The sequence below is a fragment of the Microcoleus sp. FACHB-SPT15 genome (assembly GCF_014849525.1).
GTDB classification, from domain to species: Bacteria; Cyanobacteriota; Cyanobacteriia; order Cyanobacteriales; family Coleofasciculaceae; genus Symplocastrum; species Symplocastrum torsivum.
In genome coordinates this window covers 1-46770 of sequence record NZ_JACJNU010000010.1, presented here as the reverse complement: position 1 = coordinate 46770, position 46770 = coordinate 1, and the positions used below count along the sequence as shown (strand labels likewise).

Here is a 46770-nt window from a genome sequence, read left to right as displayed (position 1 = left end):
TGCTTCTTGAGGATGTGATTCGATTCTTTCCAAAGGACTTGTCATTACTAGATGCACGGAATTCTTAATTATTCTTTCATCATCCCACAGCTTTTCTATTAAGGATAGGTCTAATAGGTAATAGGCAATTTGTAAGGGCGATCTGATGTGCGATCGCTCTTTTGTTTTATGAATGGCAAACGTTAGTAAGATTAATCTAAGATTTTCCGCATGAAACAGGTTAATTTACTGAAACCCTGACTATATGAATACAACACTCTCTCAAAATGAAAGTCGTGAGATGCTGAAGTAGCTGACCCGCAACCGCCGGATGTTGTTAGACTTATATCGAAATCTATATTGGATGCGATCGCTCTATTTCTTGCTGCAATACTACTTGCTTAGCTCACAGCTATACCAAACTTCAATAATAGTGCAGGCAGATGATCATCTAGGTTATTGATGTGTTTATCCGATAACTCAATTAAGTTAAAATTGTACTTCCGATACAATTCCTGCTTAACCCTCTTCCGTGCAGCATAATCTGGAGAATCTTCATATCCCCAGTATTCAATATATACATTACCCACAGGAAGATAAAAGTCACAATACATTTTTTCTTGGATTGGTAGTTTACGTTCATAAGAATGAACGATGCCCATGTAATATAGCTGATTATCAATCAACATTTCTGCTTTAGAGCGTACAAGATGTCCATCAGTTGTGCGATAGTCAGCGGGAAACCGTTTACGAAAATCTGCTTCATCGCTCTTTTCTGATAAATTCTGTTGAGTACTGTCGCTACCTTTAAACCTGGCGATTGTTTCGATAAGAATGTTGTTTGTAAGTATGGATTCTGACCAAGAAACATATTTTTTGTTGTCTTGGGAAAACGTTTGCTGAACTGCACCAAGGGCAACACCTTGTGAAGTAGGAATCCATCCATTTTGATCTTTAGTCAGCCAGCCTAATTCAGCTAGGATAGGATTGACCTTGTTGATGTGTATTCCAAGTTTCTTGCTTATTTCAGTAGCTTTCACCAGTTTAGGAGAAGCTGAGGATTCAGGTAGAGATGATGCTACCTTTGCTTTAGAAGGCAATGATTGAGAGGTTTGCTGTGGGAGAGGCGGTGGTTGATTTGTGGATGTGGCAGGTTTTGGCTTATTTGCTTTCCAGTGTTCTAAGCACAATTGGTGTTCTGGTTTTGAAACTAGTTGATCACATCCTGGCTGAGTACAGGTTTTCATTAATCGATATTCCTTTGCTGCTAAGAGGAATGCTAATACAACGGTCTAAATCTAGAAGATCTAGGTAACCGTCAGATATCCTAGCATTTGACAAGAACGCTCTGGTTCCGGGTAAATACTTAATCTCACTCTGTTTAGTTAGATGGGTGGGATCAACTAGATTAACTGTGCAAGGCGTTTCAATACACTTAAAACCCGATACAACTCATTCTCGCGTCTACGAAGCACAAATTCATCAGATAAGGCGTACTGTGGTGTCTCCCCCTTAACTAATTTGGCAAACAGGAAATGACTACCATTGGTTAGCATCCCAAAGATAGGTTTTTTAGGGTTAGGAGTTCCTAGCATATAAGCCAGAAGTTGAGCTATCCCTTCTTCTAGGGAAATTCCAGCCCGTTTAGACTCAATCACCACTAGCCAGAACTGCTCCTTCAAAACTAGAACATCAATCCTTCCCTCGATAATCAAACTATCTTCATCTTCTAGAGCAATAGTCACAGATTTCTCAGCTTTGACATGAAAGGGAGATAAATAAAAGCCAGAAATAAATAGCAGTGGATGTAGCACTGCCATTCTGACAGCGTTTTCCAGTAAGGGAGGTTTTTTAAGTAAATTCAGATAACCAGATTTCAGGCGATCTAATGATTCTTTTTCCCAATCACCAATTTCTGGCAAACCATCTTGCCACTCCCGAAAAAACTGGTCGTCTAAAACTTCTTGTAAACCAAATCTTGATTCTAGTTCATCTATTTGGATAACTGAAGCTTGAATGGTTTGAGTCATGGGCTTGTAGTTTAGTCATGGAAGTGAGCGCTGACTCATAAATTTCTAGAAGATTACCAGCCACGCCCATCAGTGATTAATGATGTTACAACCTCTCTCAGTCATGGTGAGCGCTCATTTATTTAGCCTACAGAGGACGCACCGAATAAAAGCGATCGCTCTCTTAATTTATCTACAATTCCCTTAAGGCTCATAAATAGGGAGAAGATGCGCTATGTCAATCGCTACAGCCAGTTATAAAATCACTTGGGAGAAGCTACCTGATGATTTTCTCTTACCCGATGACCCAGTGGACAATATAGATCAGCCTGCATTAGCAGCCGCATTGAATGACAGTCTGGAACAAGCAGGGCGGTTGCAAGAAGATGTGTTAGTCAGCACTAACTATGGTGTCTGTGCCACATTAGACGGCAAAATCGTTGTTAAAGCGCCTGATTGGATGTACGTGCCTCAAATTGGGGTTGTACGAGACGAAGTTCGTCGTAGTTATACGCCACAGCTACAAGGAGAAATTCCGGGAATCGTGATGGAGTTTCTCTCGGAGACAGAGGGAAGCGAATATTCTATTAAACCGACTTATCCACCCGGTAAGTGGTTTTTTTACGAGCAAGTGTTGCAAGTACCGCAATACGCGATTTTTGAGCCAAAACAAGGAGTGCTAGAAGTTTATCAGCTCAATAATTCTGGGCGTTATGACCTGCAACAGCCTAATGCGGAAAATCACTATAAAATTGAGGCACTAAATCTATTTCTTGGTGTATGGCAGGGAACTAAGACCAACCGAACGGGTTACTGGTTGCGTTGGTGGGATGAAAATGGGCAAATGTTGCCGTGGGGAATAGAATCAGTTGAACAGGAACGGCAACGTGCTGAACAGGAACGACAACGTGCTGAAGCGTTGATAGCACAGTTACGAGCCGCAGGAATTGAGCCGCAGTTGTGAGGAACATTTGCCTCTATAGAAGCTAATCCTCCCTTGACCCCAAAAGGAGAGACATTCACCGAATTTAGCAGTTTCGATTAGAATTGATGAAACTTATGCTTGATAGCTGCTCTGTGTCATGCTCTCTAGGCTTAGCGCATAGGTTGTACCTAAATTCAAACAAGTTGGAGCAGTCAACAATGATCAAACGGAAATTGGCTTTAGCCGCTCTCTTATCTACCACTACGATCGCTAGTGGTGTTTTGTTGAGTTCAGCGAGTTCTGCTCAACCTTGTTCACGAAGAAACTCTGATTCCTATCAGGAACTCTACGAACAAGCAAACTGGTTACGCTCTTCGTTAGCTGCCTTTATTACCTTACCGGGAATTGCGATCGCTACTGCTCTATCTGTAGGTTATCGCTACTACAAAAGCTAGAACTGCTCATCAACTTTGTCAAAGAAACTTACAGCAACACAACCCAAAAAGAAAGCCCCACAAGCTTTAACACTTACAGGGCTTCTTTTTATTTGGTGGCGGGAGGCGGATTTGAACCACCGACCTTCGGGTTATGAGCCCGACGAGCTACCAGGCTGCTCTATCCCGCGTCGCTTTTTCTAGTATAACTCTTAATTTGAAAATGTGACAACTAAAAATTAGAGATTGGCAGGAGAAAGGGCGAAAAGATTAGCCTGTCTGGTTTGCGCCGTGCTTGATAACGTCCTTAATACAGCATGGAGAGTTCGCCCACCACCTCTAACCGCTTGAAACTGCTCAGTTTCATAAACGTTTCTGACAACGTTTCTGATACTGTAGGGCTAATCCAGCCCAACTGCTTGAGTAGATGAATAGCAACAGCGTATTTTGCTCGATGTGCACCATCCATCACCTTAATGGCTAGACCTAAGCCTTCCCCAACACGACCAATGCACTGAACTCCTTCTGCTCCAGCTTTACTCACAAGTTCACCTTCAGACAACCGCATGAGCGTAGTATCAAATGCACCTTCTCCGGCTATCATGTCTGGGTGATGGGTCATAGCGCGAACAATCCGCTCCATTGCCAAATTGTCACCAGAAGCTAGTTGGGCGTACAAGGATGCCATTTGACGGAGTTGCATGAGATAAGTTGGTGCGCCGCAGTCATCACGAGCACGAATAAACTCTTCTCCCGGCATCTTCATCAACTCAGCCACTTGGGTCAAAACTAGCTTTTGGACAGGATGGTTGTACTGCAAATAATTATTCAGTGGCCACTGCCGTTGCTGGCAGACAGCTAGCATCCCGGCGTGTTTACCAGAGCAGTTGTGTTGTAAGGGACTTTGCTTCCCTTCTGGCGTTGGACATTGTAGTGCTGATGAATCGACATCACAGCGCCAAAGGATATTAAAAACCTGTCGTGCTTGTTCAATTGTCCCGTGATGAGAACTACAGATAATTGCCAAATCACGGTCGTTCAGGCTGTACCGTTCCAGGGTGCCAGTCGTTGTAATTGCTAGCGCCTGAAACGGTTTAAGAGACGAGCGAACAAATGTCGCTGTTTCTGAATTACCTGCAACAGAAAGAACCCGTCCTCGAACGTCACTGACGACAGCTTGGACGCGATGTGTCGATTCAACAAGCCCTTCCCGCAGGAGGCGAACTTCTATAACTGGTGCTTGAAAACGATTTCCCCTTGTCATGCGTAAGACTCTAACACGAGAAGGGGACACAATAATTGCCATGTCAGCAGCATAAACTTTGCCTTAACTGACTCGATTGAGTTTATAAGAAATTCCAAATTAGGCTACCACCGAAGACAAATAGAACAAGGATTGAGAACGTCCGTTTGAGACGTTGTAAGATCGGCTGAACTTGATAAGAGACAATTAGGCGATCGCGTGTCAGAACTTCTGGTGGCTTTGTCCAGGTTTGACCGTCATACCAGCCTGACTCTTCATAAAATATTGTCTCGCGTAAAAGGCGATCGCGTACATACGACCACCCTAAATAGAGCCGCAGTATGATCAACGCGACAAACACTCCGGCTCCAGCTGCACCACTAAGCATAAACTGCAATATGTACTTCTTTGGTGCAAAACTCGCTGCTGCCAACGGTCCGGCGATAAGCCAACTCCAGCCCCATACCCAAGCGAGCTTTGTCATATAAACTCGTAAGTCTAGAGTTACCCAGCTAAAGAACCAAGAGTCCCTTAGTGCCTGATACTCATTAATCGGTTGTTGCTCAGTTGGAACCGGACAGACAGCAGCAGGAGATTCCATCATATTTTTAGTCACTTAGCGGTTGGGAAACCTGGAATTCGATTTGTTCGGCGTGTCCCCAGAACGCTTCCAGATTATAAAACTCCCGCTCTTGAGGCAGCAAGATGTGGACAATCACTTCACCATAGTCCTGAAGTAACCAGCTTCCTTCAGCTTGTCCTTCTGCCCTCAGAGGTAGCCGCTGCCAGACATCTTCTACTTTCTGTTCAATTGACTGTGAGATTGCTCTTACCTGCGCTTTAGAAAAACCTGTGACAATCACAAAGTAATCTGCCAGATAAGACACTTCTGACACCTTGAGGATAACAATATCCTCTGCCTTGCGATCATCTGCTGCCTGAGCAATAGTTATGGCTAGCTCTCGACTCAAATCTTGTTTTTGGGCACCCGTTGCGACTAAAGTAGAAGGCATTTTTAATTGTTCTCTCATTAAATCTGAATTTCCTTGTTCACGCACAAGACAAACATTTATCAACAACGAACTCAAAGGCTACAGCGATCGCACTACCTCGAATCTCATAGTTTCAGTGCAACAGTTGTGCTGCTGCTGTACAAGCAATCCAAGCTGATCCCAAAGCGATCGCGTTACTATTCGGTTTATGACTTCAAGCTTCACCACACGATTTAAGCTGTTACGGTGTCTGCTGGATGGTCTTTTGATTGCGTTTTTTGGCTTGACGACATTGCCAATGCCCAATTTCGAGTCAAGATCGTGCGGGGATGAATCAAACAGCGGCTATTAAGAAGGAATTTTAAAGAATAGTCGCAGGTTAGCCAGAGTGCTTTGTAAAGGTCTTGGCGACTAATTCTTCGTAATTCTTCCAACTCCGGTGTATTACCACGACCAAGCTCCAGAGTATCAGCAATAAATACAACGCACGATAAGTTACTCATACCGGGACACCCCAATGTGTGAAGTGCGATCGCTTGCAGTACCTCTTCATCCTGCACACCAAATCTGTCTTTAGCGACAATCGCGCTGACATCGGCGTGCAACAAATGAGGATTGGCTTCACATACTGGGTCTATTTCCAGGCAATTGTTCCTTGCCATCTCTAGTAACACACTCTTGCTAAAATACTTAGCCAAGTCGTGCATCAATCCAGCTTGAGCTGCCTTCTCAACATTAAGACAGTGATGATGAGCGAGTTCAATAGACATTTGCTCAACACCCAAAATATGTTGAAGCCGAGAAGCAGGAACGTTATCTGCTAACCAGGTTAAGACCTGATCACGCATCACATTAAAAGACTCCTAATGGCAACGTCACAACTCTGTCATCTGCTTGCAGCATCACAGATTCTTTTGGAATCCTTAGATTAACGTGCTGCCTGACGGCAAACAACGTCACTCATTCCTCACCTACTCTCAAGCAAGGGTGCTACTTGCAGTACACATGGTGCTTTCTCCTTGTTATCTGGTGGTAACACGTTTTGCACCGACAAAATGAAACCATGCTCACTGTCTTTATTTTAGCTTATGGCTTTTGAATGGCGGCAAAGAGTTCTTCATACTGGTTGAGAGCTTGCTCAAAGGTATAGTTCTCAAGGGCATACTGTCTACCCTTCTCACCCAGCACTTTCACCTTGTCAGGATTGTGATACAGCTCCAGAATTTTTGCAGCTAGGGCATCTGGGTCTTCAGGCGGAACAACAATTCCACCGCTACTTTGTTGAATGGCTCTGGCCGCTGTGCCAGTCGCAGGAACTGAAGCAACAAGCGCTCGGCCACTGGCTAGCAAGACTTGAATCTTAGAAGGCATATTAAAGCAAAGCACATTTTGCTTTTGAACCACCAATCCCACATCCGCTGCTGCCAGCATTTCCGGAAGTGTTTCGCGAGGTTGTAGCGGCAGTAAGGTAACGTTGGTCGCGCCACAGGTTTCACAGTAATTTCGCAATCGCTGTAAAGCGTGTTCTTCACCAACAATCACAATGGCAATATCAGGAACATCAAGCAAGCGAGTCGCTGCTTCAATAACAGTTTCTAGTCCTTGGGTTAGCGCAATGTTGCCGGAGTAAAGCGCAACGAATTTATCAGTAAGCTGATGAGCAGCACGGAAACCGTTATTTTCTTTCGGTAACGGTCGAATGAAATTGACATCAACCCAGTTGGGAATTTGCACAATTTTTTGAGCGGGTACATCCTTCTTGAGCAAGTGGTCAACAAAGTCGTCTGCAATGACAGTTGTCTTGGTCGCTGTCCGATATGCAAACTTTTCCAACGCTTCAAAGATGCGAATCAGCTTTGGGTTTTTTAGTAAGCCAACGTGAACAGCGGCATCTGGCAAGATGTCTTGGAGATTGAGAACAATAGGAGTGCGGTGTATCCATCCCAACAGGGCAGCAGGAACGGCAACTGGCAAGGGTGGTGCAGTGGTAAAAATGACATCTGGACGCTTACCCCTGAGCGCATGGACAAAGCTTGTAACAACGAAGCTAGTTTCTAGTAATAATCGATCCAGTAAACTTGGCTTAGGGCGAACCCAAACATAACTCCGTTGAATAGCAACCCCGTTAGTGAGTTCGGTAAGGTACAACTTCCCTCGATATCCTTCATAAATCCGACGTTGCGGGTAGTTAGGCATACCAGTAACAACGCGAACTGTGTGTCCTTTTTTGACCAAACCTTCTGCCAGTTCTGTAACTAGGGGAGCAATCCCAATGGGTTCAGGATGGTAATTATAGGAATAAATCAGAATGTGCATAACTTGAGGTTGCCATCTGGGTAGATACTTGCTGAGTTACTGGGATTGTTTATCCAGGCTAGCCTCATGTCTGCCAATCGTGTTTGAATTTTCCTTGCAGACTTTAAAGGCGATCGCCTTCCTAAAATTCCTGGAAGAGAGAAAAATAGAGTGATGGGTTTAAACATCAAGTTGTGAGAAATCATTCATAAGTTGCTCTCCTCCCGGTATTCTTCAGTAGAAAAACATCAACGCAACGGAGCGACTTTGAATCTCTGTGATCTCATCCAAGAGTGTGTTCCTCATCAATTTATTCAAGACTATTGCCGTCATGCACGTTTATGATACTTGCTCATGCTAAGCAGTAGACTTCCCCTCTCCTTTAGATTACCCAGCAAGACCTCTTTCACTAGCTAGAGACGAGGGGGAAAATGAGGTAGGGGGTAAAGCCAGCTTGTAAGCTCAATCCAATCGCTTCGCCATCGCCTCGTTCGGGAGTAAGAACAAAAAGCTAGATGGTAACTCAAAATTTTGGTCAGTGTAATCGCTCTTACCCCCTAAATTGGTTCAATAATCAAATGCTTCGACTCAAATGCCTTCCAAAATACCATGGCAGTCCCAACAAAATTGACAATTGGACTTATCCTTGATGAGACAGTCGATGAACAGAGGACGCTTGAGCGCCTTGAAACTTTACACGAAGCTGGACAGATTGACATTGCTCGACTGTTAGTCATTTCTGATCAGCAAGAAGTGCCTAAATATGATTTCACAATATCTGGAAAACTTTACTCGAATGCTTCTCTACAAAGAGTAGCGACGAGAGTCAATCTTTCAGAATTCATCAAAACTTTACAAACTGACTTCATTGGTTACATCCCTCGTGGAGTCACCCCAAGCTTACGGCTACCGGATATTGCCTCAGTTGAGTTCAATTTCCTAACCCCTTGGCTACCAGACGCTGATTTACCTAAGCAAACGGCAAAAGAAATGCCTGTTGATGCTGTTGCTTGGATTGCATCGCGTAGTCTTGTCCAGTCTGTCTTGCCACAACTTAACGAACTAGACAAGTGGACAGTGTTAGAGGTAGCTCCAGCCCTAGAAAGAAGTAACATCCCGTTCCGGTGGGGTGCAATATCTGGGAGTGAGTCAGAGTTGCCCAAGCGAAAAAGTGGTTTACCTGTACCGTTAACAGCCAATGCCAAAGTTCTCGCTCTTGTGCCTCATTATCAGTGTGAAATGTGGCTGCATCGGTGCCTTTGCTCGTTAGTGACTCAGACACGACCCCCGGAAGGAATTGTCGTAATTGATGATGGTTCTGGTAAGCCACCTGTGACTATTGTTGAGGAATTCCCCCGTGTCACGCTTTTAACAGCACCTCATCAAGTTGGACCGTATAGACTAATCCAGCAAGTCATTGATGATACCAACTACGAGGCCTATCTATTTCAAGATGCTGACGACTGGTCAACAAGCGATCGCCTTTACAAGCTATTGCACGCGGCTGAGGTGAGTGGCGCTGAGTTGGTTGGCACACAGGAATTACGAGTTTTTGAAGAAGAATCTAAGCTCAATCCCGTATGCTATCCCCTTGATGTCAATGCTGCGTTAGCCGAAAAACCGGGACATCCTCTACTTCACCCAAGTAGTTTAGTTGCACGGGACTTGGTACAGCGCCTCGGCGGATTTGCGACAGGTTTACGCTTTGGCGGGGATACCGAGTTTTTGTTGCGTGCTGCATTAGTAGCAAGAATTGTTAATATTCCCGACTACTGCTATTTCCGTAGGAAGCGGGCAGGTTCGCTAACAACTGCCCCTGACACTGGATTAGATTCAGCCGTCCGCATTGAGCTTCTCAAGACGTTGAAAAACCGAGCCTTGACGAACTACACTGTCTGCCGTGAAGGACAGCAACCCTGCCTTGAGCCTTTGGTAAAAGCAGAACCTATCGTACTTTCGCATATCACAGGGCCTCAGTTATCTTGGGCCACAGATAGCTTCCTGTAAGAGTACAGCTAGAATCGAGAAGCTTTACTGAGATTTTAGTAATTAGCGCTTAAAGTACTGGTCTATAAATATGGGTGAAGCTAACGCATCAAAGTTGGAGGTAATTATTCCTGTCAAAGATAGGGCCCAGGTGATGCCATGTGTTCAGTCACTGACCCAATCCATCGATAAGGTAGCCAGGGTTATTGTATGCGACGGCGGTTCAACTGAAGCCCAATGTGTTGAATCTCTCCACGAACTAGAACGGCAGGATAATGTCCAGGTTATACGCTTGCCTGCTCCAGGATTTAATAAATCGAGGCTGATTAATCAGGGGATCGCTCAGGCAACGAGTGACTGTCTGCTGATTTCAGACGCTGATATCCTCTGGAATGAAGCTAGCTTGGATGCTCTATTGAACCATGTCTTGTCCGATACCCAGACAATTTGCTATGTAAGGGACGTAGAGGAATCTGTTGCCCACTCAGTTGCCCTGAAGCGCGATCGCTATACCTACAACTTGCACCTCGATCATGATGTTGCCTGGGTTTCCGTTGTACCGGGGTCTGATCAAGCAGGAAATTATCGACCGGGTTGTGGACTGATCTGTGCCCGAAGGCTGACACTACTTGCCCTAGGTGGATACAAGGAAATTTTTACAGGATGGGGATGGGAAGACCAAGATTTGCTGATTCGGGCAAGCCTTTTCGGTATCCAAATCAGTGCCACTGGTAAGGTGCTGCACCTCACACACGAAGACACAGCCCGTAATAGACATCATGGCAATGTCGAACCGATTCAAACTCGGAACAGTAACATCATTACCTCAATGCGGTCTTTGGCTGAGGGAGTCCTTATGGGAGATTTGCAGATGGAAGCCGTGATTGAACCGAAGCCTTATGTAATCCGCGTTCAGCTTCCAGAGTCTCTAGGCTATGAGATGGCGTAAAAGCTAGCGTACCTGTGCTTATACAAAGAGATGAAGTTATCCTTAATTGTTGCCTATCGTGGACGTGAGAGCCATTTGAGAACACAGCTTGCCTGGTGGAAAAAGCAATCTGTGCATGGGTTATTGGATACGTGCGAACTTGTGATTGTTGAAGCTGACAAAGAGCGATCGCATTGGATTGAGAAAAAGATTGAGGATACCACAAATATCCAATATGCTCATTTGCTTAACAGTGGAACCTTTCACAAAACAAAAGCTCTAAATCTAGGCTTAGCACTATCAAGAGGTCAATTTGTCGCACCATTTGATGTTGATCTAATTCCTATAGAAAACACCTTACTGCGACATCTCAAAATGGCAGAATTCTCACCGCATTTTCTAGTAACTGGATATCGTGTCATGTCAAGTTCTGTAAGTGTTGATGTTGATGACTTAGCCACTGAAATTGAACAGGCATCAATTGCTCCAGAAGATATGCCAACAGCACTTTGGAAACAGCTTGTTCGACAAGAACGCTTTGGCGTTGTGCCGTTCTTTAATCAGTCTCGTCTTGTCGAAATCGGTGGTTGGGACGAAGCCTTTGTTGGTTGGGGTGGGGAAGATCAAGACATCATTGAGCGGTATCTTGACGGTGGGCGATTCTTGTGCAGGTGTCCAGAACTTGTGTATTTACATTTGCCTCACGAACCTAACCAACAATGGACAGAAGCCCCGCTTGTAGAGCAAAACAGGAAGCATTATTACGAAAAAATGCAAGCTCGACGAAAACTTATGTGAGATAGAGAGAGCAGAGGAAAAGGCTCTATTGAGAAACGGTAAGTATAAATACAGATACGGATTTCGGGTTTAGCGCCATAGATTGGGCATTATTACCCTGCAATTAGAGATTTAGAGATAACGTATGAAACACAGAGGTACACAAGAGTGAAAAAGGTAAGTAACTGGAAAAGTGCGATCGCCTTTATTACATTGACGTTCTTATCTTTGCTTGGAGTTAAGACTGCCTCGGCGGCTACAGTAACGGCAGATACAACACAACCCGAAACCCAAAGCTCAACACCATTTCTCAATCCTAGTGAAACCTTACTGGCTCAGAGTTGCCCCCCTGGAGTCCGTAAATCACCTTATGCTAGGGTGACAACTCAACAGGGTGCTTCCCTCAATATCCGCTCTAGCCCTAATGGCAGAATCATCGGCGCGGTACCGAATGGTTGGGCTGTTGTCCCAGGTAGGAAAGACCCAACTGGCAGATGGACTTATCTTGACTATGGCACCTACTATCGTTACCCCTCTTTCATTTCCGCTCCAACGCTCCGAAGCGGTTGGGTTTCAACAGCTTTCTTAAGACAGCTTGGGTCGTTTTGTGAAAAGCCAGTGTCGATGATGCGTAGCAATCTCAAGGCGTTATCTGGAACCAAGCAGGTTCTGGTGAATGAGGATTGGGTGCAAATGGGCGAGAGGATAGCTAGCAGGATTCCTAAGAAATAAGCGATCGCATTTTTCATTTCAGGATGAAGCTTTTTGTCCCCTAAATACCCCAATTCTGGGGGACTTTGAGTTACAAATCAGAGCAAGCGCAATGGATGAAACGCTCAACCGTCTGAAGCGGGTGTTAGAAGCAGCAGCGACAACACTAGGCAACCGCGATCGCTTTCTTGAAGCAGGTTTGATTCATAGTGAGGATTGCCTTCAACTTTCACCCGACTGGCAGCAGGCATTTTTGAACCTCCGCCCAATTGATAAAGAAACGGTTCGTGAGAGTCCGGGTTTGTTTCTCGCAGACGTTGACGATATTGTTTATCGCGGTGCTACGAGTGGCAGTCGGGGGCAATCTTTTATTTATTTTGCGGGTACAAAGTGGAACGAGCTGAGGATTAGCTCACGTCATCGAGCGCTTGAATGGTGGGGCATTGATGATAATACTCCAATTATTAATGTTGCCAGTCGGATGCAGCCTGTACGAGCAATTGATGTTGCGATCGCAGGTGAACCAAACGAAGATTTTATTCATACACTGAACAGCCTAATAACAGAGCGTCCGGTTGTAATTCGTGGTTATCCTAGTCGATTGTGTGAAGTTGCGACACGGTTTAACAGTAAGAGTACACCATCCGTCATTGCTGTCATTTGTACCGGAGAATGCCTCTTTGAATATCAGCAAGCCTTGCTGGAAAAAGTTTTTCAGGCTCCAGTTATTAACGAGTACGGGTGTCAGGAGACAGGGATTTTCGGGCTGACTTGTCCAGAAGCCGGACACCTACATCTCGATGGGGAGCGCTGTCTGTATGAAGTCATCGATGGGCAACTAGTTACAACCGACCTTTTCAACCTCGTGATGCCAGTTGTACGCTACAAATGCGGCGACCTTGTAGAGTTAAACACAGAACCCTGTTCCTGTGGTCGTCCTGGTTTTACAGCCAAGGTTTTGGGACGCATTGAGGATAATGTTCGCACAATTGAGGGTTTAAAGCGTCCAGGTGAAATTTCCATGCCAGCCCTTGAGGGCATTCTGAATTACCAGATAGTGCGTCGGGAAGGGACACAGATTGATGTTTGGATACAGCCAGAAGACTCTGTGGATTTCACACCTCAATCCTTAGAACCTCTGGTTAATTGGATGGACGCTACGTTTGGAGAAGTCCGGGCTGAAATCTTTTTGGATGATGCTCAGGAGATGAATACTGCGCCTGAGCCTCTTTGTAAGGATGCCTTCTGGATTCGCTGCATTACCAAGGAATCATGGGCGAAATGGTTGAATGAGCCACGATTACCAAAAGGTGCTGCTTTTAAGGCGGCTCAATTACTGAAGAAACTGGTCGAGCCAGGAGTGATTGTTGGTTCTGGGTTACCGCCTACAACCCAGGCAATGGTAACTGACATTCTCGATAGTCCACCTTGTAAAGAGCCACAGGTAGAACGGATGACAGCGCGGGTATTGCTGTTTGCTTGTAACTTCCTGGCTGATGAGCCAGAGGTGGTATCAATTTATCATCGTGCTGCCGAGAGATTGAAGCGTGCTGTGGCACAAATTGGTCAGTATGATGGTACTGCAATTGTTGACTTACTCGTTCCCACACTTTTTCTAGAGACGCACGTTGCAACAGCAATCTGGGCTGAGTGCCCTTTATCAAGACATTTACAATGTCTTGATACCTTTAACGTCCATAATCTGCTGTATGCGTTTGAGCCAGCGCTACGACGGGCAAATGCATCTGGCTCAAAAACTATCGTGCGATCGCTAAAACCGATCCTATCTATATTGATTGGCGATTTAAACTTCTTTGCACCACGCTTTGGGACTTGGCTTCTTGCTCATTGGGGTGAGTTGATTCATGGACAAGCGATCGCATCATCCCCCATACCAGAAGCACCCAAGGATGATGATTTTTTGGCAGCTTGGCTAACATGGCGGCAAGACATGATTAGCGGTGGACAGCATCACGATTTAAGATTATCCGCATTGGCTGACGCGGCGCGATCGCATGAAGAACAGGCACGAGTTTACCTGGAGAAAGGCTACGACAAGTTAGTTAGGGGGGAAGAACTTCACCCGCATCAGTGGCTCGATATTCTGGGAGCGAATGCAGGGATATTAAGTCAGGGACTACCGAGTGATGAGGTCGATCCAATTCCGTGGGCACCAATTATGCGATCGCTAGTTAAGCCGTTACAGATGCGCCAAGAGTACGAATTAGCTTATCAATGCTTGGTTGCCTCAGCAATACCATCGTCTCGTACCTCTGCATTTGAACGTTTAGCATTGAAGGTTAACGACAAGCAATCAGTGATTTACGACCTTGTTGCTTCAGGAATTATCTGAATCTACGTTACTAGTGCAGTTGCAAAAAATAGTCGAGTTGAATGTGCGATCGCTTATCAGGTAGAACTGTCACTGTGCATCGGCAGCGGTAAACTGATAGAACTCAGTTTTTCTCCAGATGAACGCTCAGATTCCACTCCTTAATTTATTTGAATACGAAACAACAGCCACTGAACACCTCACTCAGATGGCGCTTGACTACTATGCTGGTGGTGCTTGGGATGAAGTCACCCTACGGGATAATCGGGAAGCTTACGATCGCATCAAGCTTCGTCCCAGGATGTTGATGGATGTCCTCAATCGCTCAACTCGCACAACGGTTCTGGGGCAAACCTTATCGATGCCTATTCTCATTGCCCCAATGGCGTTTCAGTGTTTAGCTCATCCAAATGGAGAAGTTGCGACAGCCAGAGCTGCTAGTGGTTTGGGAACCAGTATGGTAGTGAGTACACTGGCAACAAAAAGTTTAGAAGACGTTGCTGATGGTGCGAACCAGTGGCGGCGAGAAAATCAGGAAGTAATTGAGCAACAAGAGGAGTTAGCATCCAATAACTTCTGGTTTCAACTCTATGTACATCGCGATCGCGGATTAACTCAAGCTTTGGTAGAACGTGCCCAAGCTGCTGGTTATCAAGCAATTTGTCTAACCGTCGATTCTCCAGTTATAGGACATCGAGAGAAAGATAAGCGTAATCAGTTTACGCTACCAACAGGAATGTCCTTAGCAAATCTAACAACCCTCAAAGACTTAAAAATTCCTGAACGTTTTGGGGAATCTGGCTTATTTGCCTACTTTACTGAACAAATTAATCCTGCGCTGACTTGGGCTGATTTAGATTGGTTGTGTTCTCTATCGCCCTTGCCTGTAGTTGTCAAAGGGATTTTGCGAGGAGATGATGCTCTAAAAGCTGTGGAACATGGAGCGAATGCTGTGATTGTATCTAATCATGGGGGGAGACAACTTGATGGTGCGATCGCATCAATTGAGGCTTTAAGTGAAGTTGTTGCTGCTGTCTCTGAGCAAGCTGAAGTCCTAGTCGATGGTGGCATTCGTCGGGGTACGGATGTTCTTAAGGCTTTAGCCTTGGGCGCAAAAGCCGTTTTATTAGGTCGTCCTGTGTTGTGGGGACTTGCTGTTGGGGGAGAAGCCGGAGTACGCCATGTTCTTCAACTGCTACGCGATGAACTAGACATTGCTATGGCATTGAGTGGCTGTGCGTGTGTTGATGATATTGATTCGAGTTTGGTATTGCCTCCAAAGTTTGGTTGGTAGCTGAAATTGGGCAGAGGAGGCAAAGGACTCTTTGTCATAGTCACCCAAGGGTTTAGCAGCAGCCCCAGCGACCGTGCTAACGAAGTCAATCTGTCTCAAGGCTGATTGAATTTAATAGCTCTAAATCGGGTTTAGAACTGCGGGATTAACAGAAGGGCAGTAGCGCTAGAGATTTTCTTCTAATATATTAAGAAATATTAATAATCCCAAAAACCTATCCATAGGAACATGTCTGACAAAGTTTTAGGTAAACCGCGCCCTCTATGGCAAGTCATTCTCTTCTCAGGTGCCAGCTTGATGCTTTATTACGGTTGGTACAAGTGGATAATCCAAGAGGAATTACGTCGTTACAATGGCTATGGTTGGTCAGGTACGCTATGCTTACTTCCTTTTATCTTAGGTGTAGTGGTTCCCCAAGCTTTATGGATATTTGACCCGGATGTTCCCGGATGGTTTGGTTGGTTTTCTTTGCTAGGTGTTGCTTGGATTTATATTGTTCAATTCAGGTTGTATAAAACGGTGAATGAACTTTATCGCCAAGAAGGTTTGAAAGCACCGCTTGTTGTTTGGTGGATTTTTGTACCAGGACTAAATTTAATTGTTGGATTTAGACAAATTCATTTTTTGAGTGAATATTGGGCAATGAAACAAAAGATTACGGTTAAAGACCCACTCGCCCAGAGTATTCCTTTCCTCTCAGCAAATGCTTGATATAGCAATCAGCAGTCAGCTTTCAGCGGTCAGCTTTCAGTCAATTAGGCTCTAGCGAAGGAACGCAAGCTCCCGTTAAGGTCCTAACCTAAGTGGCTACTGCTATATAGCTCCAAAGCCCTCAGCTATCAGTGGTTCAGATTCCCGTCTTCTTTGAGAAGACGGGAATCTCGCCTTCAGTTTGCCGTTTACTTATCACCATGTTTTTGAGATTTCAGCGATCGCAAAATTGCAGTTGTACGATTGGCAATTTCTGGACGTGTCAAAATCCCTTGTGAAGGGCTGAATAAAAGCGCAAGTAAAAATAAACTGAAGGTTACTAATACGATCGCTGGGCCAGAGGGGATATTCAAGTAGTAGCTGCTGTAAACCCCGCTGATACTAGCAATAATTCCTAAAATTGCTCCCACTATCATGACTTGGTGTAGTTCTTTCACCAAGAGATATGCTGTAATCCCAGGCCCAACGAGTAGGGAAATAACTAGCACAACACCTACAGTTTGCATACTCACAACAATCGTGAGCGTGATGCCCGCCATTAAACCGTAGTGAAGGGCATTAATCGGATACCCAAGCGCTCTAGCACCCAGTTTATCAAAGGTAAAAAATAGTAATTCTTTATAGAAGAGTTTAACCAAAAGTAAAATAATTACAGTAATGATAGCTGTGCGTTGAACATCATTGATTGTCACGCCCAAGATATCACCAAATAGAAAACTATCTAGGTCTAGTTTACTTTTTAATAAGGTAATCAGAACAATACCTAAAGAAAAGAAGCTAGAGAAGGTTAGCGCCATTGCTGCATCAACTTTGACGCGGGATTGAGAGCGAATCCAGGCAATGACAAATGTACTCAAGACACCGGAGATAAAAGCTCCGAGTAAGATATTAACGCCCCAGAAAAACGCGATCGCAAGTCCCGGTAAAACCGCATGGGCTATCACATCTCCCAGTAAAGCCATGCGCTGAACAATCAGATAGGTACCCACCACCGGGCAAAGAATTCCCGTGAGAATACCAACTGCGATCGCATTTCGGATGAACTCGTAGCCCAGCGGTTCTATTAACCAATTCAACATATCAATTGTAGATTTTGGTTTTTATGCCTGTTTTAGCTTCAAATAATCACCAAGCCTTAACAAACATACATTGTCTCTGCTGACTCATTCAAAAGTTGTGACTGTAAACCAGCACCATAAGCCTGTTGAATATTGTCTAATGTCATCACCTCTTGAGGAGAACCATTAGCAACTAAATATTGGTTTAACAACAGCAAGCGATCATAGTGAGACAATTCCTTCCCCCACTCATGAGAACTAACTAATAAAGTTTTCCCCTCTGCCTTTAGTTCAGCAAATATCTGAAAAATAATCGCTTCAGTCTTTTTATCAATACCTGCAAGGGGTTCATCAAATAAGAATAAAGAGGCTTGCTGTGCTAGCGCTCGTGCCAAAAAAACCCGTTGCTGCTGTCCACCTGAAAGTTCGCCAATCTGACGATGCCGCAGTTCCCACATTCCTACCCGTTGAAGTGCGGTGGCAACAATTTCTTTAGATTGATGAGTGGGGGAACGAAACCATCCGGTGTGTTTGCTACGCGCCATCATCACCACACTCCAAACGGTTGTCGGATAATCCCAGTCAATTTGCGATCGCTGTGGCACATAAGCACAGCAACGAAGCTGTTGTTTGAGTACCTGTCCGCAAAACTTCACGACACCACTTGCTGTAGGCACTAATCCCAACATCGCTTTAATCATTGTGCTTTTACCAGCACCATTGGGACCAATCACACCAACTAACTGTCCTGGTTGTAAGTAGAAGCTGACATTCCCTAAAGCGCGAACCCCCCGGTAGTTGACAGCTAAGTCTTGAACTTCTAACATTAACGAGCAATATGAGAATAATTATCGTTCTATTATATTGGCTCAAAGACTGGTCATGTTAAAAAGCATCGTCATGAAAACTCGCAGCTTAGGAAGCACAGCTTTCTTGCTACTGGCACTAGGGATAACAAGCTGTAGTGTCCGTCAGCAGACAACTAATTCAGCGTCTGACACAACAGCGACATCACCGTCCTCAGCAAATAGCGAAAAGCCAAAAGTTGTCGCAACTAGTAGTGTCCTTTGCGACATTACCCAAGAAATTGCCCAAGACACGATTGATCTTACCTGTTTGATTCCGGCAGGGACAGACCCCCATGTGTATGAACCAAAGCCAAGCGATCGCAAAGCGATCGAACAAGCACAACTCATTCTCTACAATGGCTATGGTTTTGAACCGGGGTTGATCAAGATTATCGAGTCAAGCAAAAATTCTGCCTCCAAAGTCGCCGTCAGTGAAATTGCTGTTCCTGAACCCCTTGCTGGTGAAGAGCATGATCATGAGGTTGAGGAAAAAGCAGAAGCAGGTCAAGCTCATGAACATGAAGGTGAGGAAAAAGCAGAAGCAGGTCACGCTCATGGTGAAACTGACCCCCATGTTTGGAATAATGCCAAAAATGGTATCCGCATCGCTGAGACAATTAGCGACAACCTGGAAAAGTTATCCCCTAATAATGCCGCCCGATACACCAGCAACACCGAAAAAATGACCCGTGAACTAGCACAGCTAGATAGCTGGATTAAATCGCAAATCAGTACAATTCCAGTAAATCAACGCACGTTAGTCACAACCCATGATGCAATGGGCTATTATTCTGCCGCTTATGGTATTCCCGTTGAAGGTGCTTTACAGGGTATTAGCACAGATGAAAGAGCAACAGCAGGACGGTTGAAAGAACTGGTGGGAGAGATTAAAAGTACGAACGTACCCACAATTTTTGCTGAAACTACAGTTAATCCGAAGCTGATTGAGTCGGTAGCTAAAGAAGCAAATGTTAAGGTTTCAGAGCGAAAATTGTATGCCGATGGAATTGGAGAAAAGGGTTCAGAGGGTGATACTTACGAGAAGATGCTGATTGCCAATACCCAAACCATTGTGGAAGGATTGGGAGGAAAGTTCACACCATTTCAGGCAAAATAGATGGGACAGAATAATTAAGCAGAAGCGATCGCATCTTTTAGTTCCTGCCAGCGCTGGTTCCACAGTTGTTGCATTGCTTGCATCACCTCTGGTAAGTCAGCAAATTCCTGGCTTTGCTGTCGAATTTCCGGGGCTAAGCGCTCTAGTCCAGTAAAATCTCGGCAACAGTACAACACTTGTTGCCAAGCCGAGTACCACTCGCTTCCGGCTTGTTGATGGGCGCGAATGGGAAGAGTGCGTTCTTCTTCTTCCCGCAAGTGTTGAGCTTGTTGCGCCCAAGCGTCCCTCCAAGGTTGCACGGCTTGAGGCTTGTCATGCTCATCGTACCAATCTCGTTCACTGCGTAAGATTTCGCCTAATTGGTCGAGGCTGGGGCGGGATGTGCAGCGTTTGATAACAGCAATTCCCTGTTCAATCCAGAGAGGCAAGCTGCGATAACTGATGAATTTGGCACGGGATTCAACGAGTTTCACCCAGATTTGGTGCTGCCAGCACTCTATGCGATCGATTTGGTTGAGGGAAACTTTGAGGAAGGTTGCAACTTGCTGCCGCACTTGGTCGATGGGTAATTGTCCGGGGTCGATGAACCCGGCGGTGATTAAGTTCTGGGACATGAAGGTAGATTGCTCCTGTTTTGGGTTGAGGTGTAGAAACCCAAAATATTAGCCACCCCGCTTTATTCGCATAGAAAGTCGGGGTGGCTAGAGGAGTGTTACCATTTCTTCTAGCCTCCAGACTGCTTACTCAGTTGGGGGGTTAGCCGCTCTTAGCTGGTGTCAACAGCTTTTGAGTGGCGCTAAGATTTTTAGGTTTTTATTTTGATTATGATTACCTTAGCAGATTGAGTGATTTCTGCAATAGGGTCAAGTTTTATTGACAAATCTTTAGGAGGGAATTGCTATCATGCGATCGCTTTTTTGGATAGGTTGGCAGAAAGGGAGCGTATCTCCCCCTCACCCTATTCACAATCCCAAGCAATAGCGAGTTACCGTCTCAATCTGTGACATAGCTTGTTCAGAAAGCCTACCTGCGGATTGTTCTGGAAAACGTCTTGGATCGAGAGAGCGAATTTGAAAACATAAGAAAACTGTTTCAATTGGCAAACCACTTTCTGCCGGAGAAACCCGCACGTTGGTTGGATAATCGCGTTGAATATTTTCCCCTTTAGTTCCCACAACAACTATTACTACTAAAGGCAGGCGGTTAATTTCATCAATTGAAAGAACAAGGACAGGACGTTGACCTGCTTGTTCTCTACCCTGGACTGGATTGAGGTTGACAAAGTAAATTTCACCCCGCTGAATGTTCACAATTAAGTCAAGCCATCCATTTCAGTAATTGCAAATTCCTGCTCAATTGCCTTGAGTTCCTCCTGAATAGCTGGATCGTTTGCCATTAGAGACAGTTCCTGTTCAAAAGTCTGGGGTTGAGTGCTGAGATTGTCATTGGAGCGAGTAAGTCGCAAGTTATGAATAATTCGCTCAACTAACCACAATTGCTCTTCATAAGATAAGAGGCTGATGAATTGTTCAATCTGACTCAAGCTTGGAGAGGTCATGGCGCAAGATTCTACTGTTCAGTAGGGTCTAAGGTCTAGCCTATCACTGTTCAAAGGAGAGGCGATCGCACTTTGCACACGGCTAGAAATGCGATCGCACAATCTTAAAATATTCCCAATGCTATCCATATCTCTCTGGCTCTAAGTTGCAATGGGGAGTTCATCTCCAGCCGTTCCACAGTAGCCCGACCAATAGGTGTTCTGCCTTCTAGTAGGAAAGGTTCTTCTGTTGGGGCGGCAAAATGCTCCTTCCAGATATCTATGCGAGGATTAAACAAGCGTACTTGCTGCTGACTAACTGGGTCAAAACCATCTACACGATCCAATTTGCGAAGATTGCAAACACGGCAGGCAAGCGCCCAGTTTTGTTCCACATCTAAGCCGTTTTTAGAAAGAGGAATAATGTGATCCACCTCGAAAGCAATGTTAGATATAACTTCTGGTGCGTGGCAGTATTCACACTGATATCTTGCCCGTTTTGCAACGAAGGGATGATTAGGGTTCACGATATTGAAACAAAATCAGTGGGGCTACTTTTCCTCCCGTTGAGTTTGCTTGAGAATTCTAGCAGAACGCTCGATCGTAGCCTTCAACTCAGCCTCTACCAACTCTTCCAATTCTTGCTGAACTTGAGGAGCAAGTGCCTCTCCAATAGCAACAGCCTCATGCAACCGCTCCATCAGTTCCCGTAACCGTGCTTGTTGCTGTGCTGGAAACAAGTCATCGGGAAGAAATCGCTGCACAATCACCACTGTACAGCCGCTCTGTTCACCTCCCCGTGCTGTCAATTCCTGCTCAATCCTATCGAGTGCTTGACCTGGTGTTGCACCTGTAGCTTCTTGCTCACCACAAATAGCTCGATATATTGTTTGCTCTGTTCTGTCTTCTGAAACAATTTCAATGGTTGTCATACTGGCTCAGGATAGGAGAGGTCATGACAAAAAATTCTACTAGTTCAGTAGGATATAAGGTCTAGCCTATCACTGCTCAAGGACAGGCGATCGCACTTTGCACACTGGTAGAAATGCGATCGCATTTTTGGATAGCTTGGCAGAATGCGATCGCACAAAGCTTGAGCGTTGCACCAGGTGCTAGTCTTCCATTTTGAGTTCAGGTTTGAGCTAAGTCAGCTATCAGAGTTAGCCTTGCTAGGTTATGTGAGTTAGATATGCAATAGCTGAGACAGTATTTGTTTTATCCTTGGAGTAACCTGAGCCGGATTCTTAATCAGGTCAATCGCTTGCAACAGTTCCGACGAGGCTAGCTGTGTTGCTCTCGCATCTGTTGATTCCCCACGTAGTGCTGCTGCCAATTTATCAGCAGTTCGCCCACTCCCATCAAGGGTAATCACGGGACGGTCTGCTTGGACGCTATTCGAGACATCTCGAAAGGTTATTTCTCCACCGTTAATGACTACGGTGACGGAGGGAAATCCTTGAGACACTAAACCCGCGATGCGGGCTATCCATGGTGATTCATCACCCCAATTTGAACCAGGAACAAGAACAAAGTGCGTGTGATTTGGCTCTAGATCTGCGGCATCTGAGCATAGAGGCGGATTACCAGGAAGATTGACTGTACCAATCGCTGCGACACCAATTAAGGGAAACGTTGCCTCAACTGCGCTACGGGCTTGACCCATAAAGCGCATGACTCCTGAATCCGTACCACCATCCACAACCGTCACGTTAAGTTCTTGTGCAATGGGAGCGATCGCATCTATAAACATCTGTTGTAAGTAGGTCTTGTCTGCCTCACTAATCCCACTTGCTCCACCGACTAATACTAAAGTTGGGTGTGGCTCATGGAAACCAATTTGAGGCAGTGCTGTTGATAAATCCTCAAACGTATTAACTTGAATTAGCTCGACTGTGCGGTCGTTTTTAAATGTATGTTTCCAGGTTTTTTCCATGTAATGAAACCAATGATATTAGATTATTCTTTGGCAAAGTGAATTTTTTGTGAATTTTTTACTTCTGAGGAAAAAGTAAAAGGGTAAAGGGGTTGTCTTCCCCTTTCACCTTTGTCCTAACTTGGAGCAAGAAGTCTATTGACCACAAGTTTAACCGAGAACCTTTTGCAATATAGTAGGCTCCATCACCGGGTTTTTAGTCTTCCAAAAATCAAATTTTGTCGTATCCAGATGCTCGACGATTCCGCCTAGTTGACGTACCTGCTGCACCATATCACCTGTACCACCAGGAGCATCACCGCCTTTGCCGTCCCATAATACAATTAATCGCACTCGATCTATTCCGTACATTAATGTTGAGTAAAGAGTCCAGCGGTTGTTGCGCTCATAGGGATTGTCTTGTGGTGGCACCTCGCCAACTCGGTCACGCTGGAAGTGGACTGTTACATTAGGATGATTTTGAATCTTATAGAAACGCTCTACCCAATGCTCATTAGCAAAGCTGACTGACTCTTTAATAAACTCCGCCTGATAAAAGGGAAGATAAACTTCTACTTTCATTTGGCGCTTCAAGCAAGCTTCAATGTAGAGAATATCTCCTCCACAAGCTGCCCCACCTGCGATCGCTAAAGAATCTGAACACGCATTCAACTTATCTAGTACCTGCTCAATTTTCTCACGCGCCTCGTCTTCCATCGCGGCTGGAAAACGTGGCTTGAGACGCTTGGGATGGTCGATCATGTGACCAGAGAAGAGAAACACTTGTTGTGGGCGGCTATCAGTCTGCCACGCGACTGCCGTGTGTTCCAATCGGCGAAGCTCTGCCTCAAGGACGATTATGCCAGCTTTCACATACTCGGAGCGGAACCCCAGCAAATCCAAGAGTTGCAGTTGAGAGAGTGTAGACTTTAAGGCAAATTTGTTTTTCCCGGCTAGGATAAGTGCTTTTTTGTAAGCTCTCGTCACAAATTTTGGTTCTTCGGCAATGATCACCGCCAAATCGCCCAAGGAGAGAAGTACCCAAAAATCATTGGTATCGTGGTGGGCTTCGGTTTCCAGCTTAAACTGCACAGCGCCTGTCAGAGAAGGTAACTGTTGCCTGATTGCTTCCACATCCGGGTCAGTGTCCGTGTCAACCTGCTGCGCTAGATAATCCAGAACTGCCGATAACATCAGGGCATTAATCCCCGAATAGTAGTGATTCTGATCTAATCGATAGCCTTTGAGGTAAATTTGAATTGATTTTTTTAGCAAGTGGACAGCCTCGTAAGCGACTTTTAAGCGCTCTTGTTCTAGAGGAAGGCTTGCCCATTCATCCCGCCACATTTCCTTGTAAATGCGAGCTAGATAAGATATTGTCTCGATATTGTCGGGTTCATCCTGAAGTAACCACTCCAATTTCACGATCGCTTCATCCGTTTGCTTCAGTCGGCTCAGGTGAAAGGCTTCCTCACGCCGGAACTCCAAGTTTTCGGGATTGAGCTTGAGACCTTGGCGATACTCTTTTAAAGCAAGGGCATGATTTCCCAGGTTTTTCAAGGCTCGACCCGCATCGGCAATTGCTTCTTCTTTAATTAAAGGATTGCTAACCTCTTCAGTTAACAGCAACACATCACCAATCCGCTTTTGTCGCTGGGCAATAGCCAGCCGTTCCTGCAACTCTTTGTGTTCCTGCCAGTAACCAGTCGCTAGGGGAGTTCGCAGTGATTTGCGATCGGGTTCACCTAGACCATCTAGTAAATTGAAAATGGGGCTGTGAACTCGGTTATAGTCTGATTCCCAAGTTGCCTGAGCCATCTTAACAAGCACCTCCTTATCCTTCTCCAGATAGTTAAGGTCTGGACGACCATTCTCGTCGCAGTGATAAGGAAGGGCACGAACGTTGAAGATATCAAAAGGCATATAAGCCCGACCCGACTGAATATGAATCAACCCTCTCTTGCGGAGAGCGTGACGAACACCTAACTCGTAAAACACGTTGGCATTATCAATACTTAAGTCTGCAATAACCAAATCCGCAAGCAAAAGCTCTTGGAACATATCCGTTAAAATATCACCACTCACCGCTTCCTCATCAGCCCGAAATGGCTCAAAGCCAGCTTCTATCAGCGCCGGCTTAATTAAATCTTGGTAAATACTATTGAAATCAATCCAACGACCATCAGCCCCTTGTTTTCGACCAAAAGGCATGACCACAAAGGCATGAGGTAATCCTTTTTTGATGGGGATGGGTTGCTCCTGTTTGGGTTTTAGAGCAATATCGGTGACAACGACTTCCTGGGGTGAGACTTCGGCTTCTATCAAGAGAGTTGCCACTTCGCTGTGCTTTTCAGGTAACAGCGCTTGCTCAATGGCAGTGGGAGGGGGAGCATTGACAACCTGGGTAAGCAAATCATTCGTTTCAGTCTGCAAGTGAGCAACCGCCCGACGCAGTTGGGTAATGTGCTGGTTATGCTGGCTCCAAAGTACTTGTTCAGTAGCGATTACTAATTTGAAAAACTCGTTGCCAGTTCGTTCTTCTTGACTCAAGCTTTGCCAGTGGTCTCGAATCAGGTTGAGTTCAAGAATCAGTTGGTGGAGAGTGTTAATCCTAGAGTCAAGACGACACACTTCTAACCAAACCGTTAAAGCAGTTCCGAGTGAGGTTGTAAAGGCAACCCAGATACTGAAGTTGCTCCCAATTGCTGGGAGAAAAGCACTTACCCCTGCTAACGTGAAGATGCCAGTTTGTAAGCGAGTTTTGCTGGTGTGGAGTCTCGCTAGTTCCTGGGAGTAGACTTGAATCTGCGCGTCTAACCGATAGTGTAGGTAGTCGTCAGCCAGCAAATCACTAAAGCCTGGGTCACTGTGGGGAGTCTCACTGGAATAATCTGAAGGAAGGTTTCCGGTGTAAGACGGTTTGAGTACCCAATTACCGCCAAGGGTTTCAAGTACTTCTCGCTGAATCATTGTGACACGTTCTGAGAGCCACTGATGACGAGTTGATTGTGTTTGCAGGAGTGTCCGGTACAGGTAAATCTCTTTTTTAATTTCTTCTGCACCTGTTCTTAGAACAAGCCAGTATTGTCCCTGTTGCAGTTTGTTAGCAAAGACCAAAATTACAGAGCTAACAATCGGAACTAAAATCAGGCTGAGCCTTAGGGCTTCATCTACAGGTGGTGCCAAAAAGTGATTGTCACTACAAGATGTGATGACGGCAACTAATGTGGCAAGTACAGTGAGAACAATTACCGAACCTCGCAAGTTTAGGTATTGTTTAAGCGCTGCCGAGGCATTTGTTTCAAACTGCGCGTAACGCTGCCAAGCGGTTTCTAAGGCTAAAGAATGAGTGCTATCAACGTCGTTTTGGTTCATGTTATATTCCCTGGGTAATTTCTGTTCCGATTGCGATTTGTTTAAACTCCAGTTCCCGCCATACTGAAATCTTCATTGAGACGTTGATTTATAAGCAATCTATTCTCCCACTCCGCCCAGATGTCCCACTGTTGTTGGCAGAGGGCTTCATAAAGCTTCGTGACAAACTCCTTGTCCTTTTGGGAGTAAGAGATAAAGATGTCGATCATGCACCTATCTTAGGAAGGAGTTTTTCTTTATGTCTAGGTTAATCTCTCTAAATTGTTAGCGCAAACTTTGCGATCGCGATTCTTCAACTTTCGGTTTCTATTTAAGGTCGTTGCTTGTCCAAATTTATTTAGGTGTCGTGGTGGATGTTTGCATCCGCCACACCATAACAGATATAGCGGATGCAACCAGCCTATAAGTCTAACGGACAAGATTTGCGATCGCTCTTGCCAACTTCTCTAGTTCCACGGGGTTAGGAACGTGCATCTGAAACCCGACTGTAACTGCCTGCTGTTGATTAACGTCTCCTGCATAGGCAGTGAGCGCGATCGCTGAAATTTGTCCTTCTGACGCTGGCAACCTTACTTAGCGCATCAACATTTAACCATACTAAGACTGACGCACTAAGTACGAAAAATCAAACCTTGAGATTGCGATCGCAAGTGCCCTGGCTGGTTCTAGAATCGATTGCGTATCCTCAATCACGTACTTTAATCGCGGCACCTGTTAACTGGTTACTTATTTCTGCCGCGCTGCACTAGTCACCCGATCCACCCATTCCGCCCATTCCACCCATAGAAGATACGCCCAAAGCCAAAATTCCCAAAACCACTAGCGAAGCGATGAGTAAAATTGCTGCTGCAATGAAGAATCCTGCGATCGCCCACATTCTTTGATGGCGTTTAAAATCCTTTACACTCTGCCAGCGACGACTTTTCCAAGCCCACTCATTACCCTTGACACCCAGAATTACTGCCATAATTGGCCAAGTCATGCCAAAGGTAAACAGGACAGTAATCAGGCTAAAGTCCGTCCAAGCAAGTAGTCCAATCCAAACCCGATTGGGAATGCACCAAAAACCAGGTAGGAAGAATGCGCCCCAGTTCCAGCCTTGAATTTCTTTGGGCACAATGACGGAAGCATCAAATATATTCCCACTTCCGGAATTATTGGTTGGTGTTGCTGGCGTATAGTTTGCTGGGGGATCATTTTGAGTAAAACGAGGATACAACTGCGTTGGGGCGACGCTACTACGAGTTGCTAGTTGGTGTAATAGTTCATCAGCCGATTGGAAGCGTTCTACAGGCTGCGTTGCAAGCATTCGTTTGAAGATACCAGTTAGGAACGGGCTTAACCTCACATACGTTTCCCAGTCCCATTGCATCGTTTCTAAGTCAATCAATTGCTGAGGTGGCTTGCCCGTCATCAAGACAAGTGCTGTAACACCCAAAGCATACAAATCACTGTGAGGAGCGGCTATTCCTAAACGTAGTTGTTCATCAGGAGCATAGCCAATTTTACCCAAGCGAGTACCACCAATAGATGGCGTGGAATTTTGGGAACTCGCAACGGCTGTGGCAACTTTTTGGCTAATTTGTGTGACACCGCCCAAGTCAATCAAAACTGGAAGTTTGTCTTGATTACGGCAGATGATGTTGTCTGGGGAAATATCGCGGTGGATGACACCTAGAGAGTGGAGATAGCTTAAGACAGGAAGTAATTGCTGCAATAGCTTGATGATTTCGGCTTCACTGAAGGTTTGTCCTTGGGCAATTCGCTCTTCTAATAAAGAGTGATAGGTTTTACCATCGATGTAGTCTTGGACTAAAAATAGCCGTTTTTCTTGGCGAAAAAACTCCCAGAATCGAGGAATTTGAGGATGTTGAAGTTTGTGCAGCATCACTGCTTCTCGTTGAAACAGTTCTTCGGCTTTTTGGAGTGCGTAAGTTCCTTGATTAGTTGGCGTTAGTTCTTTGAGAGTAACCAGTTCATTGAAACGTCCTGTATCTTCTGCCGAATAGGTTCTGCTAAATCCACCTTGCCCCAGTGGACGGCGAATGATGTAGCGATCGCGTAACCAAGTGCCAGGGGTTAAGCCATTGTGATTGGCATTCTGTGTCAGCAGAGAGACACCACAGCGAGAACAAAAACGTGCCCCACCAGGATTTTCTTGTCCACAACTCGTACAAGAAACCAAATTCATGAAAATACTCTCTTGACTAGCGCTTGACTACCAGCTTATCCAGTCTCAGTACTCCTCGACTACTAAAGACTGTCCTAATTTTTAGATTGCACAATGAGGTTTTTGAACAAAGCGTGGTATGTCAAGACTCTCAGCCATAAGTCTGAGATATAGCGTTTCTCTATTTGCTGAGGTACAAAGTCGTTGGCTTTAAGGCAGAAGGCAGAGAGAGGGCAAAGGGCAGAAGTTGAGTGTACCCCACTTATTTGAGAACCGCTATAACTGTGGCGTTAAACCTCTGGTATCTTAGCTGGGTGTGCATTTCAATTTCATTTTTTGTTCACTAAAGAGAAATACTAGGACTTGATGCAACTGATTACAGGAACAACTAAACTACTGGGTGTGATTGGTAACCCGATTGAGCATTCTTTATCCCCCGTGATGCACAATGCAGCGATCTGCGCTTTGCAGCAACGCTCTGTTAACGCATCTTTGGGTGTCGATTATGTCTACCTCCCTTTACCTATAAACGCGGCTGATTTGAATGTAGCGATCACAGGTTTTGAGGCTATTGGTCTAGTCGGTTTCAACGTTACTATTCCCCATAAACAAGCAATTATTTCTTTGTTGTCAGAAGTGTCATCTGTTGCAAAAGTTGTCGGCGCGGTGAATACAGTTTGGCGCACAGAATCGGGTTGGAGTGGTACGAATACCGATGTGGAAGGCTTTATTGCACCCTTGCAAGCTCACAATCGCGACTGGAGTCAAACCACAGCCGTAATTTTAGGACATGGCGGGGCGGCGAGAGCAGTGGTTGTTGGCTGTACTCAATTAGGTTGCACTAAAATCCACATTGTTGGTCGCAACAAGGAGAAGTTAAGTGCTTTTGAGCAAAGTTGGCTGGATAGTTCCCTACCAGTAAGCTTAGATATTCATCTTTGGGAGCAACTGCCGGAACTACTATCCCAAGCCGATTTGATAGTAAATACAACTCCCGTAGGGATGTATCCTCACGTTGAAGAGTCTCCTGTTAATGCCGTGGCGATGCAAGCGATTAAAGAAAATGCGATCGCTTATGACCTGATTTACACCCCCAACCCAACCCTGTTTCTCCAACAAGCGAAACAACAGAGTGCTATTGCAATAGATGGATTAGAAATGTTGGTACAACAGGGAGCCGCTGCTTTCAAAATCTGGATAGGACAAACACCGCCAGTGGACACCATGCGGCAATCCTTACGACAATATTTAGGATTATCAACTTAAACTTTCCTTATCTTTTCTTCTAACTGGATTGACAAAGACCTTTAGGCTTAATTCAGTTTTTTTACTAATTATTTCTTCATCCAATACACCCAAAATTTGTTGAGCAGCTTCGAGCTAAGCTTCTCTAATACCAATTTCAGCTACTTGTTAAATAGCAAACTAAACTAATTCGTGAACAGGCACCTAATAAAAATATAATTAAATCAGTTTTAAGTCCAGTTTTAAGCTCAGTAGTATTTTTAAACCTAAATTTATAATAATTAGGGTTTGCTGATGTGTACAGAATATTGCATGATCTTAAGGTGAGGAAACCAACCATCTCGCCCCTTTCCCCATCTCCCTATCACTCCATCTGCCCTAAAGTTTCAAGAGGCAAGTTAAATGTGTGACCGCTTATCATTAGGAGACTGAAAACTATAAACTATCACTGCAAACGATAGACATGGCAGCGTCTCTCTCGGCTTCAGAATACGGGCTAGAAACCGTTGATGTATATAGAAAACTTAAGGGTTGGAACAAATTAGATGAAGATTGGGCTGAATGTGCTGGAGTTTCAACAACCACTTTGAGGAGATTTTGGGAAAGCCGTCGCATCCAACAAACCTACTTCCAAGCAATTTGTCAGGCAGTTGGGCTAGAGGAGTGGGAAGCTATTGTTGATAGGGAAGCACTGATTGGCTCTCGTTCAGCTCAACTTGATCATAGGGAGAGAGGAAAAACGCAACAGAGATCGAGTTTTAATAGTGAAGTATTTCTGCAAGCCTCTGCTAGTACTGGAGTTGAAACAAGCCAATGTAGCCAAGAACAAGAGTTTAGTGTTGCTCAACAGGTTCGTAAAGCGTTTACATCGCGTCCAGTCTCTTTTGATTCTCCATTCTATGTCGAGCGTCCTCCTATTGAATCTGACTGTTACAACGAGATTGAAGAACCAGGCGCTCTCATTAGAATTAAAGCGCTTCGCCAGATGGGAAAAACCTCGCTAACTAACAGGATTTTGGCTCATGCGCGATCGCAAAACTATCGAACTGTGCGTTTGAATTTACGACAGGCAGAGCGAACCGTTCTGTCTAATCTGGATAAATTTTTGCGCTGGTTCTGTGCCAATGTCAGCTACCAATTACAGTTAGAGCCAATGCTCGACCGTTATTGGGATGAAACATTGATGGGTAGTATGATTAGCTGCACGACTTATTTCCAGGCTTATTTGTTGGAGCAAATTGATAGTCCGTTGGTCTTGAGTTTGGATGAAGTTGAGTGGATTTTTGAGTATCCTGACATCGCTCAAGATTTTTTCCCCCTGCTGCGAAACTGGTATGAGGAAGCAAACAATCTGGAAATCTGGCAACGACTCAGGCTTGTAGTGCTACACTCCACGGAAGTTTATATCCCGCTAAAAATTAATCAATCCCCGTTTAATGTAGGACTATCTGTGGAATTACCAGAGTTTAGCCTAAAGCAGTTGATTGATTTAGCTCGGCGTCACGGACTCGATTGGACAGAGCGTCAAGTTCAGCCGTTAATGGCAATGCTGGGAGGGCATCCTTTTCTCGTGCGGCTGGCTCTCTATCGGATTAGTTGTCAGGATATTACGTTAGAGCAACTGTTGAAAACCGCTCCTACAGAATCTGGAATTTTTATTGACCATTTGCGAAGGCATCTTCTCAGCTTGCAAGAGAATCCAGAATTAGCAACAGTATTTAAAAGAGTTGTTACGACAGATGCAAGCGTACAGCTAGAACCGATGCAGATATATCAGCTACAGAGAATGGGGTTAGTACAGCTCAATGGCAATGAGGTAATGCCCCGTTGCAATTTGTATCGTCAGTATTTTCGCGCGCTGCCGTAGGCGGCAGCGCTGGACTACGTCTCGCTCTGCTGCTTCGCACCATGCTTCCCCTTCGGGGTAGCTACGCTTCACGCAAACGCTATCGCTATCGCCTAAATAACGGAGGATTTTGGATTAATGAACATGGTGTTATCCGAATTAAATGCTTAACAGCTTACAGACTTTTGAGGGAGTCAGGAGTTGGAAATAGACTGTACCTCAACAAGAGTGAGAATCGCTATAGTAAGCGCAGGTATGTCTTTATCGGAGGTAGGGCAGCCATGACTATCACATCCCAGAAAATGACGCTTGAGGAGTATCTTAACTATGACGATGGGACAGATACTCTTTATGAATTGGTGAATGGGGAGTTGGTCGTTATGCCGCCAGAGAGCGATTTGAATCAGCGCATTGCCATGTTTTTATTGGCTTGCTTTTTACAGCAGGGGATTCCTTCTTATCGCTTAAGAGTTGGGACTGAAATTGTGGTGAGTGGTTCACGGGCGACGACGCGCTTACCGGATTTGATGGTGCTGTCTGAGGAACTGGCAACGGCGCTAAAAGGGGCAAGTCGGTCTACTGTCATGATTGATATGCCGCCGCCTGAGTTGGTGGTTGAGGTGGTGTCTCCAGAGAAGAAAGGCATTGACCGAGATTATCGTTATAAGCGGTCTGAGTATGCAGCGCGGGGGATTGCAGAGTATTGGATTGTTGACCCGATAAACAAGCGGGTTACGCTGTTGGAGTGGGTTGAAGGATTGTATGAAGAGCGGGTTTTTCAAAAGAATGAGCGGATTGTTTCGCCGATGTTACCGGATTTGGATTTAACCTGTGAGAGGGTGATAAGTGCGGGTGGATGAACACCTTACCAAATCAGGTCTACAAATATAAAGTTGGGGGAAGTCTACCCGTTAATGCCCCAAGCTATGTAGTGCGACAGGCAGACCAAGACCTTTATGAAGGCTTGAAAGCTGGGGAATTTTGTTACGTTCTGAACTCGCGGCAGATGGGAAAATCGAGTTTGCGGGTTCAAACGATGCAGAGGCTAAAACAGGAAGGATTCGCCTGTGCATCTATCGACCTTACGAGAATCGGCAGCAAAGTTACCTCTGAGCAGTGGTATGGCGGAGTAGTCTGCGATTTATGGCGAAGTTTTAATCTCATCGGAACGGTTGATTTCCGGACTTGGTGGCGCGATCGCGAATGGCTTTCACCTGTACAGCGATTGAGCGAGTTTATTGAGTCGGTGTTGCTGCCATCGATTGACTCTAAGATTGTGATTTTTGTCGATGAAATTGATAGCGTTCTCAGTCTGCCGTTCTCGCTGGATGATTTTTTTGCGCTTATTCGCGCTTGCTACAACCAGCGTGTTGACCAACCCGATTATAATCGCCTCCGGTTTGCACTATTGGGGGTGGCGCTGCCTTCTGATTTGATTGCCGACAGAAACCGGACACCGTTTAATATTGGTCGAGCGATCGCGTTAAGTGGGTTTCGCATTGAGGAGGCTCAACCTTTAGCCCAAGGATTAGCTGGAAAAGTCAGCAATCCTGAGAAAGTGCTAGCAGAAGTATTAGCGTGGACAGGGGGTCAGCCGTTCCTCACCCAGAAGCTTTGTCAACTCATCCTCACACTTGAGGAGGACGTTTCCCAAGGGCGCGAATCGGAGTGGATCGAGCAGTTAGTAGACTCGCGCCTAATTGCAAATTGGGAAGCACAGGATGTACCGGAGCATCTTAAAACGATACGCGATCGCCTTTTGGGTAGCGAACAGCGCACGGGTAGGTTATTGGGGCTATACCAGCAAATTTTGCAACGGGGAGAAATTGTCGCGGATAACAGTCTTGAACAGTTGAAATTGCAGCTATCCGGGTTAGTTGTGAAGCGCAATGGCTTGTTGAAGGTTTATAACCGCATTTATGAGGCAGTTTTTAATCAGAATTGGGTCAAACAAGAATTAGCATTATTGCGTCCGTATGGAGAAGCGATCGCTGCTTGGTTAGAGTCTGATTGTCAAGACGAATCCCGCTTGTGTCAAGGGCAGGCATTAAATGATGCACTGGCTTGGGCAGCAGATAAAAGTCTGAGCGATCAAGACTATCAGTTTTTAGCCGCCAGCCAAGAATTAGAGAAAAGACACGTCAAACTCGCCTTAGCCGCAGAAAAAAAAGCAAGCCAACTCCTAACGGAAGCAAATCAGACTTTGATTGCCGCTCAAAAGAAAGCCAAGCAAACCATTCGCCGAGGCATCATCGGATTCGTACTACTTTTAGTTGTTGCCGTGTCAATCGTGGCATGGGCGGATATTGAGCGCCAAAGACGCACCGAAAAACTATTAAAAGACCTACAAGGCTTAGAACAAAGTTTGCAACGGCAGATTGAAGCCAAGAAAAACGTTAGGGAACAGCTTGAAGAAATTCGAGGCAAGGTGGCTTACGCACAGGCAGAACTCGAAAAAGAACGGCTGAATGTTTTACTCAATCGATCGGGAAGTGCGAGTACGCAATTAGAAAATGCCATTAAAAATCTCAGAGAAATCAGTGCCTCGTTAAGCCTGCCGTTACAACTTGGCGATAGGGGGCCAGAAGTGGCAGAACTGCAACGAAAATTAGATGATGCTGGTTTTCATATAGGTGGAGTTGATGGGATATTCGGGTTGCAAACAGTAAGTGCTGTCAAACAGTTTCAAAATGCTAGAGGGCTGGTGGCTGATGGCATTGCAGGCCCCGACACTCAAAAACTTTTGCAGAAGTATCGCAACTACGTGGTGGTTGTCCCTGTTCAAAGCCCCTATACTCTGCTAGAAGTGCGCCAGTATGTGAAGACGGCTTATTTGGCTGACTCGGAGTCAGGTGCCTACATTGACGCGGGTTCGTTTTCTGACCAATCCAGTGCTGAAAAGAGGGCTGAGGAATTGCGATCACATGGCATAAAAGTACACGTCGTTGATTTCCAATAAGGTTTAATCTAGAGCATTTTTTGAACAAGTTAATAGATAAACAGCAGCACTAGCCCTAAAACTGAGCTTAAAACTGACGTTGACTCCTGAATTAATTCATCAAAAATAGAATCTATGTTGAACAAAAACAGTATCAATGAACAAACAAATTCTATTAACACTTCTTCTGGCGAGTTGTAGTGTACTGCAAGGGTGCGTACAGTCGCCCGATCCGTCTCGTGAATCTGTAGCGATCGCAGCGTCTACCGATACAATGGATTCCGAAAAATCGATGGCAGACAAAAGACTGGGAAAGGCAGAGGTTGTCGCCACACAACCCAACACCACACGGCTACAAGAGCGACTCAACAATCTCGATCTCTCCAGCGCTCAAGGTAATGTTGGCATTGGAGTTTTAGACCTTGATACAGGTGAACGTTGGTTTCGCAATGGCAATCAACGGTTTCCGATGCAAAGCGTATTCAAGCTTCCCGTTGGCATCGTTGTATTAAAGCTTGTAGACGAAGGTAAACTTTCGCTCAACCAAACTGTCACCATTACTCGCGAACAGTTAGCGCCAGGATGGAATCCGATTCTCAAAGACATCACAGGCGATCGCGCCCAGTTTACAGTCCAGTATCTTTTGGAGCTAGCTGTTGGGGACAGTGATAACACGGCAGCAGATGCATTAGTTCGGTTGGTGGGTGGACCTGAGCAAGTCACAGCTAACTTGGAAAGACTCAACCTTCGTGATGTTCGTGTCGATCGCTTGGTACAACAACTACTGCCTGATGCTGTCGGACTCACTAACTTTCGTCCGGAATTAGTGGACAGGCAGAAATATGAAGAAGCGCTTGGGCAGATTCCCGATGCCGTTAAGAAGGCTGCCATGGAAAGATTTTTGACCGATCCGCGAGATACCGCAACACCGGAAGGGATGATTGATTTGCTCGTCAAACTGCAATCGCGTCAACTATTATCCGAGGATTCAACAGCTCTATTGCTCCAGATTATGACCGACTCTCCAACCGGACAGCAACGGCTCAAAGCTGGTTTACCGCCGGGTTGGTCGATCGCTCATAAGACTGGCACTGGAGCGGATGTGCTAGGAATCGGCATCGCTGCCAATAATGTTGGTCTGATTAGTTCCCCAACCGGAAAGCGTATTGCGATCGCAGTATTCATTGCCGGTTCAAAAGCGCCTTTAGAGATGCGGGAAAAAGTAATGGCTGAAATTGCCTCGACGGTGGTCAAGGAATCTAATGATGAGTAATATCGACAAACCCTGAATAGGCAGGTTCCACCATTAATTAAACCTTTCTCGTTTTGAGTTTGAGCGACGCTAACTAACAACTTTCAATCGCTTACATAGCGCCAGTTGTAACGATTCCACTCACAAATCCCTTGGATTTCGTACTCGGTACCGTTGTCGAAACGGATGATACCGTTGTGGTAGGAGTCGCTACTATCTGATCCCTGAGAAAGCCTAACCACAGTGCAAGGAAACCACTCGCGGCTACAAGGCCCATTTTCTTGTACCCATTCCCAAAGGGCATTCGAGACTTCAATGCGATCGCCTACTTTCAACTTTAAGCCATCCGATGAGGTTGCGGCTTCAAAGTACTGTGCTAAATGTACTGGCTTAACGCGGTTGAGCCATTGAGGGCCATATTCATCACGGATGAATTGTACGGTTCCAGAATTGCGATCGTGCAGCCAGTCATTTAGTAATTTAATTTTCCAAGGACGGTCGAGTTTTTCCTGTTCCTTCACAAACTGCAACAATGCCTGACGCTGTTCGGGCATCAGTTCGTCTAAAGGATTTGCTCCCTCACCTTCCTGGTTACCATTCGCCAATGATTTCAGTGATTCACGAGTCACTGATTCAGTAAAAACTTGCAGTAAGATTTGCTTCTGCTGGTCAGTGAGAGGGCATAGTAACGCTTCACACTGAATAAAGGCTATTTGTAAGACGGCTTCTATCTCGTCTGGGTTCATGACACATCAAGTCAGAAGACTGGATTACCACTTTTGGCAGTAAGCAGGATCATTAACGAATTATATTCCCCATTCGTTGTCAATATTCAACTGTATGGTGGAGAACGGGGTGATGAGGGGATGGGGTGATGGCGTGAAAAACTCCAAAGTTCATATGTATTGCCTCCCTATCTCGCTACATCCCTATTTCTGTGCGTACCCAACATCCCATTCCCTAGCAAGGATGTTTACCTATGAATTCGCGGTAAGCTGAGGGTTGGAGTTATTGGTAATGTTAATTACTGGTGGGGTTTATGCGATTTCGAGGCGGCTTGGTTACGATCGCGGTTTCCTGTCTTTTTTGGCTGGTGAGTTGGGTCTTTGCCCCAGCCGCCTTAGCGTTAATTCAGATTCAACTATCAGACCTTTCTTACCATGAATGCCCACCAGAGTTGGCAGAAGGAACAGTATCATCGGGAGGTTCCAGTAGCGCCGCTAATTGCTTCCTCGTAACTGGGAAAGCCGAGAATACTTCTGGGAAAATGGTCGTCAATGCTGACATTTTTGGTCGCATCTACGATGCCAACAACAATTCAATTATGGAGAACCGCACTCGCCTGGGTTCGATTGATGTGGTGCCACCAGGCGTTAGCGATTTTGAGCTAAGGATTACTGTCCCAGCTAATCAATCAACGCCTCTGAAACTTGAGCAATTTAAAGCGTCAGGTTTTACAGGCAAGGTACGCCGATAAAGCGGGGTAAGTCGCTTAAATCGGCTTTTGGCTTCTTAGGGGTTTAGAGTAACTCAAGTGTCTACTAGCTTCAGGACTGTGGTGAAGCTCTAGATGTTGCTGAACAGTCCAGCGACGACTTGCAGAACTAAAATTGCCAAGATTGGAGACAAATCTAGACCTCCTATCGGCGGAATGAAAGAACGAAAAACATTGAGGTAGGGGTCAGTGATTGGACTTAGGAAAGAAGCGATCTGATTCATCCAGCTGACCGTGGGAAACCAAGTCAACAGAATCCGGACGAAAATTAGAAGCAGATAGATTTGGAGAAAGTTGGCGAGACTGTTGGTCAGCAGTTCTGTGGCACTCATGGATTGAAACGCTTCCTTGCTAGTTTTTGTGACTGGTTAAGCCCTAGATGCCAGTTTAACGGATATCATCACGTTCCGGCTTACCCACTACGCCACATTTATAAGATTGGATAAGGGCAAGGGGGTGATAGTAAATTTCGCTATTTACGGATCGAGCGATCGCTCTAAGTCTATCTCTTGAGCGTTGCCATTTACCGTGCCGAGTTGTTGACGAACATCGTCAATTGCCATATTCAGTTGGGCGATTTTATCTTCCAAACTGCGACGAGCAACTTCAATGCTGTCTTCTGCTTTTAGCTGGCGTTTTCTCTTTTTGAGAGGCTTGGCTTCTGAGCGAGTGGAGTTCAGTAAAGATGGCTCTGTCTCATCACTGTCATTATCTCGTTGACCAGCAACCAACGCGCCAATTAAGCCGCCTACCATGCCGCCTACTATCGCTCCAGCCAGAAATCCGCTTGTAAAACCCTCGCGCTGACTCATCGTTTTCTCGTACCCTTGATTGTTTAAAAAGCAACTTTTCTCAAGATTAACGGTTGGTTGACCCTACTGCCACCTAGAAGGGAAGGAGGGAGATAGGGGAGATCAGGAAGATAGAGGCGTTGATGGAGTAATTTCTGCCCTGCCTTCCTCACCTTGGTGAACCAATCGCGATTCGTGTCACGTTCCAAAACTGCGATCGCCTGCATCACCCAACCCAGGTACAATATATCCCTTGCTGTTCAGCCCCTCATCAATCATCGCTGTGTAGACGGTCAAATTTGGATAATTTGCGCCCAGCTTTTGCAAAGCGGGAGGGGCTGCAACTACACTAATAATTCGCGTTAATGCCGGATCGATACCACGCTGAGTCAGTTCTGCTATTGCCATCATGATTGACCCTCCTGTTGCCAGCATCGGGTCAGTAATGAGGACTCGCGTCTGGGGATTCAACCGCTCTGGTAATTTATTCAAATAACAACTTACTTCCAACGTTTCCTCATTCCGTACTAAGCCAAGATGATAAATGGATGCCAAAGGCAGCAAGGACTGTGCGCCGTCTAATAAGGCTAGTCCCGCTCGTAGAATTGGCACAACCACTAGCGGTACATCTGGATTCACCATCGTCGCGGAGCAAGGAGCGAGGGGAGTCTGCACCATGATTTCCTCGGTGGGTAACCAGTCACGAATCGCTTCGTAGGTCAACCAGCGTCCCAATTCTTTCATTGCACTCTTGAAGATTGGTGGTGGCGTTGAGGCATCACGGGCGACACCTAGCCAGTGCTGAATTAGTGGATGTGGTGGGACATGGACACGCAGTTGGAGGGACATAAGAGGCTCATACCTTGAGGATGACGGCTGGGAAGTCCTGAACCATAATAGCTGACTTCGATACAAGCCTCCAATGTTGTGCTGGGATCAGAGACTTATTGCAAATCTTTTTTATTAGTATTGACATCAATTTTCAACAAGGGTATATTAATTTTCAGTGTTCTCCTCTCATTAAGGATCGGCAGGTGGGACTAGTAAGCTAAGGCATTCTGGTTCCCACTTTCTTTTTTTAAGGAGCATCAATAGCGCTTGGTTGAGCAAGAAACGCTACACTCAAATTCATTAAGTACTTCTTTTAAAACGACTGATTCATGCTTGCTGCATCCCAACCTCAATCATTTAGCGATCGCTTAAATCCCCTTGATGAGACATTAGTATTTGATGTTATTGTTATTGGTTCTGGCATTGGAGGGCTGGTAACAGCAACTCAACTGGCAGCAAAGGGCGCAAACGTCTTAGTCCTAGAGCGTTACCTAATTCCTGGTGGTAGTGCAGGATACTTTGAACGTGAAGGCTACCGATTTGATGTTGGCGCATCAATGATTTTTGGATTTGGCACTCAAGGAACGACGAATCTGCTCACAAAGGCACTTGAAGCTGTGAATGTCAGCGTGGAAACAGTGCGAGATCCAGTGCAGATTCACTATCATCTCCCATCCGGTTTAGAGCTGAAAGTTCACCAAGATTATGAGAAATTCTTGCAAGAACTGACAGCCTACTTTCCTCACGAACGGGAGGGAATTCGCAAATTTTACGACGAATGCTGGAAGGTGTTTAACTGCCTGAATGCAATGGAGTTGCTGTCTTTGGAAGAACCCCGCTACCTGACGCGGGTATTTTTCCAGCATCCCTTCGCTTGTCTAGGTTTAGTAAAGTACCTACCTCAGAATGCAGGTGACATTGCTCGCAAGTATATCAGTGACCCCCAACTCCTACAGTTTATTGATATGGAATGCTACTGCTGGTCAGTAGTCCCTGCTGATAAGACACCGATGATTAATGCTGGGATGGTGTTTTCTGACCGACATTACGGCGGAATTAACTATCCCAAAGGTGGAGTCGGGCAAATTGCCCAAAAGTTGGTGGAGGGACTGGAGAAAGTTGGAGGGCAGATTCGCTACAAAGCCAGAGTAACCAAGATTTTGACAGAAAAGGGAAAAGCGGTAGGTGTGCAACTGGCGGATGGCAAAGTCTATCGGGCAAAGCGGATTGTTTCTAATGCTACTCGCTGGGATACGTTCGAGAAGTTGCTGCCACCTGAGGAGATGCCAACCTCTGAGAAGAAGTGGCGTAAGCGTTACCAGAAGTCACCGAGTTTCTTGAGTTTGCACTTAGGAGTTAAGGCAGAAGTCTTGCCACCAGGTACAGAGTGTCATCATATTTTGCTGGAAAATTGGCAGAAGATGGAGGAAGCGGAGGGAACAATTTTTGTCTCAATCCCAACGCTGCTTGACCCAGACTTAGCGCCGGAGGGTTATCACATTGTTCACACCTTTACCCCAAGTTGGATAGACGATTGGCAGCATTTGTCTGGTAGTGAGTATGAACAGAAGAAGGAAGAATCTGCATGGCGGATTATTGACCGACTAGAGAAGATTTTTCCCGGCTTAGATGCCGGGTTAGACTTCATGGAAGTGGGGACTGCCCGTAGTCATCGGCGGTTTTTAGGACGTGAGGATGGTACCTATGGCCCAATTCCGCAGCGTAAGTTGATGGGGTTGTTGGGGATGCCATTTAATAGAACTGCTGTACCCGGATTGTACTGTGTTGGTGATAGTACGTTTCCAGGGCAGGGGTTAAATGCAGTAGCCTTTTCCGGGTTTGCTTGTGCCCATCGGGTAGGAGTAGATTTGGGGTTGTAGGTATAGCAAGCAGCAGTCAGCTTTCAGCGGTCAGCTTTCAGCTCTTGGAGGCTCCAGCTACGGCTCATAGCCTCCTGTCGATGTCCTAACCTAAGTGGCTACTGCTATAACTGAGTGGAAGGCGATCGCATTTTCATCATGACTAAGATATCGCTTTCATCGCCGTGTACGGCTACTCAACCAAAACTGTAAACTTACTCTAACAACTCCAGCCGATTCACTTCAAAGTGATAAAAAACAGTGGGGCACATCTCTCTATGGGAATTCCTGCATCAATTTGCTCTGCGCTGAAGGCACAGGCACTAGTTGCTGGTAAGGAAATCAGTTCTATTTTGTCAAGTCGTTGTAAACGCTGGAGTGTCTTGTCTAACTCTTCCCTTGATAAAATCAGTTCTAACCTCTCACGTAGATGAAAAATTGGCAGACGGTTACCTGTTGCAAGTTGTGTATCTAATTCACGAATTGTCAGTAAAATCTTCTCATCACTGACTGGTTGCGTTGTCATAGATACGGGTAGCGGAACCTCATGGAAAGATTCCCGTAAAAACTGGAGGTAATTACTCATCAAATCCAGGCTGACAACTAAATTTGTGTCTCTAGAAGTGTACTCATATTGCAGATACTCCTTACCTCGCTCTGTCAGCCAGACTTCTTTAATCTTTTTGTGCTTTGGCTTTACCTGAATTAAATTCCGATTCGCTAAGCTTTGAATAACTGCCTGTTGCTCCTCAACAGGAATGTCAGTTTCTTGGGGTGTCATCGCACCTTTGGCACATGCCTTCAGTATTTTGAGTTCCTGCTCCGTCAAAGGTAAGTCATCTGAATCTTGCTTCAGTAAAAATTTACCGGGAGCAGCAATCTTAAATTTAGTAATTTCGTAGGTAAAAATGAGAAAACCGCGATCACCCAAGTTGCGGCAAATCTCCTCTTGCTCAGGAATTGAGATTTTAGAATCAGGCTTAATTTCAAGCAGAGGTGCCTTGTATCCTTCAAATTCCAACAACTTTAAGATAAACTTTAACTCAAGAATTTCCATATCCTCACCTTCACCCAAAGAAGCAGCAATAATTTAAAGAAATCTGGTGATTTAATCGTTTGAAATCGTTTCAATGAGGTTTTTCCTGACACCTTTCCCCTTATCTGCCAGGTAATAAATTTCCTTCTCCTAGCCCAAGCCCTACTACATAGAATCGAATATAGTTTCAGTTTCTCAAGGAGTTAAGAACTTGAATTTTCTATGGACTTGATTTCAAAAGTCACAAATCTGTGACAGAATATAACCTTAAGCAATTTGTATGTAAATAACTTCTAATTATTTATAGATATCTATTCCTTCCAAAAGAGGGATGCTTTTTTCTGTACATCTACTCTTAGCTCAAGAAAGCTCTTAAACTTGTTTAATCATTCCTTCTTTGTAAACTTCAGTTTAACTAATTTACCTATCGTTCTTGGCACTCCATACAACTTGCTAAAGAAAAGATTCCAAAAATAACCATATTGAGGGAAATACCTTGCTAGCAGGACATCAGAGATAACGTGAAATCTCGGAGGTTTTAGAGAAGGATTTTTATCAATGTATCTAACTTGTTCGGGTTTCGGCATCCAGTGTCCGATGATTAGATCTTTTTGATAAAATTTCGCTTGGACAAATAACCCTAATAATCGATCAAACCCTGTTGAAGGTATCCAGGTAATAGCTCCCATTACTTTAGTTGCTTGGGAAAGCTCAGGAAGTGCTTGCTGGACTAGTTCAGTTCTCCAAATAATATTGTTAAAGTTTTCAAAATGATACCCTTCATTATCTCTTCTTTCTAGAAAGGGGAAAATGAGATAGCGGCTATCAAAGTGTTTATCTAAAGGAGCAATCGGAACTTCTAATAATCCCTTAAAGTTTCCCTGTTGATAAGGATAAGGGTTTTCCGATGTCTTTTGGTCTACCTCTAGTTGATTGACATCGGGTATAGTATCCCAAGGTTTTTTAATTCGTGCTTCATCAGAGATGTCTATAACCGCTTTTTGCAACCGGAGTATCCAACTCTCAGGAAATCTCTTAAAGTAGTCTTGCGTCAAGTTGCAGACTTCAGGATGGACAAAATCATCATCATCTAGTGCTAAAATATAATCCCCTTCGGCATTGAGTAATCCAACGAACCTTTGCATCATCTCGCCTTTGTAGGGACTAGTTAAAACTTTTATCCTCGAATCATTAATTACTTTAGCTGTGATATGAGGAGGATAAACTAAAATAAATTGGACATTGCCTTGAATTTTCAACAGATTATCTAACCAATAATCACTGAATTTTCCTAAGGTAGGAGTAACAATAGATAGAGTTATTTTCTTATGGTTGTTAGAATCCATAGAGTTGCATTCTGTTAAAATACCTTCTTGAATTTAGTAATAGACTTTACTTATTTTAAGTTGTCTTTGAGCTAGACGAACCCTCTCAACTTCAATAATTAAAGTATTTCCCAGGAATCTTTATGAATATTCTGATGATCTCATCTACCTTCCCCTATCCACCCAGTCGAGGGGGAACCGAGATCAGAACCTTTAACTTGCTGAAATACTTGCAACAGCGTCATGAGGTTACGCTAATTACTCAACGTCATCCAGGAGTCTCAGATGCTGAAGTGGAAGAACTCCAAAATTGGGTAAGTCAGTTGATTATTTTTCCGCTACCGCCAGAACCCGATCGCAAAGCTGGGATTGCTGGGATGTTGAGTAAGGTGGGGCGCTTTGCCAATTCAGTGATTAAGGCAACGCCACCGAATGTACTCTATCGCTATTCGTTAGCTGTTCAAGCCTGGGTAGATGCTTGTGTGAAAGCGGGGAAGTGTGATGTCATTACTTGCGAACATAGCGTTAATGAAATCTATGTTCGTCCTGAATTCCGTACCTCAGTGCGAACTGTCGTGGATGTCCATAGTTCGATCTATGGCTGGATTCGCAACCATCTGGAAATGGGGGCTTCCCAGAATGCATTACGCGATCGCCTTTATCTTTCTCTATTATTAGCTCGCTACGAGAAGCGCTACACTGCCAAGTTCTCCAACATTGTTGTCACCACCGAGGATGATCAACAGCAGTTTCTTCAACTCTGTCCTGATGCCCAGATTCAGGTAGTTGCCAATGGCGTGGATCTAAACTTATTTCCCTATCGTTCAGTTGATCCAGGGGGACAAAAGTTAATCTTTGTGGGTGCTATGGATGCTATCCATAACATTGAAGCTGCCCAATTCTTTGCCCTGGAGGTGTTTCCAGTGTTGCAGCAGCGTTATCCTGATGCCACCTTCAGGATTGTTGGTGCCCAACCCACTCCAAAGATTTTAAAGCTAGGGGAACGTCCCGGCATTATCGTCACGGGTTCTGTCCCTTCAATCGTGGAATACCTACATCAAGCGACTGTATGCGTCGTACCACTACGAACAGGTTACGGGATTAAAAATAAAACGCTGGAGGCAATGGCAGCAGGAACACCGATTGTAGGAAGCGATCGCGGTTTGGAAGGATTGGCGGTTGATGGTGCTGATGTCCCCTTGAGGGCATTGCGGGCAAACCAAGTGCAGGAGTATGTCGAGGCAATTAGCCGATTGTTTGAAAATGCTCGGTTGAGAGAGGAACTGTCTCAAAATGCGCGATCGCTAATTGAACAGAAATACACTTGGGAACGTGCGGGTGAGCTTTATGAACAAGTACTTTTAGGGCGTTTGGATTAGGCAGCACAAAAAAATGAAAAAATATTAAATAAAATGTTGTTTGAGCTTAAATGCAAATACTTGAACAATCAGGAAGTACGATGACCTAGACGAGAAATTCTCCCTCAATAAATTTATTGCAGTATCTTGAAAAACTTAACCGTCTATGAAGATTCTTATGCTTTCTTCTACGTTTCCTTATCCACCAACACGAGGCGGAACTCAGGTAAGGACGTTCAATTTACTGAAATATTTGAGTGGGAGTCATGCGATTACCTTAGTGACTCAGCGCTCAGAAGAAGTCATAGATGCGGAAGTGGAAGAACTGCAAAAATGGGTGGAGGAATTGGTGATTTTTCCTCAACCCCAGGTATCAGAGGGGGAGAAAAGCTTATTAGGGAGAATGCAGCGCTTCACTACGTTTTTACAACAGGGAACACCTCTAAGCGTACTAAATTGCTACTCGGCAGAAATGCAGGAATGGGTAGATGAGGCAGTGAAACTCTCAACATTTGAAGTGATTACCTGCGAACATAGTGCTAATGAAATCTACGTGCGACAAGAATGGCAGCAACAACTACGAACAGTTGTGAATATTCATAGTTCTGTATATGGAATGCACCGGGTTCAGTTGGAAACAGGAGCCTCAGAAAATCAAATTAAAGACCAGTTGAATCTGCCATTGTTGGCTCGTTATGAGGAGCGATATTGTTCTAAATTTGCGGCAATTGCTGTTACAACACCGGAAGATCGGCGTCAGATTGCAACGTTCAACCCAGATGCAGAAATTGCGGTGATTCCAAATGGTGTTGATTTTGCACTGTTTCCAAAGCGCCTCTCTGACCCTGGAGGACACCACTTAATGTATATCGGGGCAATGGATAACCAACTCAATATTGATGCTGTGCGATTTTTTAGCTTAGAGGTGTTCCCAGAAATTTTGCGGCGATATCCAGAGGCAACACTAGAGCTGGTAGGGAAAAAGCCAGTGCCAGAGGTTTTGGAATTGGAGGAATGCCAAGGCATTACTGTAACGGGTCAGGTGCCGTCGATGGTGGATTATCTGCACAAGGCAACCGTTTGTGTCGTGCCAGTCCGGACTGGTGTTGGGATTAAAAATAAAACACTGGAAGCACTAGCGGCAGGGGTACCTGTGGTAGGAAGCGATCGCGGTTTGGAAGGACTAGCAGTTGATGGTGCGGATGTTCCTTTAAGGGCATTACGGGCAAATGAACCAACGGAGTATGTGTATGCGATTAGTCGGTTATTTGAAGACCGTCAATTACGAAAGCAACTCTCAGAAAATGGGCGATCGCTAATTGAATCAAAATACACTTGGGAACGCGCTGGTAAGCTATATGAACAGGTGCTAACAGGGCGTTAGGATTACTCTGTTCTTGGTTAGAAAGCACCTATCAACAGTTGCGCGTGATTTTTTTCGTCTATGAAACTTTCTAAAATCCTTGACGAAATTTGGGTCAATGCTATGATTTTGGGAGACAGCTGAGACATCAGCATCAAATGCAAAGCGTGGGTTGCTGTCTCAACTACAGAATCTCTTTAACCCTTGAATAAAGAGATATTGTGGTTGAGACATTAACCCACACCGAAAGCACAGCGTTCCGCGTGCTTGGTGTGAGTTGTTTTAGGGAACCTTTATCTTTTGAGAATCCCTTGAACAATACTTTGTTGTGCTAGATGCGTAATTTACCGAAGCTGTCGAGGTAAAAACACAATTAAATGCACAAACATGAAAGTAGCAAAAGGACAAACCAACGTACAGAAAAATCTGGTTTCTCTTTATTGGGATTGGCAAAATGTCAGAGTTAGCTCGCATCAAGCTAATGGCTTACTAAATTTTGCTAGTGTTCAAGGTGATCTATGCATTAAAAAAGTTTACGCTTATTGGCGGCGTGAAAACCAACGCATTGAAGAAGCTTTATACAATCTCAATTTTGACTGTCTGAACATTCCCTCATTCACAAAAAATAGTGTGGATCACAAATTAATAGCTGATTGTAAGCTTGAAGTTCTCAATAATCCAGCTATTATAGCAATTCTCACACTTGTGAGGCACAATATAATTCAAGTACATCAATTATAAAAATCACCAATGAAACCTCATCCCATTGAATTTCGCCAGAAAATCATTGAAGTTCAT

The 46770-nt window shown here is 45.0% G+C and carries 47 protein-coding genes and 1 tRNA gene; 21 read left to right on the top strand and 27 right to left on the bottom strand.

All coding sequences use genetic code 11. The features are described 5' to 3' along the window. Positions 1 to 380 precede the first annotated feature (380 nt). Positions 381 to 1226: a hypothetical protein gene (locus H6F98_RS04440; RefSeq protein ID WP_192217478.1), complete on the bottom strand. Its 846-nt coding sequence runs from the start codon at positions 1224 to 1226 to the stop codon at positions 381 to 383. 156 nt (positions 1227 to 1382) lie between these two features. Further along, positions 1383 to 2009, bottom strand: coding sequence for a type I restriction endonuclease (locus tag H6F98_RS04435; protein WP_192217477.1), 627 nt, complete (start codon positions 2007 to 2009; stop codon positions 1383 to 1385). A gap of 214 nt (positions 2010 to 2223) precedes the next feature. Here H6F98_RS04435 and H6F98_RS04430 point away from each other — a divergent pair, with 214 nt between their 5' ends. Both H6F98_RS04430 and H6F98_RS04425 read left to right on the top strand, forming a co-directional pair. Further along, positions 2224 to 2952, top strand: a complete 729-nt coding sequence (locus H6F98_RS04430) for a Uma2 family endonuclease (RefSeq protein ID WP_192217476.1) — start codon at positions 2224 to 2226, stop codon at positions 2950 to 2952. Between the two features lie 179 nt (positions 2953 to 3131). Then, positions 3132 to 3368 carry a hypothetical protein gene (locus H6F98_RS04425; protein WP_192217475.1) on the top strand — a complete coding sequence of 79 codons (237 nt, stop codon included), beginning with the start codon at positions 3132 to 3134 and terminating at the stop codon, positions 3366 to 3368. A gap of 93 nt (positions 3369 to 3461) precedes the next feature. Here the strand turns inward: H6F98_RS04425 and H6F98_RS04420 are convergent. The 4 genes from H6F98_RS04420 to rsfS form a co-directional block, all read right to left on the bottom strand. Beyond that, positions 3462 to 3538 (bottom strand) — tRNA-Met (locus H6F98_RS04420). Positions 3539 to 3654: 116 nt separating this feature from the next. Further along, positions 3655 to 4611, bottom strand: a complete 957-nt coding sequence (locus H6F98_RS04415; RefSeq protein WP_192217482.1) for an asparaginase — start codon at positions 4609 to 4611, stop codon at positions 3655 to 3657. 82 nt (positions 4612 to 4693) lie between these two features. Next, the gene (locus H6F98_RS04410; protein WP_192217474.1) at positions 4694 to 5194 is read right to left on the bottom strand and encodes a CGLD27 family protein; all 501 of its coding nucleotides are present in this window, start codon (positions 5192 to 5194) and stop codon (positions 4694 to 4696) included. A gap of 4 nt (positions 5195 to 5198) precedes the next feature. Then, complete coding sequence (rsfS, locus tag H6F98_RS04405) at positions 5199 to 5603, bottom strand: ribosome silencing factor (protein WP_396810554.1); 405 nt, start codon at positions 5601 to 5603, stop codon at positions 5199 to 5201. 33 nt (positions 5604 to 5636) lie between these two features. On the opposite strand from rsfS, the gene H6F98_RS04400 reads away from it, so the two are divergent. Further along, positions 5637 to 5819 (top strand): hypothetical protein, encoded by a 183-nt coding sequence (locus tag H6F98_RS04400; protein WP_192217472.1) that lies wholly within the window; start codon positions 5637 to 5639, stop codon positions 5817 to 5819. Here H6F98_RS04400 and yqeK read toward each other — a convergent pair. The 3 genes from yqeK to H6F98_RS04385 all read right to left on the bottom strand — a co-directional run bounded on the left by yqeK (position 5816) and on the right by H6F98_RS04385 (position 8083). Beyond that, a complete protein-coding gene (yqeK, locus tag H6F98_RS04395; RefSeq protein WP_192217481.1) occupies positions 5816 to 6430 on the bottom strand; it encodes a bis(5'-nucleosyl)-tetraphosphatase (symmetrical) YqeK in 615 nt (204 codons plus the stop codon). The two genes, H6F98_RS04400 and yqeK, sit on opposite strands and share 4 nt — an antisense overlap. A 238-nt stretch (positions 6431 to 6668) precedes the next feature. Then, on the bottom strand, positions 6669 to 7898 hold the full coding sequence (locus tag H6F98_RS04390) for a glycosyltransferase family 4 protein (RefSeq protein WP_192217471.1): 1230 nt from the start codon (positions 7896 to 7898) through the stop codon (positions 6669 to 6671). Continuing rightward, the gene (locus H6F98_RS04385; protein ID WP_192217470.1) at positions 7886 to 8083 is read right to left on the bottom strand and encodes a hypothetical protein; all 198 of its coding nucleotides are present in this window, start codon (positions 8081 to 8083) and stop codon (positions 7886 to 7888) included. Before H6F98_RS04385 ends, H6F98_RS04390 begins: the two co-directional genes overlap by 13 nt. A 403-nt stretch (positions 8084 to 8486) precedes the next feature. Between H6F98_RS04385 and H6F98_RS04380 the strand changes: the two genes are divergently transcribed. The 7 genes from H6F98_RS04380 (at position 8487) to H6F98_RS04350 (ending at position 16616) form a co-directional block, all read left to right on the top strand. Further along, a complete protein-coding gene (locus tag H6F98_RS04380; protein ID WP_192217469.1) occupies positions 8487 to 9884 on the top strand; it encodes a glycosyltransferase in 1398 nt (465 codons plus the stop codon). Between the two features lie 70 nt (positions 9885 to 9954). Then, complete coding sequence (locus tag H6F98_RS04375) at positions 9955 to 10812, top strand: glycosyltransferase (RefSeq protein WP_192217468.1); 858 nt, start codon at positions 9955 to 9957, stop codon at positions 10810 to 10812. Between the two features lie 30 nt (positions 10813 to 10842). Further along, the gene (locus H6F98_RS04370; protein ID WP_192217467.1) at positions 10843 to 11589 is read left to right on the top strand and encodes a galactosyltransferase-related protein; all 747 of its coding nucleotides are present in this window, start codon (positions 10843 to 10845) and stop codon (positions 11587 to 11589) included. A 147-nt stretch (positions 11590 to 11736) separates the two neighbouring features. After that, positions 11737 to 12300: a hypothetical protein gene (locus tag H6F98_RS04365; RefSeq protein WP_192217466.1), complete on the top strand. Its 564-nt coding sequence runs from the start codon at positions 11737 to 11739 to the stop codon at positions 12298 to 12300. A gap of 91 nt (positions 12301 to 12391) precedes the next feature. Further along, positions 12392 to 14632, top strand: coding sequence for a hypothetical protein (locus H6F98_RS04360; protein ID WP_192217465.1), 2241 nt, complete (start codon positions 12392 to 12394; stop codon positions 14630 to 14632). Positions 14633 to 14750: 118 nt separating this feature from the next. Further along, entirely contained in the window at positions 14751 to 15905 is a 1155-nt protein-coding gene (locus H6F98_RS04355; protein ID WP_192217464.1) for an alpha-hydroxy acid oxidase, read from the top strand. Positions 15906 to 16133: 228 nt separating this feature from the next. Beyond that, on the top strand, positions 16134 to 16616 hold the full coding sequence (locus tag H6F98_RS04350; protein WP_192217463.1) for a hypothetical protein: 483 nt from the start codon (positions 16134 to 16136) through the stop codon (positions 16614 to 16616). A 188-nt stretch (positions 16617 to 16804) separates the two neighbouring features. Here the strand turns inward: H6F98_RS04350 and H6F98_RS04345 are convergent, their stop codons facing one another. Further along, positions 16805 to 17695: a metal ABC transporter permease gene (locus tag H6F98_RS04345; RefSeq protein WP_192217462.1), complete on the bottom strand. Its 891-nt coding sequence runs from the start codon at positions 17693 to 17695 to the stop codon at positions 16805 to 16807. 56 nt (positions 17696 to 17751) lie between these two features. Beyond that, positions 17752 to 18501, bottom strand: coding sequence for a metal ABC transporter ATP-binding protein (locus tag H6F98_RS04340; RefSeq protein WP_192217461.1), 750 nt, complete (start codon positions 18499 to 18501; stop codon positions 17752 to 17754). Between the two features lie 73 nt (positions 18502 to 18574). Between H6F98_RS04340 and H6F98_RS04335 the strand changes: the two genes are divergently transcribed. Next, a complete protein-coding gene (locus H6F98_RS04335) occupies positions 18575 to 19639 on the top strand; it encodes a metal ABC transporter solute-binding protein, Zn/Mn family (RefSeq protein ID WP_242058351.1) in 1065 nt (354 codons plus the stop codon). Between the two features lie 14 nt (positions 19640 to 19653). On the opposite strand, the gene H6F98_RS04330 is transcribed toward H6F98_RS04335, so the two are convergent. The 10 genes from H6F98_RS04330 to H6F98_RS04285 all read right to left on the bottom strand — a co-directional run bounded on the left by H6F98_RS04330 (position 19654) and on the right by H6F98_RS04285 (position 28654). After that, positions 19654 to 20253, bottom strand: a complete 600-nt coding sequence (locus H6F98_RS04330; RefSeq protein ID WP_192217459.1) for a hypothetical protein — start codon at positions 20251 to 20253, stop codon at positions 19654 to 19656. Between the two features lie 348 nt (positions 20254 to 20601). After that, positions 20602 to 20949 carry a type II toxin-antitoxin system PemK/MazF family toxin gene (locus tag H6F98_RS04325; protein ID WP_192217458.1) on the bottom strand — a complete coding sequence of 116 codons (348 nt, stop codon included), beginning with the start codon at positions 20947 to 20949 and terminating at the stop codon, positions 20602 to 20604. Positions 20950 to 20951: 2 nt separating this feature from the next. Beyond that, positions 20952 to 21197, bottom strand: coding sequence for a hypothetical protein (locus H6F98_RS04320; RefSeq protein ID WP_192217457.1), 246 nt, complete (start codon positions 21195 to 21197; stop codon positions 20952 to 20954). A 104-nt stretch (positions 21198 to 21301) separates the two neighbouring features. Next, positions 21302 to 21703 carry an HNH endonuclease gene (locus H6F98_RS04315; RefSeq protein ID WP_199348292.1) on the bottom strand — a complete coding sequence of 134 codons (402 nt, stop codon included), beginning with the start codon at positions 21701 to 21703 and terminating at the stop codon, positions 21302 to 21304. Between the two features lie 24 nt (positions 21704 to 21727). Then, the gene (locus tag H6F98_RS32680) at positions 21728 to 22108 is read right to left on the bottom strand and encodes a hypothetical protein (protein ID WP_199348291.1); all 381 of its coding nucleotides are present in this window, start codon (positions 22106 to 22108) and stop codon (positions 21728 to 21730) included. A 251-nt stretch (positions 22109 to 22359) separates the two neighbouring features. Then, positions 22360 to 23109, bottom strand: coding sequence for a hypothetical protein (locus tag H6F98_RS04305; protein WP_192217456.1), 750 nt, complete (start codon positions 23107 to 23109; stop codon positions 22360 to 22362). Positions 23110 to 23259: 150 nt separating this feature from the next. Next, positions 23260 to 26463: a tetratricopeptide repeat-containing protein gene (locus H6F98_RS04300; RefSeq protein ID WP_192217455.1), complete on the bottom strand. Its 3204-nt coding sequence runs from the start codon at positions 26461 to 26463 to the stop codon at positions 23260 to 23262. A gap of 41 nt (positions 26464 to 26504) precedes the next feature. Further along, complete coding sequence (locus tag H6F98_RS04295; protein ID WP_192217454.1) at positions 26505 to 26672, bottom strand: TIR domain-containing protein; 168 nt, start codon at positions 26670 to 26672, stop codon at positions 26505 to 26507. A gap of 199 nt (positions 26673 to 26871) precedes the next feature. Then, complete coding sequence (locus H6F98_RS04290) at positions 26872 to 27030, bottom strand: hypothetical protein (protein ID WP_192217453.1); 159 nt, start codon at positions 27028 to 27030, stop codon at positions 26872 to 26874. A 178-nt stretch (positions 27031 to 27208) separates the two neighbouring features. Next, positions 27209 to 28654, bottom strand: coding sequence for a serine/threonine-protein kinase (locus H6F98_RS04285; protein ID WP_192217452.1), 1446 nt, complete (start codon positions 28652 to 28654; stop codon positions 27209 to 27211). A gap of 351 nt (positions 28655 to 29005) precedes the next feature. Between H6F98_RS04285 and H6F98_RS04280 the strand changes: the two genes are divergently transcribed. The 5 genes from H6F98_RS04280 (at position 29006) to bla (ending at position 35935) form a co-directional block, all read left to right on the top strand. Continuing rightward, the gene (locus H6F98_RS04280) at positions 29006 to 29899 is read left to right on the top strand and encodes a shikimate dehydrogenase (RefSeq protein ID WP_396810550.1); all 894 of its coding nucleotides are present in this window, start codon (positions 29006 to 29008) and stop codon (positions 29897 to 29899) included. Positions 29900 to 30341: 442 nt separating this feature from the next. Then, positions 30342 to 31745: an AAA-like domain-containing protein gene (locus H6F98_RS04275; RefSeq protein ID WP_192217450.1), complete on the top strand. Its 1404-nt coding sequence runs from the start codon at positions 30342 to 30344 to the stop codon at positions 31743 to 31745. 260 nt (positions 31746 to 32005) lie between these two features. Further along, entirely contained in the window at positions 32006 to 32584 is a 579-nt protein-coding gene (locus H6F98_RS04270) for a Uma2 family endonuclease (RefSeq protein ID WP_192217449.1), read from the top strand. Continuing rightward, a complete protein-coding gene (locus H6F98_RS34370; RefSeq protein ID WP_192217448.1) occupies positions 32581 to 34683 on the top strand; it encodes an AAA-like domain-containing protein in 2103 nt (700 codons plus the stop codon). Before H6F98_RS04270 ends, H6F98_RS34370 begins: the two co-directional genes overlap by 4 nt. 136 nt (positions 34684 to 34819) lie before the next feature. Then, positions 34820 to 35935 carry a class A beta-lactamase gene (gene bla, locus H6F98_RS04260; protein ID WP_192217447.1) on the top strand — a complete coding sequence of 372 codons (1116 nt, stop codon included), beginning with the start codon at positions 34820 to 34822 and terminating at the stop codon, positions 35933 to 35935. A gap of 83 nt (positions 35936 to 36018) precedes the next feature. Here bla and H6F98_RS04255 read toward each other — a convergent pair whose 3' ends face one another. Next, entirely contained in the window at positions 36019 to 36660 is a 642-nt protein-coding gene (locus H6F98_RS04255; RefSeq protein ID WP_192217446.1) for a hypothetical protein, read from the bottom strand. Between the two features lie 293 nt (positions 36661 to 36953). Between H6F98_RS04255 and H6F98_RS04250 the strand changes: the two genes are divergently transcribed. Beyond that, positions 36954 to 37391, top strand: a complete 438-nt coding sequence (locus H6F98_RS04250) for a hypothetical protein (RefSeq protein WP_192217445.1) — start codon at positions 36954 to 36956, stop codon at positions 37389 to 37391. Positions 37392 to 37480: 89 nt separating this feature from the next. Here the strand turns inward: H6F98_RS04250 and H6F98_RS04245 are convergent, their stop codons facing one another. From H6F98_RS04245 to upp, 3 genes are all read right to left on the bottom strand, one after another. Beyond that, positions 37481 to 37741: a YggT family protein gene (locus H6F98_RS04245; protein WP_192217444.1), complete on the bottom strand. Its 261-nt coding sequence runs from the start codon at positions 37739 to 37741 to the stop codon at positions 37481 to 37483. Positions 37742 to 37885: 144 nt separating this feature from the next. Then, positions 37886 to 38221 carry a hypothetical protein gene (locus tag H6F98_RS04240; protein ID WP_192217443.1) on the bottom strand — a complete coding sequence of 112 codons (336 nt, stop codon included), beginning with the start codon at positions 38219 to 38221 and terminating at the stop codon, positions 37886 to 37888. 177 nt (positions 38222 to 38398) lie between these two features. Beyond that, positions 38399 to 39049 carry a uracil phosphoribosyltransferase gene (upp, locus tag H6F98_RS04235; RefSeq protein ID WP_192217442.1) on the bottom strand — a complete coding sequence of 217 codons (651 nt, stop codon included), beginning with the start codon at positions 39047 to 39049 and terminating at the stop codon, positions 38399 to 38401. A 311-nt stretch (positions 39050 to 39360) separates the two neighbouring features. On the opposite strand from upp, the gene crtH reads away from it, so the two are divergent. Then, entirely contained in the window at positions 39361 to 40911 is a 1551-nt protein-coding gene (gene crtH, locus H6F98_RS04230) for a carotenoid isomerase (protein ID WP_192217441.1), read from the top strand. 217 nt (positions 40912 to 41128) lie between these two features. On the opposite strand, the gene H6F98_RS04225 is transcribed toward crtH, so the two are convergent. Continuing rightward, entirely contained in the window at positions 41129 to 41947 is an 819-nt protein-coding gene (locus H6F98_RS04225) for a hypothetical protein (RefSeq protein WP_192217440.1), read from the bottom strand. Positions 41948 to 42312: 365 nt separating this feature from the next. Further along, positions 42313 to 43272: a glycosyltransferase family A protein gene (locus H6F98_RS04220; RefSeq protein ID WP_192217439.1), complete on the bottom strand. Its 960-nt coding sequence runs from the start codon at positions 43270 to 43272 to the stop codon at positions 42313 to 42315. A 122-nt stretch (positions 43273 to 43394) separates the two neighbouring features. Between H6F98_RS04220 and H6F98_RS04215 the strand changes: the two genes are divergently transcribed. The 3 genes from H6F98_RS04215 to H6F98_RS04205 all read left to right on the top strand — a co-directional run bounded on the left by H6F98_RS04215 (position 43395) and on the right by H6F98_RS04205 (position 46713). Then, complete coding sequence (locus H6F98_RS04215) at positions 43395 to 44630, top strand: glycosyltransferase family 4 protein (RefSeq protein ID WP_192217438.1); 1236 nt, start codon at positions 43395 to 43397, stop codon at positions 44628 to 44630. Between the two features lie 145 nt (positions 44631 to 44775). Beyond that, positions 44776 to 45993: a glycosyltransferase family 4 protein gene (locus tag H6F98_RS04210; protein ID WP_192217437.1), complete on the top strand. Its 1218-nt coding sequence runs from the start codon at positions 44776 to 44778 to the stop codon at positions 45991 to 45993. A gap of 366 nt (positions 45994 to 46359) precedes the next feature. Then, a complete protein-coding gene (locus tag H6F98_RS04205) occupies positions 46360 to 46713 on the top strand; it encodes an NYN domain-containing protein (protein ID WP_192217436.1) in 354 nt (117 codons plus the stop codon). Positions 46714 to 46770: the final 57 nt, after the last annotated feature.

Bases quoted from the DNA above. Each gene is read 5' to 3' on its own strand.
- H6F98_RS04440 (WP_192217478.1), bottom strand. From the start codon at position 1,226: ATGAAAACCTGTACTCAGCCAGGATGTGATCAACTAGTTTCAAAACCA.
- H6F98_RS04435 (WP_192217477.1), bottom strand. From the start codon at position 2,009: ATGACTCAAACCATTCAAGCTTCAGTTATCCAAATAGATGAACTAGAA.
- H6F98_RS04430 (WP_192217476.1), top strand. From the start codon at position 2,224: ATGTCAATCGCTACAGCCAGTTATAAAATCACTTGGGAGAAGCTACCT.
- H6F98_RS04425 (WP_192217475.1), top strand. From the start codon at position 3,132: ATGATCAAACGGAAATTGGCTTTAGCCGCTCTCTTATCTACCACTACG.
- H6F98_RS04415 (WP_192217482.1), bottom strand. From the start codon at position 4,611: ATGACAAGGGGAAATCGTTTTCAAGCACCAGTTATAGAAGTTCGCCTC.
- H6F98_RS04410 (WP_192217474.1), bottom strand. From the start codon at position 5,194: ATGATGGAATCTCCTGCTGCTGTCTGTCCGGTTCCAACTGAGCAACAA.
- rsfS (WP_396810554.1), bottom strand. From the start codon at position 5,603: ATGCCTTCTACTTTAGTCGCAACGGGTGCCCAAAAACAAGATTTGAGT.
- yqeK (WP_192217481.1), bottom strand. From the start codon at position 6,430: ATGCGTGATCAGGTCTTAACCTGGTTAGCAGATAACGTTCCTGCTTCT.
- H6F98_RS04390 (WP_192217471.1), bottom strand. From the start codon at position 7,898: ATGCACATTCTGATTTATTCCTATAATTACCATCCTGAACCCATTGGG.
- H6F98_RS04385 (WP_192217470.1), bottom strand. From the start codon at position 8,083: ATGATTTCTCACAACTTGATGTTTAAACCCATCACTCTATTTTTCTCT.
- H6F98_RS04380 (WP_192217469.1), top strand. From the start codon at position 8,487: ATGGCAGTCCCAACAAAATTGACAATTGGACTTATCCTTGATGAGACA.
- H6F98_RS04375 (WP_192217468.1), top strand. From the start codon at position 9,955: ATGGGTGAAGCTAACGCATCAAAGTTGGAGGTAATTATTCCTGTCAAA.
- H6F98_RS04370 (WP_192217467.1), top strand. From the start codon at position 10,843: ATGAAGTTATCCTTAATTGTTGCCTATCGTGGACGTGAGAGCCATTTG.
- H6F98_RS04360 (WP_192217465.1), top strand. From the start codon at position 12,392: ATGGATGAAACGCTCAACCGTCTGAAGCGGGTGTTAGAAGCAGCAGCG.
- H6F98_RS04355 (WP_192217464.1), top strand. From the start codon at position 14,751: ATGAACGCTCAGATTCCACTCCTTAATTTATTTGAATACGAAACAACA.
- H6F98_RS04350 (WP_192217463.1), top strand. From the start codon at position 16,134: ATGTCTGACAAAGTTTTAGGTAAACCGCGCCCTCTATGGCAAGTCATT.
- H6F98_RS04345 (WP_192217462.1), bottom strand. From the start codon at position 17,695: ATGTTGAATTGGTTAATAGAACCGCTGGGCTACGAGTTCATCCGAAAT.
- H6F98_RS04340 (WP_192217461.1), bottom strand. From the start codon at position 18,501: ATGTTAGAAGTTCAAGACTTAGCTGTCAACTACCGGGGGGTTCGCGCT.
- H6F98_RS04335 (WP_242058351.1), top strand. From the start codon at position 18,575: ATGAAAACTCGCAGCTTAGGAAGCACAGCTTTCTTGCTACTGGCACTA.
- H6F98_RS04330 (WP_192217459.1), bottom strand. From the start codon at position 20,253: ATGTCCCAGAACTTAATCACCGCCGGGTTCATCGACCCCGGACAATTA.
- H6F98_RS04320 (WP_192217457.1), bottom strand. From the start codon at position 21,197: ATGACCTCTCCAAGCTTGAGTCAGATTGAACAATTCATCAGCCTCTTA.
- H6F98_RS32680 (WP_199348291.1), bottom strand. From the start codon at position 22,108: ATGACAACCATTGAAATTGTTTCAGAAGACAGAACAGAGCAAACAATA.
- H6F98_RS04305 (WP_192217456.1), bottom strand. From the start codon at position 23,109: ATGGAAAAAACCTGGAAACATACATTTAAAAACGACCGCACAGTCGAG.
- H6F98_RS04300 (WP_192217455.1), bottom strand. From the start codon at position 26,463: ATGAACCAAAACGACGTTGATAGCACTCATTCTTTAGCCTTAGAAACC.
- H6F98_RS04295 (WP_192217454.1), bottom strand. From the start codon at position 26,672: ATGATCGACATCTTTATCTCTTACTCCCAAAAGGACAAGGAGTTTGTC.
- H6F98_RS04285 (WP_192217452.1), bottom strand. From the start codon at position 28,654: ATGAATTTGGTTTCTTGTACGAGTTGTGGACAAGAAAATCCTGGTGGG.
- H6F98_RS04275 (WP_192217450.1), top strand. From the start codon at position 30,342: ATGGCAGCGTCTCTCTCGGCTTCAGAATACGGGCTAGAAACCGTTGAT.
- H6F98_RS04270 (WP_192217449.1), top strand. From the start codon at position 32,006: ATGACTATCACATCCCAGAAAATGACGCTTGAGGAGTATCTTAACTAT.
- H6F98_RS34370 (WP_192217448.1), top strand. From the start codon at position 32,581: ATGAACACCTTACCAAATCAGGTCTACAAATATAAAGTTGGGGGAAGT.
- bla (WP_192217447.1), top strand. From the start codon at position 34,820: ATGAACAAACAAATTCTATTAACACTTCTTCTGGCGAGTTGTAGTGTA.
- H6F98_RS04255 (WP_192217446.1), bottom strand. From the start codon at position 36,660: ATGAACCCAGACGAGATAGAAGCCGTCTTACAAATAGCCTTTATTCAG.
- H6F98_RS04250 (WP_192217445.1), top strand. From the start codon at position 36,954: ATGCGATTTCGAGGCGGCTTGGTTACGATCGCGGTTTCCTGTCTTTTT.
- H6F98_RS04245 (WP_192217444.1), bottom strand. From the start codon at position 37,741: ATGAGTGCCACAGAACTGCTGACCAACAGTCTCGCCAACTTTCTCCAA.
- H6F98_RS04240 (WP_192217443.1), bottom strand. From the start codon at position 38,221: ATGAGTCAGCGCGAGGGTTTTACAAGCGGATTTCTGGCTGGAGCGATA.
- upp (WP_192217442.1), bottom strand. From the start codon at position 39,049: ATGTCCCTCCAACTGCGTGTCCATGTCCCACCACATCCACTAATTCAG.
- crtH (WP_192217441.1), top strand. From the start codon at position 39,361: ATGCTTGCTGCATCCCAACCTCAATCATTTAGCGATCGCTTAAATCCC.
- H6F98_RS04225 (WP_192217440.1), bottom strand. From the start codon at position 41,947: ATGGAAATTCTTGAGTTAAAGTTTATCTTAAAGTTGTTGGAATTTGAA.
- H6F98_RS04220 (WP_192217439.1), bottom strand. From the start codon at position 43,272: ATGGATTCTAACAACCATAAGAAAATAACTCTATCTATTGTTACTCCT.
- H6F98_RS04215 (WP_192217438.1), top strand. From the start codon at position 43,395: ATGAATATTCTGATGATCTCATCTACCTTCCCCTATCCACCCAGTCGA.
- H6F98_RS04210 (WP_192217437.1), top strand. From the start codon at position 44,776: ATGAAGATTCTTATGCTTTCTTCTACGTTTCCTTATCCACCAACACGA.
- H6F98_RS04205 (WP_192217436.1), top strand. From the start codon at position 46,360: ATGAAAGTAGCAAAAGGACAAACCAACGTACAGAAAAATCTGGTTTCT.